This window comes from Nonomuraea sp. NPDC059194 (genome assembly GCF_042754765.1).
Lineage (GTDB): Bacteria > Actinomycetota > Actinomycetes > Streptosporangiales > Streptosporangiaceae > Nonomuraea.
The window spans coordinates 1-53376 of the sequence record NZ_JBHZBH010000051.1 but is presented as its reverse complement, the minus strand read 5'-3'; the positions used below and the strand labels follow the sequence as shown (position 1 = coordinate 53376).

Here is a 53376-nt window from a genome sequence, read left to right as displayed (position 1 = left end):
CCATGCGCAGCGTGTTACAGGACCGCGACCAACACCAATCGCACCAGAACTCACATGCTGTAACCGCTACCCCGTGGAGTGAGACAGAGCCAGAAATTCGTGTCCGTTCACAGCCATGGTGCTGTGCTGCAGCAGACACCTGTTCGTGAAGCCTGTCATCACGATGGATCAGCACGCCTGGTGCCAAGCTCATGTGGAGGCGTTCGAGTTCTTCCGGGGCGCTCCAGCGCGGATCGTGCCGGACAACCTGAAAACCGGAGTGGACCGGCCCGACCTCTATGACCCGAAGATCAACAAATCGTATGCTGAGCTCGGCATTCACTACCGCGTGCTGATCGACCCGGCGCGCAGCGGCAAACCGAAGGACAAGCCGCAGATCGAACGGCCGATGCCGTATATCCGCGACAGCTTCTGGCGCGGCCGAGAGGAAGACTTCACCTCGATCGCCGACATGGAGGCCAAGGCCCTGCGCTGGTGTGAGGAGGTGGCCGGGCAGCGCGCCTGCCGTCCTCTGGAGGGGGCGGCCCCGCTGAAGGTGTTTCGGAGCGTGGAGCAGCCCAAGCTGCTTCCGCTGCCGCATCAGCCGTTCGAGCTGGCCCGCTGGTTCCGTGCCAAGGTTGGCCGCGACATCCACTGCTCGGTGGACAAGGTGCTGTATTCCGTGCCGTGGAAGTACATCGGCAAGCACCTGACTGTGCGGGTGACCGTGAATCTGGTGCAGTTCCTCTACGACGGCATGCTGGTCAAGACGCACGTGCGCAAACCGCGGGGCAAGCAGACCGACCTGGCCGACTATCCGCCGGAGAAGATCGCCTTCCACATGCGCACGCCCGCCTGGTGCCGCAAGAAGGCCTCCGAGATCGGTCCGGGCTGCGTCGCGGTCATCGACGAACTCCTCGCCGACAATGCCCTGTATCACCTTCGCTCCGCCCAAGGGGTTCTGGCGATGGCCGACAAGCACAACCCCGAGCGGTTGGAAGCCGCCTGCGTCAAGGCGCTGGCCGCCGGCGACCCCTCTTACCGCACTATCAAAGGCATCCTGGCCGCCGATCTGGAACACCTGCGCGACAATGACCGGCCGGCCGGAGATGGCGGGGCGGGAGCGTTCTTGCGTGGCCCGACCGAACTGTTCGCCGATCTGGCGGTCTATGACAACGTCGTGCCGCTGCACGAGGCCCAGACCTCCGAAGCGTCCTGATCGGCACCCGCGCGTCATCGGCTCCCGCACCCGGCCTGTCGCCAAACAACGGGCGCGGGAGCCTGGCAAATTCACTCTCGGAAGGATACGGATCATGGCCACCAGCATCGAACTCGGCGCGCTGGACAAAGCGCTGCGCACCCTCAAACTTGGCGGCATGCTCGACACCCTGGAGGCTCGCCTGGCCCAGGCCCGCGCCGGAGAACTCGGGCATATCGACTTCCTGCAAGTGTTGTGCGAGGACGAGATCTCCCGCCGGGAGTCCGCGGCGATCGCCCGGCGCCAGCGCAAGGCCCGGTTCGACGAGCCGGTCACCATGGAAGGCTTCGACTTCGCCGCCTCACCGAAGCTACCGGCCGCCCAACTGCGTGACCTGGCCGCGCTGCGCTTGTTCCACGCCGGGGAATCGATCATCCTGTTCGGTCCCGTCGGCGTTGGAAAGTCGCATATCGCCCAAGCCCTGGGCCAGCAGGTCATCCGTCACGGCCTCGACGTGCGCTTCATCAAGACCTCCCGCGCCCTGGCCCACCTGGCCGGCGGACACGCCGACCACACCTGGCCCAAACGACTGGCCGAACTCACCCGGCCCGCTGTTTCCCAATCCCGTTGTCGCCGAGTCCCTCCTCGACAGGCTCATCAACTCCAGCTACCGCGTCTTCATGGACGGCCCCAGCTACCGGCCGCACAAACGACCCGGCAAGACCAGCACGTCAGGACGCGCGAAGGACGACAAATAGCTGAGGCCGACGATCGCCTGACTCAGCAGAGCATCATCCGTGGCTGGGGGTGATCGGCGCCCCACCGAACACCACCGCGGTGCGTTTGCCGATGAGTACCGTTCTTGACCGCGGGGTGCGGTCCGTCCCGCTGGTCTTCGTGGCGGGCGCCGCGGTCAGGATGATCGGGCTGGGTGGTGCGGCAGGTCTGGCGCGGACGCTACAGCAGCCCGATCACCAGTGCCATGGCGAGAAACAGCACCAGCTGATAGCTGCTGTTGATGAGGGTCAGCTTCGGAGGTTTCAGCTCGAAGGCATTGTGCTGCAGGAGCGTGGTTGCCGAGAACACCAGCCACGCCACGAGACCGACCAGCAGCGCCAGCCACACTGAATCGTCTTCAGTAGCCGCCGACGCGATCTCGATGCCGGCCGCCAGTCCGAGCGCCGTCACGCTGTTCGCGATGAGGAGCTGGACTATGTTCCTTTTGCTGGCCTTCTTGGAGTCTTCGGGAGCTATGCCGGTCAACTTCCACCAGATGATCCCAAAGCCCTTCTTGCTGTACCACACGAACGCCACGACCATGCCGACGACGATTGCGAGCACGGTGGCAAGCCAGTTGATCTCCATGGCGTAACTCCTTGATTGTCTGAACACCGAGGCGATCCGAGCCCCGCTTGGCGACGGCGCTAAGGCGATTGATACAATCAACTGCGATGGAAAATATCAAGCATTCTTCTAGTCGCTCCTACGGACAGTTCTGCGGACTAGCCCGCGCCTTGGACGTGGTGGGTGACCGCTGGAACCTCCTGATCGTGCGCGAATTGCTTCCCGGTCCGCTGCGCTACAACGAGCTGAAGACCTCCCTCGCCGGGATCGCGACCAACCTCTTGGCGGAGCGACTGCGGAGCCTGGAGGGAAACGGGATTGTCGAGCGGCAGCTTGGAGATGCGGGAGTCCTCTACGCCCTGACGCCGTGGGGCGCTGGACTCCGCGAGCCGATGGAGGCGCTGGGCAGGTGGGGCGCGCCGCTGTTGATGACAGGACGTGGCGGCGATTCGTTCCAGCCGCGCTGGCTGGCGCTCGCGCTGCCGGCACTGCTTCGAGATGTGACCGCGGCTCCTGCGCTCGAACTCGGCTTCGAGGTCGAAGGCTTCCTCATTGTCTTGCACATCGACGAACACGGTCCGCGCGCGCTCGTCCAGCCCGACGGCTGGCCGGGCACGATTCTCACGGCCGCACCAGAGATTGTTATCGGGCTTGCGGCTGGCGCGCTCACAATCGACCAGGCGCTCTCTGCGGGACGCCTCCAGGGCGACGCCGAAGTCCTCCGCAGAGTTTTCCCTGCAGAGCGGGCTACCGCTATGCCCGCGCTCGATCCTCGCTAGCCGACAGTACGTCATCGGCTCGCCCGGCGGCGGGTGGAGCAACCGCAGACCATCTCGTAACAGGGCAGGTCACCCCGTGGTCACACCGACCCCAAGACTAGGCCGGAAACTCTCATCCAACACATAACGCCCAAAAGGCCCCGTTGTCCTTCGTGAGCACCACGCTTCAAGTGGCTTAATACCCTGCGCACGGGCTGGCTCAATTACCCGACGTTCGACACGATGATGGCGTCCGCGTTCGCCCGGTACATCGCAAGCAGGTCGAAGCCGTCACCGGGGAAGTTGTCGATCACGACGCGGGTGGCGCCGACGTTGGCCAGCGCGTCGCCGCCGGGCATGGCCGAGTTGTCGAGGATCAGCCGGGGCTTCTTGGCCGCCAGTTCGGAGAGCTGGCCGGCGGTGGGCGGCTGCGGGCCGTACACCCCGGCGGGCTGGACACCGGCCAGGTCCGCGGCCCAGGCGACGAAGGCCTGGGAGACCACGACGGGCTGGCGAAGCCGGCCTCCCAGCTGGAGGCGGCGACCACCTTCAGCCCGCCGGTCGGCTTGGCCGCGGTCTCGGAGCCGGCTCCGCAGGCCGTGAGGAGCAGCGCGAGGACGGCGCAGAGAAGGATTCTCATCGCGTGGATGACCTTTCGAGAGGGATGAAGTGAAGCAGGAGGGTGCAGACTCCGCCGACCACGACGAGCGTGGGGCCGGGCGGGAAGTCGAAGAGCAGGGCGAGGATGAATCCGCCCAGGTTGAAGGCCAGGCCGAAGACGATCGACGAGCGGATCATGGCGGGTAGCGAGCTGCCGACTCGGCGGGCGGCGAGGGCGGGCAGCAGGGTGAGCGCGTCGACCAGCAGGGCGCCGGTGAGGCGGATCGCCGAGGCGATGGCGACGGCGATCACCACCAGGAGGATCAGCGTGAGCCGCTCCACCGCCACGCCCGAGCACAGCGCCAGTTCCCGGTCGTGGAGGAGGAGGGCGAGGTCGCGGCGGCGCAAGCCGTACAGGATCGGGACGAGCACCGCGAGTGTGGCCAGCACGATGACGTCCCTCGGCTGGGTGGCCAGGATGGAGCCCCACAGCAGCTCGAAGGCGCCGTTGGCGTTGACGCCCGACAGCGACAGCACGAGCAGGGCGGCAGCGATGGCCAGCGTCATCAGCAGCCCCATCGCGCCGGACAGGCCGGTGGAACTGCGCGCCAGCGGGGTGAGCGCCCCGCCGGACAGGCCGCAGAGCACCAGCGCGCACAGCAGCGGATCGAGCCCGGTCAGCAGGCCGATCGCGATGCCAAGCAGGGCGACGTGCATCATCGCGAAGCGGTCCGGCATGATGTCCAGCCCGACGATGAACACGCCGACGATGGGCAGGCTCACCGAGCCGAGCACCAGCGCCACCAGGGCCAGCTGTACGGCGGGCAGCTTCACAGTCGGCCGAGTTCCTGGCCTGCTCGCCTGCGACCTCGATCAACTCGGTCGTGTGGCGGTGCAGGCCGAGGATGGCGCGCAGCAGGGTGCTCTTTCCCGAGCCGTTGGTGCCGGTGATGGCCAGGTGCTCGCCAGGAGCGAGATCCAGGCTCACCCGGTCCGCTGCTGTGACCTTGCCGTGGTGGCAGGTCACGTCGGACAGGCGTAACGAAGCAGGCAAGAGTGATACCCGATCGATATGGCGCAAGGCATTCATTCCGTAGGCTCCGTATCGCCACGGCGCCTGGATCGGAGTCCGAGGCCCGCGCCGATCGCCAGCAGCACGGCGCCGGTCACCCACAACCAGGCGGGTATTCCTTGACTCTGCTGCTCCGCAGCACTGGGAACAGCACTGCTGACGGCCTCGGACGGCTGAGAGGTCGTCGACGGCGTCGCGGATGGGGTCTCGGTCGGAGTCTGGGAGCTGGGCGTGAGCGTGGGGCTGGGCTTGGGCGATGGCTTGCCGGCCACGGTGAACGGGATCTCGCCTTCGATCGGGTGACCGTCGGAGGAGACCACCCGCCAAGCGATCACATAGACGCCTGGCTGCAACTCCTCATCGACTTCGGCGACCACCTTGGGTCCGCTGGCGCGTGGCTTGCCCAGCGAGACGTTCTTGCCTGCCGCGTCGTGCAACACGACGGTGGGGGATCGGACGCGGGCGGTGTATACGAGTTCGATCTCCTTGACGGCCGCCACCTTGGCGTCCTTGGCGGGAGAGCTGCTCTTGAGGCGATCGTGAGCGAAGGCGGCGGGAGAGGTGAGCATCAGCAAGGTGCCGCCGCAGACGGCCACCAGCAGGAAACGGCGGGCATATCTCAGGATTGATTTCATCGCGGAGTCCAAGACGAGGAACGACCGAAGATGCGCTGCCGCGGAGACGGAGCGCCTGAACATCGCTGCACGGCGGCCTCAGCCGGCGTGCGGCCTCGCGGGAGGTCCGCGGAGATGGAAGCACGCCACCAGCTCCCAGGGGGAGCAGGGGGCGGGTGCCTCGGCCGGTACGGCGTGCCGTACCGGCGAGAGGAAGTCGTTGCGCGCGGTCAGGAGCCAGCGCAGTACGGCGAGCGGGGCGGCTCCCCACAGCCGGACCAGCAGCCAGAACGCGCTCTCGCCCCGGTGCAGCCACCAGCCGGTCAGCCAGGCCGCGGTCAGGTGGACGGCCAGCATGCCGACGTTGAGATGGCCATGGCCGGTGTCGACGTCCGAGCCAGGGGCTGCCCAGGTGAACAGAGCATGCAGGGCGGCCTGCGCAGTGATCGTGAGCCCGAGAACCGCCGCCCGGCCGCGTTCGCGACCGTTGAGCCCGTAGGCCAGCCCCAGGGCGCCGACGCCTCCGGCGAAGAGCGCCTCAGCCGGTACGGCGGCGCCGCCGGCGAACAGGTGCCCACCCGCGGTGACGAGAACGCACACCACGGCGAAAACGGCGGCTCGCCCCAGGCGCAGAGCCGGTTCCCCGGGGGACACAACCGTCATTATGACAGCGGGAGTACTTGCCCGAAAGCCACCCCTATCGGGCCACTCGGGCACGAATGCCGAGCAGCACGTCGATGACCAGGAATGCGGCCAGTGAGATGCCCATCAGGGGCAGGAACCAGCCGACCGCCACGACGACCAGGGCCAGCGGAGCCAGGATCGCCCAGTGCAGCTTGCGCCAGCCGCCGCGCGGGTACGGCTTGCCGAAGCCGCGGGTCGGGCGGCGCTGCCACCACATGCGGTAACCCAGCACGATGAGAGTGATCACGCCGGCGGCCAGGAGCATCAGCAGGATCTGGTTGGCCAGGCCGAACAGCAGGCCCATGTGGCCGTCGATGCCCCACCGGGTGAGCTTGGCGGCCAGCGGGAAGTCGGCGAAGCGCAGTTCGGCGGTCACCTGGCTGGTGGTAGCGTCCACGGCGACCTGGTCCAGCCGCTGCGGGACGCTCTTGTCGATCTCCTTGACCAGGTAGGGGGCGCCTGCCTTGCCAGGCCAGACGATCTCCAGCGGGCCCGACAGACCCTTACCGGCTGCGGCCTGGACGATGCGATCCACGTCGGCGGATCCGTGCTGGTGACCGCTACTTGCGCTGTGGTGGTCGCCCGAGGAAGCGGAGATCGTCGGAGTGGTCCAGCCAAGTGCGGTACGTAGCTGGTCGACGTTGTCCCCGGCGTATTTCGACCAGGTCAGTCCGGTGGCGGACAGGAAGAGCAGACCGAGCACCGCCCACAGGCCGATCGACCCATGCCAGGACAGGCCGCGGCGGGGTCCGGAAACGGAGCGGTCCGGGGCGATGAGGGTGCGCAGGCGGCGGTTGCGGCGGCGCCTGGTGATCCACAGGACCAGGCCGCCGAGGGCGACGATCCACAGCCAGCTGGCCGCCAGCTCGCTGTAGATCCGTCCCGGCTCGCCGAGGTGGAGGTGGCGGTGCAGGCCGGAGATCCAGGCGCGTACCGGAAGGGCGCCGGAGCTGCCGTAGCTTTCGAGCGTGCCGCGGATCTGGGTGGTGTACGGGTCGACGAAGACCGCCAGCTGGGTGCTTTCCGGCAGGCCGGGCACGTTCATCAGGACCCGGGTGGTGGCGTCGGATTCGGCTGCGAGCCGTACTGCCGTGATCTTGCCGTCCGGGCGGGCCGCCTGGGCGGCGGCGACCTGCTGGGCGAGCGGCAGGCGGGTCTGGCCGACCGGGGCGGTCAGTTCGTGCCGGTAGACGATCTTCTCGATCTGGAAGGAGGCGGCGTAGAGCAGGCCGGTGGTGGCGGCGATGAGGAGGAAGGGGGCGATCAGGATCCCGGCATAGAAGTGCAGGCGCAGGATCAGCGGCTTGAGGGCGGTCCAGGTGGATGGTCGGGCGGTTGACTGCTCGGCGTCGGCGGCTGGGCGCGCGTCGGTAGACGTCATGGGTGATCTCCGTTCACGGGGACGCGCACATCGACAGGTACGCGCCACCTCGGGTGGGGGTTCAGCCACTCAGGCGTGGCGAAGGGACGGGCGCCTTGGAGGGCAGCCCGTTCAGAGAACGGAGACAGACAGCGGAGGACCGCGCCGGGAGACGCCGGCGGCGAGCAGGAAGCGCCTCAGCCGGTCGATGGCGTGAGCCACCAGCGGACGGCCGGGCATGCGGGGTTCGACCAGCGCAGCCGCGAGGACGATCAGCCCTGTCCAGAGCGAGGCGACGACCAGGTGCAACATGGTTGCCAGGGCGGATTCGCCCCGCTCCAGCCACCACGCCGACACGACCCCGACCAGGGCGTGGACCAACAGCATTCCCAGGCCGCTGCCGTGATCATGATCGAAAGAGGCGGGCAAGACAGGCTCCGCGCCGGCGGTGAACAGGTGGTGCATGCCGTACTGGGCGGCGAAGCAGGCTGGGAGCAGCACTTCCATGCCTCGCTGGCGGGCACCGAGAAGGTAGGAGCCGGCCCAGGTCAGGGCTGCTGCTCCGGCCAGGAAGTCCGGGCGGATCGCGGCACCACCGGCCAGGATGTGCAGCGCCGACGACACCAGCACGCAGGCCACGGCGAACACCGTGGCGCGCAAAGCGCGCAGAAGAGGCCGACCGACATGCACCTGCACATGGTGCCATGCCCGCGGCCTTGGTCAAGACGGCTGGTCGATGGTTCGTCCGGGGATTGGCGGCACTGCGCGGTACCGGTCGGGTGGGGTGCCGGGCGCGGGGCTCAACCCAGGCCCAGCAGGCGCGAGAGTCTGCTGGCGGGGTCGGCGGTGAGCTCGGCGAAGGTGCCTTCGGCGACGACCTGGCCTGCGTCGAGCACGACGATGTGGTCGGCACGCCGGATGGTGGACAGCCGGTGGGCGACGATCAGTGTGGCGCGGTCCTTGGCCGCGGCCGACAGGGTCTCGGCCAGGCGGGCTTCGTTGTCGGGGTCGAGATTGGCGACGGCCTCGTCGAGGATGAGCATGGGTGCGTTGACGGCGAGTGCCCTGGCGATGGCGACCCTGGCGCGCTGGCCGCCCGAGAGGGTGACGCCGCGCTCGCCGACCGGCGTGTCAGGGTCCATCACGAGCTGGGCGGTGGCCAGGGCCGGGACCACGTCGGCGTGCGGGGCGCCGAGCCGGACGTTGTCCTCGACGCTGCCCGCGAACAGGTGCACGTCCTGAGGGACCACGGTGACGTGCGCAGGCACGTCACCGACCTGGTTCAGGGGGACGCCGCCGAGCAGGATGCGGCCCTCGTCGGGGTCCCAGTAGCGCAGCAGGAGGGAGACACAGGTGGACTTGCCCGCGCCGGAGGCGCCGACGAGCGCCACGGTCTGGCCGTACCGGACGGTGAACGACACGCCGCGCAGCACCTCGGGGCCCTCGGGGGTGTAGCGGAAGTGCACGTTGTCGAAGACGACCGCGGGGGCGGGCGACGGGGTGGCGGGGTTGGCCGGTTCGCTCACGTTGGCAGGCGCGGTGACGAGGGTGTGCACGCGTTCTGCCGCTGCGCGCAGCGTGCCGTACTCCTTCAGCAGCAGCGCCACCTGGGTGGCGGGGCCGAGCGAGCTGGCCGCGAGCACCATCGCCAGCGGGCCGTGGGCGAGACCGAGTTCGCCGGAGCGCACCAGGAGCGCCACGACCAGCAGCGTCCCCGCGGCGGCCACGGCGACGAGCAGGTCGGTCAGGGCCGCCTCCAGCCCTCCTCGCGCGGCGTTGGCGGCCTGGGCGCCGGCCAGTTCACGCGTCCGGGCGGCCAGCATCCGTCTGCGCCGGCCGAGCGCGCCGAAGGCGGTCAGCTCTCGCAGGCCCTGCACGGTGTCGACGACGTCGGAGGTGAGCCGGGCGGTGGAGGCGCGAAGCTCGTCGCCGTGCCGCCGGGACAGGCGGCGCGACCACAGCGGCAGGGTCACCACAGCCAGCGCGACGGGCAGGGAGACCATCAGCAGCCACGGGTTCAGGATGGCCGCGACCGTCGTGCCCGCGGCCAGCACCACCCCGGCGGTCAGCAACTGGGCGAGGGTGTGGGCGAAGAGCCATTCCAGGGTCTCCACATCCGACAGCACCGCGGCCGACAGATCGCCGCTGCGCCGTCCGAGCAGCCGGGCCGGGGCGATCCTGGCGATGGCGTCGTAGATCCGGCCGCGTAGCCCGGCCAGGACGAGGTAGGCCAGGTCGTGGGCGACGTACATCTCCCACCAGGTGGCCAGGGTGACAATGACCACCAGGCCGCTCAGGGCGACGGCGAAGGGGGTCGGCGAGATCGGCTCGCCGGCGATCACGCGGCCCAGCAGCCAGGCGGCGGTCGCGGCGGCGGCCAGGGTGGCGACCTGGCCGATCAGGTTGGCGGCGAGGGTCGCGGTGAAGGCGCGCCGGTGTCCGGCGACGGCTCCGGCGAGCCAGCGCATCGGCGAGTGGGACGGGGTCACGCGGTCACATCCTCGGCGGCGAGCAGTCGGTGGTAATGGCCGGCGGCGGCGTGCAGCGCGGCGTGGTCGCCGCTCTCGGCCACCGCGCCCTCGTTCAGGACGACGATCCGGTCGGCGTCCCGCACGGTGGACAGCCGGTGGGCGATCAGCAGGCACGTGCGGCCCCGGCGCAGCCGGGCCAGGGCCTCCTCCCCCTGGACGTCCACGTGGGAGGTGGCCTCATCCAGCAGCAGGATGGGCGCGTCGGCGAGCAGGGCGCGGGCGATGGCCAGGCGCTGGCGCTGCCCGCCCGACAGGGTGGCGCCACGCTCGCCCACCTGCGTGCCGTACCTCTGGGGCAGCGTGGCGATGAAGCGGTGCGCGCCGGCCGCGCGGGCGGCGCTGACGAGTTCGTCGTCGGAGGCGTCGGGCTTGGCCAGCCTCAGGTTGTCGGCGACGGTGCCATGGAAGAGGTAGGTGTCCTGGGCGACGACGGCGATGCCGGCGCGCAGCGCGTCAAGGCTCAGCTCGCGCAGGTCGAGACCGTTGATCGTGATGGTTCCCCGGTCGGGGTCGAAGTGGCGCTGCAGCAGGGCGGCTAGCGTGCTCTTGCCCGCTCCCGAGGGGCCGATCAGCGCGACGGTCTGGCCGCGCCCGACGGTGAAGGAGACCTCGCGGACGGCGGGCCGCCGCGCTCCGGGGTAGGTGAAGGTGACGGCGTCGAAGACGATCTCCGGCTCCGGCCCGATGGCGGACTTCGTGCCGGTGTCGCGCACCGGCAGCGGGGCCGACAGCAGCTCCTCCAGGCCGTCTACGGCGGTGATGCCGAGGTAGCCGGCGTGCCAGTACTCCGACAGGTTCCGCACCGGGCGGAAGCACTCGACCGTGATCAGCAGGACCGCGAAGACGCCCCAGGCGTCACCGGGCCTGGCTGCGACCAGCACCGCCGCGGCGGTCCCCGCCTGGATGAGGAACGCGCTCACTCCCGTCTCCACCAGGGAGACCTTGAGCTGCCGCATCGTCGTGACGTACAGGTGGCGGGCGCGGTCGGCGAGCCTGGCGCCCAGCCGGTGGACGGCGCCGAACGCGCGCAGCGTGGCCATGCCCTGAGTCGCTTCGAGGTAGTCGGCGGCCAGGTCGGCGAAGGCGGTCCAGCGGGCCCGTCCTCTGCGCAGCAGGGTGGCGTCCCAGAACCTGGGGATCACCAGCACTCCGGCCACGGCCACGGCGAGTACGGCAGCGGCAGCGGCGTTGACCGTGAACAGCCAGCCGACCAGCGCCACCGGCACGCAGAAGGTGACGACGATCTGCGGCAGATAGCGGCTGAAGTAGGCGTCCAGGCCCTCGACGCCGTCGACCAGAGTGGTCTGCACGCGTCCGGTGCGCGCGCCGGTGAGGTAAGCGGGGCCGAGTCGCCCGAGCCTGTCGACCAGTCGGTCGCGCAACCTGGCTCTGATGAGCGCCCCTGCCCAGACGGTGACGCACTCGCGAGCCCACAGGAGCACGGCCCGCACGGCGATCACCGCGAACGCCCAGCCGAGCAGGGTCACGGTGTCGTCGTGGCGGCCTTCGGCCAGCGCGGCCAGGGCGGCCGCCAGCAGCAGCGCCTGCCCGACGTAGGCGGCCGAGACAGCCAGGCCCAGGCTCACGCAGGCGGCCACGGGAGCCTGCACACTGCCGGAGAGCTGGAGCAGCCGTCGATGAACGATCATGCGTAGGTGTCCTCGCCGGTCGGGGTGGCGGTGGCCGGGCCGACGACCGCGCCGTGCACCACCAGGGATGTTCCGGGTCGCCGTCCCAGGGCCGCGCCCAGGTCCGCCTGACCCCAGCTGCCGATCGCCCGGGCACGCAGACCTCGGGCCTGCGCGCCGAGAAGCGCTCGGTGTACGGCAAGCCCGGCGCGCACGTGCTCTTGCCGGTAGTCGTCCAAGGGGGCGGCGTACAGCAGCACCGCCGCCGCGTCGGCGACGAAACCCTGGCCGGCGGCCCACGCGGCCAGGACCGGCCGGGCATCGCCCGAGGCGACGGGCCCCTGGGCATCGCGCAGCCCTTCGGCGGTGGCCGCCAGCAGCGGTGTGCCCGCCAGCAACGCGTCGAGGTCGGCGGAGCGCAGGCTGCCGGTGAACGGAGGATCTGCGCTCCTGCGGTCGCGGAGCACGTCATCGGTGAAGCGGGGCAGGCCGGTCCGAAACCAGGTCGGTTCCGGCGACCCGGAGCCGAGCTCGATCAAGGCGTCGGTGACGAGATCGCCGCTTTCGGCGATCGGCCGGGGCCGGTCCCCGCCCAGCTCCCAGGCGGGTGGCCCGGCAGCCGGCTCTGCGAGGTGGAGGGCTACGAGCGAGTGAGGTCGTCCGGTGAGCGCCGAGAGGGGCCCGGTGTCGGCGTCCCCTTGGATCCAGCACTCCAGATCCACGACGGCCGCCGCCGCGGCGAGCGCCCCGACCGCGTGACCGAGATCCAGCAGCAGGCTGGGCAGGCTGCGGGAGCCGTACTTCCACCGGGTGCGCTCGGGCGCGAGCGACAGCACCACGAGGACGCCGTCCGGGCCTGGCCGGTCGGGCCGGTCGGGCTGCCGGATGAGGCGGTGCCGGATCGGGTCGTACAGGTGGCCGATCCCGCCGGCGAAGACGTGCGCGTCGACGGGGTAGAGCGCCCCCGCGGAGGGCACCCGTCGCGGCCGGGTCCAGCCAGGCACGGCCGCCAGCGACAGGTCGAGCAGCGCGCCCACCTTCCGGTCGAGCGGCCATGCCGGGCTGAGGCGCTCGGCGCGGCGCAGGGGCGTGGCCGGGCCGTCCACGCGCGCGATGGGCTGGGATCCTGGCGCGGGCAGGTAGCCGTCGTACGGGCCGCGGGCGGCGGCGTCGGCCAGCCGTACGGCAGGCGAGATCATGGGGCTCCTCACAGGTGCGGCGGCGGGGCGAGGGTGATGTGGGCGGCCACGTCGTGCCGGTCGGCGGTGTGCTTCCATCGGTCCGAGCCGAGGTAGGGGTAGGCGGCGGGAGTGTTGGGCAGCAGCCCGCTGACAGCCACCCTGGCCACCCGCAGCGGGGTCTCGGCGATGTCTCGGGTGGTGAGGTCGACGGTGACGACACTGTGACCACGGCGGGTCAGCTCGGCCACGAGGTCGCCTCCCGGCTCGATCGAGGTCACCTCGACCGGGTCTGGGCCCGGCAGGCGGAAACGGCCCAGCAACGGGTGCAGCCGCTCATCCAGCCAGATCTGGGCCTGGGCGGCCAGGTCCCGCACGGCCGAGTAGTCCTCGCCCGCGGCGTCGAGGTAGCGGCGGTCGGCGCGCCACGGCAGGTAGGAGTGCTTGGACAGCACGCCGCGGCGCATCGCGTCGAAGGCCGGGCCGTCTTCGTCCAGCAGGCCCCGGGAGGCGATCCACACCTGCACCGCCTCCTGAGCGGCCTTCAGGCAGGCCTGGGCGGGATCGCTGCGGCAGGCGAACCCGGCGGCGGCGATGCGGCGCGCCGGATCGTAGGCCAGGGCGGCCACCACCGGCGTGCCGAACTCGCAGGGCACCTGGACGAGGTGCAGGTCGAGTTCGGCGCCTGCCCAGGCCCTGGCCAGGCCGGGCACGGAGGCCACGTCGATGGCCCGGCCGGGCAGGTCCAGCCCCCACCACAGGGTGACGGCGTCGCGCTCGATCACCTCCAGCAGCGCCCGCTGGGAGGCGTCGTCGAGGCCGGTCCCGCACGCCACGCCGGCGTAGTTGAGGTGGTGGTGGCGCGGCTCGTGCTTCCTGTGCCCCTGGTGCCAGTTCAGGTAGGTCCACGAGCCGGGCACCAGCACGGGCTTGCCGTCATCCCCCACTCCTTCGGCCCACAGGATCGGCTCGTCGGGGGCCCAGGGCCGGTACGGGAAGCCGGGACGGTCGTACTGTCCGGGTGAGAAACCCGGCAGGTCGTCCGGTCCGAGGTGGGGCGTGCCGAGCTGAGCGAGTTCGGCGGCCGACGCCTTCGGCAGAGCGCCGGGGATGTTGTTGCCGCAGTAGCGCTCGACAGCCTCACCGATGGCGGCCAGCCTGGCGGGCTCCTCCTCGCCGAATGAGGTGCCCGCGGCGATCAGGTCGGCGAGCCAGACGCCGAGGCGGCGGGTGTCGGCGACTTCGGCGATGAGGCACCGGTAGCTGTCGGGCATCCCGTCGAGGTGCGGGTAGGGGATGATGCGCCTGATCACTCCGCAGACGGGATCGACGAGCCGGTTCATGGGATCTCCAGAGTCAGCCGTACCTCGTCCACCTCGCGGGGCGAGCGGGACAGCACGGTGGCGGTCAGCGGGTCGTCGTCGGTGTGCGGGTGGCGCACGTGCAGCGGGAAGTGATGTCCGGCGATCTCCACCCGCAGCCGGGAGCCCGCCGGCAGGCAGTGGGAGAGCGTGGGAAGCGTCACGTCGCTGTCCTCGCCGATGGCGTGGCCGAGCTGGATCATGCTTCCGTCTGGCCGTTCCTCAGTGAGGCGGACCGCCCAGTGGCCCGGCCCGCGCCGGTCGCCGTGGAAACGCACGCGTGGGCGGCCGACCGCGGTCAGCGGCTCGGCGAGTGGTTCGCCGCGCGCCACCACCGCGTCGGTCCTGCTCGCCAGCTCCGCCACGTCGACCGGCCCCATACGGGAGGGGAACGGGTCGGCCGGATCGGCGACGAAAGCGCCCGAGCCCTCAAGCGGCAGTTCGATCGTGCCCGCGCCGAACGCCGGAGCCCACTGTTCGGTCGACTCGACCGCGACGCGGGCGCGGCTCGGCGGCTCCCCCGCGAGCAGCGCGGAGATCCAGCCGGTGACGACGGCGGCGACCGGCCGGCGGTGCCGGAGGGGCAGATCGCCGTTGCGCTCGCGGTGCACCAGCCCCAGGTCGTGCTGCCAGGGACCGGCGACGAGCTCGGCGGGTCCGGTCCAGCCGCGCCACAGATCGATGGCCGCGTCGAGGAAGGGATCGTAGAGCCCGGCCAGGCACAGCAGCGGCACGTCGCCCGGCGGCCTGCCGGTGTGCGGCGCGCGCCAAGCGCCGGCGAAGCCGGGCAGGTGCAGGCCGAGCCGTTCGGGCAGGGTGGTCACCGGCAGGTGCGCCAAGGCGGCGGGGTCCGCGGCCAGCCGCAGGTCGAGCAGACCCGCCCGGTCGGTACGGCAGTCGGCGTAGGTGCTCCACCACCAGGCGTGCGAGTAGAGCCTGGGCGCCCCGCCGCGCTCACGCGTGGTCTCGGCCAACCCCAGCGCGGGGACAGCGGCGATCACGCCGTCGACCGCGCCCGCCGTCTCCAGGGCGCAGAAGGCGGCGTAGGAGGAACCGTAGGCGATCACCCGGCCGTCGCACCAGGGCTGCTCCCGCACCCAGCCGGCCAGCGCCGCGCCGTCGACGTCCTCGCCGGTGTACGGGCGCCAGTGGCCCGGCGACTCGTGACGTCCGCGGACGTCCTGCACGACGACGGCGATGCCCCGGCGGGCCCAGCCGTGCGCCTCTGCCAGATGGCGGGCCTTGCCGTACGGCGTGCGAATGACCATCACGGGATGCCGCGCCGTCCCGCTTGGCCGAACGACGTCGCAGGCCAGCCCGTCGGGGGTGACCAGCCCGCCCCGCATGACGGTCATGAGCGCTCCGCGCGGGCGGGCACGGGGGGCAGCGGCAGGATCTGGTGATCGGAGACGGTCTGCGACAGCAGGTCGACCAGGCGCAGAGTACGGGTGAGGCCCCCGCCGTGGGAACACCTCACCAGCTCGGCGGCGAGCAGCGCGGCGACGAGGTGGGCTTCGACGACGCCGAGCGCGGGCTCGGCGTGCAGCGGCTCGTCCGCCCAGTAGGCGGCCAGATGTTCGGGGCTCTCCGAGGCGGCCATCCGCCGCCCGCGCACGTCGGCGTGGTCCACATCGTCGGCGTTCATGGCGACGGGTTCGAGCACGGCGCAGGCGCCCTCCACCGAGCAGCGCTGCCACGCCACTCCCGCCGAGATCAGCGCCGCGCCGGTCTCGCACCAGTCCGCGAGAGGCAGCCCGTCGCAGCACCAGCTCACGGCGGCGGGCAGCCGGGCATCGGCTGCGGCCAGCCGGGCGCTGAGTTCGGCGGCCGTGACGGGCTCGGCCGGCAGCCCCGCCCGGGGCAGCAGCTCGACGAGCGCCGTGGCGATCAGCCCGGTGCCGACCACTGCCACCGGCCAGGGCGCGGCGCTCTCCCCTGCGGCGAACAGCCCTTGCCGCTCGAACGCCGCGATCGCGTGCGGCGGTAGATCGCCGAGTTCGGAGCCCACGTCCACCTGCATGTCGAAGAACTGTCCCGAGGCCGTGCGCAACACCGGCCTGTCCGCCAGCCGGAAGATCCCGACGCCTGGCGCAAGTCGCCGCCTCCGCTGTGGTTGCCGCTCGTCCCTGTCCGGCACGGCCAATGCCTTCCTGTCATGTCATGTCTCTTCATCGGCGCGAGTGCCGCGCGGCGAAGGGCCGCGCGGCACCGGTGCTGTTACTCCTCGTCGAACAGGTCGGCCACCAGCGCGTGGTTGCACGTCGGGTGTGCGGCCGCCGCCGGGGCCACCGTCACCGCCGGCGAGAACACCGGCAGGTCATCGTGGGTCATCTCCATGAGTCACCTCCTCAGGGGGTTGCGGGCAAGCCAGGAGCCCGAAGCCCCACAAAGACACGAGATGGGGAAATTTCGGGTTTGTCCTTGGCGTGCCGCCAGCGTAGATGGTAATGATTTTCATGTCCATATGAGAAATGATTTTCATACCGGAGGTTCGATGCGCCGCAGAGCGCTTTTCGCCGGAGGTACCGCGGCACTCGCCCTGGGCCTGCTCGTCACCCCCACCACGGCGGCTGCCGAGCCCGCCCCGGACCCTACGGCCGACGCTGCGACCCAAGCCGTCGGCGCCCGGTCACGGCTCGTCGTCGCCGACGCGGCGGCCGGGAGCGTGCACGTCTACGCCATCCCCTCGCACCGGCGGCTGGTCACCCTGACCGGCCGTACGTTCGCTGATCACGCGGGGCTGCTGCCGCTGCGGGACGGGCGCGTGCTCTTCGTCGACGAGGCCAACCGTGAGCTGGTGGCGCTCCAGGTCAGCGGTACCCCGCGCGTGGTCGGCACCGCGCCGCTGCCCGAGGGCGAGGTCACCCACCTGGCCGCCGACGACAGCGGCCACCACGCGGTCGTCGCCGCGGCCGGGGAACACGACCACGAGGAGGCCGGCGCGCAGGAAGAGGAGGAAGGTCATGGCACCCTTACCGTCGTTGACCTGCGCACCTACCGGCCTTCCACGGTCGAGATCCACACCGGGCACCCCGGCGTGGTCATCAGCGGAGACACCGTGGTGCACCGCAACGACGCCGACAACCGCTTCGAGACGTTCCCGATCACCGCGATCATCGCCGGAGCGGGCGGCCACCTGGAGCCGACAAGCACCTCGCCCATCGGCGCGCACGGTCACGGCGAGGGGCACACCGGCGGCCTGGTCCTGGGAGCGACGGACGCGGGCCTGGACGTCGCCCGCGTGGAGTCGGGGCGGCTCTCGCCGGTGCGGACCATCGCCTGGCCCGCGACGGGCCGCGCGTACTACGTGCGGGTCAGCGCCGACGGCCGCCGCCTGGCCACCTACTCCTCCGACGAGTCCAGCGCGGACTGGCCGACGTGGCGTCACGAGGCCTTCCTCGTCAACCCCGTCACCGGGCGCTCCACGACGGCGCCGCTCGGCAACGGTTTCCTGTTCAGACATGGCCTGTCGGACCGCTTCGCCGGGTACGCCCTCCAGCAGCCCGACCGCGACCAGGTCTCCTTCGTGAACGTGCGCCCGGGCTCGGCCGGCTACGGCACGGTCGCCTCCACGGTCACCCTGCCGAAGCTGCCCGGCGGCCCGGTACCGGGAACTTCTCCGTGGGGCACCCAGCTGCGCCGGATCGCTCTGGAACCCACCGGCGCCCTGGCGTACGTCACCGGCGGCGGCACTGGAAAGATCTCCGTCATCTCTCCCGATCTGGGCAGGGTGGTGGACACCATCACCACGCCCACCAGCCTGGACGGCGGCGGCGCGGTCACCGTCGTCACCCCCGGCCGCGACAGCGTCGACAAGGTCGGCCGATGATCCGCAAGCTCGCCGCGCTCACCGTGGTGGCAGGGGTGGCGCTGCTCGCCGGATGCGGGCAGACCACGACCCCCGTGGCAGACTCCAAGCCGAATCCGTCCGCGCCCGGCGCGGCGACCTCTGCTGCTCCCTCCGCCGTTCCAGCAGCCTCGCCCGTCGCCGCCTCGCTCAGCGTCACCGACCCGGCAGGCAAGCGGCTGACCCTCAAGAAGGCACCCGAGCGGATCGTCTGCCTGACCGGCCTGTGCGATGACATGCTGGTCGAGCTCGGGCTGGTGCCCGCCGCGACGACCACGCCCAAGCTGCTGTCCAGGCCCGATTATCTGGGCGAGGAAGGGGCCAAGGTGCCGGTGATCCCGGGCAGCTTCGGCGGCGAGGATGTGGCCAAGATCGCCCAGGCCAAGCCCGATCTCGTCATCGGCCTGGCCGGGGTCCACGACCAGCTCCGGGCAGCGGTGGAGAAGTTCGCCCCGCTGTGGGTCGTGGAGGTCGACGACTACGAGGATTCCATCACCTACCTGCGTGCCATGGCCGCTCTCACCGGGCGGGGCGCACAGCAGGCAGAAGCGGAGAACACGTTCAGGGCCAAGCTCGCCGCGGGCCGGGCCGACGCGCGAGCAAAGGGACTGACTGACATGCCGGTCCTGGCCATGTACGGCGGCAGCTCCGTGGGTGTCAACACCACCGACGACGTGCTGGGCGACTTCCTGTCACAGTTCTTCGGCTATCCCTGGCCGAGCAAGGGCGGCGGGTTCGAGACGGCGCAGGCCTACAGCATCGAGGAGATCCTGGCCAAGGCTCCCCAGGTGGTCTTCATCCAGTCGTTCGCCTTCGGGGGCGCCAAGCCGGTCAGCGAGACCTATCGCGACCACCCCGTGTGGAAGCGGATCCCCGCTGTCGCCTCAGGCAAGGTGTTCGAGGTGCGGCCGGAGCTGTGGGCCTCCGGCCGCGGCACCAGAGCGTTCGGCCTCATCCTCGACGAAGCCCTGGCCAAGGCGGCCGGGTGACTCGAGCACAGCACAGGGGGCGCGGCCCGGCCGCGCCCCCGCTCCTGTCCGTCCCGCCGGGCGCCGATCCGGGCGCCCGGCAGCTGCCTGCCGCGGTCGCGATCAGCATGCTCGCCCTCGTCCTGGCCGTGCTGGTGGCGGCCGGGTTGAGCCTTGGCACCCCCTTCGTCGCGCCGCACCGGCTGCCCGGTGTGTTCGGTGACCCCGCGTCGCTGGAGTACGTGGTGGTATGGGAACTGCGTGTGCCGAGACTGGTCATCGCGTTGCTCGGCGGTGCGGCCATAGGCACCGCGGGGCTCCTGCTGCAGGAGTCGCTGCGCAACCCGCTGGCCGTACCCGAGCTGATCGGAGTGTCCTCGGGGGCCGCGCTGGCCGTGGCCGTCTGCGTGGTGTGGGGGCTGCCGGTGCCGGGCGGACTGCACCCGCTGGTCGGGCTGGGCGGTGCGGCGATCGGCGGCGTGCTCACCCTGACCGCCGCCCGCACCGGCCGCAGCGCCCAGAGTGTCCTGCTGATCGGCGTCGCGGTCTCCACCGCGATCCAGGCGCTTCTGCTGTCGGTCATGGCCGCCGCCGACCGGCTCCAGTACGACCTGCTCTTCCGCTACCTGGTCGGCAGCCTGAGCGGCGTGTTGTGGGAGCAGGTCGGCCAGACGCTGCCCTGGTTCGCCGTCGCCCTGCCTTTCGTGCTGCTGTGCGTGCCGGCGCTGGGGCTGCTCAGGCTCGGGGACGAGGCCGCGGCAGCGCTCGGCAGCCGGGTCGCCGGAGCTCGGCTGGGCGTGCTGGCCGTCGCCGCCCTGCTGGTCGGCGCCGTCACCGGACCCTGCGGGCCGATCGCCTGGGTGGGTTTCGTCGCACCCCTGCTGGCCAGAAGGCTGCGCCCGCGCGGGGAGGCCAGGACGTGGCTGCCGTGGACGGCGGCGCTCGGCGCCGTGGTGACCGCGACCGCGGACCTGGCCGCCCGGCTGGCGCTCGCGCCGGTCGAGACGCCGCTCGGCGCCTGGACCGCCCTGGTCGGCGTGCTGGTCGGAGCCGTGCTGCTGCGAGGACGGCTCACATGAGTTCATCGACAAGAAGCATGCTGATATCGATGGCGGCACTCTCGACGCTGACCTTGGTCGCCGGCACTCACATCCTGTCCCCAGGCCTGTCCCTCCAGACGCTGGCGGGAGTCCTGGACGGGGTCCCCGACGGCCTGGACGAGCGCATCCTGTGGGAGCTCGGCCTGCCGCGCCTGTTGACGGCGCTGCTGGCCGGCGCGGGTCTCGGTGTGGCCGGCTTCCTGTTGCAGTCAGCGCTGCGCAATCCGCTGGCGGCACCGGAGTTCACCGGCGTCAACCCCGGAGCGGTCCTCGGCATCCTCGGCGGGATGGCTTTGGGGATCTTCCCCGCCGACTCGGTCTCCGGCGCGCTGGCCGCCGCTCTCGCGGGCGGAACGCTGGGCGGAGGCCTCAGCTGGATCCTCGCCGCGCGCCGCGGACCTGGCCAGGTGATCATCGCCGGGCTGCTCGGCTCGGCGCTGCTGGCCGGGCTCATCACCCTGCTGCTGGCCTACCAGCCCAGCCGGTTCGGCAACGCCCTGCGCTGGCTGATCGGCTCGGTGGAGGGCCGGGTCTGGGATCACCTCGCCTTCGCCTCCTGGTGGATTCTCGGCTGGATCGCCCTGGTCTGGCTCGGATCGGTCGCGCTGGGCGTGCTGGCCGGGGGCGATGAGCACGCCGCGGCGCTCGGGCTGCCGCCGCGCGCCGCCAGAGTGATGGCGCTGACCGCGGCGGTCGCGCTGGCCGCCGGAGCGGCCAGCCTGGCGGGCGCGCTGGCCTTTGTCGGCCTGCTGGTCCCGCACGTGGCGCGCTGGGCGGCCCGGGGACGTCCCCGCTGGGCAGTGCCATCCGCCGCCCTGACCGGGGCCATCGTGCTGACCGGCGCCGACGCCGCCGCCCAAGGCCTCACGCGGCTCGTGTCCGGAGGCGACCTCGCCCACCGTCTCGGCCTGCCGACAGGCGTGGTGACCGCTCTGGCGGGCGCCGCCATCCTGATCGCCGTGGCCCGGAAAGAGAGACAATCATGAGTATCGAGGTGCGCGACCTCACCTTCTCCTACGGCAGGCGGGACGTGCTGTCGGGAGTCGATCTGACCATCGGCTCCGGCGAGTTCGTCGCGTTCGTCGGCGTGAACGGCTGCGGCAAGTCCACCCTGCTCAAGCTCATGGCCGGGCTGCTGTCCCCGGACGCGGGGACGGTGCTGCTGGACGGGACGCCGCTCGCGTCGCTGTCACGGCGGGCCGTCGCGCGCCGCATGGCCGTGCTCCACCAGAGCCTGCCTCCCGTGCCCGGACTGACCGTCAGGCAACTGGTGCTGCAGGGCCGCTACCCGAGCCGCGGGCCGCTCGGCATGCTGTGGGCGCCGGATCGTGACCAGCGCACGGAGGAGGCTCTCGAGCTGGCCGGTGTCGCCCACCTGGCCGACCGGCTGCTGGACACGCTGTCGGGAGGCGAACGGCAACGCACCCGGCTCGCGCTGGCCGTCGCCCAGGAGACGGACGTCCTCCTGCTTGACGAGCCGACAGCCCATCTGGACGTCCGCCACCAGTTGGAGGTCCTCACCCTCGTCCGGGAACTACGGGCCGCCAAGGGGCTGACCGTCGTAGCGGTGCTGCACCAACTGGATCACGCCGCCAGATTCGCCGAGCGGATCGTGGCCCTGCGCGACGGTGGCGTGCACGCCGACGGCCCGCCCGCCCGAGTGGTGACGCCCGACCTCCTCGCCCAGGTGTTCGCCGTCGCCGGCCGGGTCGTGCCCGACGAGGTACACGGCACGCCCCGCTGCCTGATCGACCACCCCCTGCGTAGCCCGACCGTCGCCGAGCACCACTTCACTTGATCGGCTTCGTCCATCGGCCGCCCAGGGGTCGTCCCAGCGCGCCCGGCCCTACTTCCGGTGACCCATACGAAAGGGACACAGCATGGATACCTTGAAGATCGCCGATGTCTTCGACCGCGCGGCCGCCGACTTCGTCCGCCTGGCACCCCACCCGTGGAACCCGATCGGTCAGGCTTGCGTGGACCTCGCAGGCATACAGCCGGGTGACCGGGTGCTGGACGCGTGCTGCGGCGCGGGCGGCTCGGTGCCACCACGTTGGTGGGGACACGAGTGACCGCGACTCGAAGCTCCGGGCCAGAGCCAGCCCATTCCATTCGACACCTGGGAGGTACCTCCTCATGACATCGGACACAGCGCGACCCCTCGACCCGCAGGTCGCCAGCGCGTGGCTACGGCGGTGGGACGCGCAGCAGGAGAGATATGTCGCCGATCGGGAAAGACGGTTCGACGTGATCTGTGACACCCTCTGCCACGCTCTGGCCGGTTGTGACCGGCCACTCGTGCTGGACCTGGGCTGCGGCCCCGGCTCACTCACGGCGAGGGTGTGTCGGCGGTTGCCCTCAGCGCGCGCCATGGGAGTCGATAACGACCCGCTCCTGCTCGCACTGGCCAGAAGCGTCTACGGGCATACCGCTCAGTTCGCCGAGGCGGATCTGCGCCGTCCGGGCTGGTCGGCGCTGACCGGCCTCAACAGCGCGGTGGACGCTGCCATCTCGTCAACAGCCTTGCACTATCTGCCGGCTGAGACTCTCGCCGACCTCTACCTGGAACTGGCCGACGTGATACGACCCGGCGGCCTCTTCATCAACGCCGACAACCTCTACGACGAGCAGCCGATGATCGCCGGCATCGCTGCTGCCCTGCGTCGCAGCCGAGTCGCCAGCGGGGAGGACTGGGCTGCCTGGTGGCAGGCGGCTACGCGGGATCGAGAACTGGCTGGCCTCGTCGCCGAGCGGGAACGGAGTGGCGCAGGCGACGGCGACCACCGCGTGTCGGCCGCCGTCCATGAGCAACTCCTTCGCCGTGCCGGCTTCGACCAGGTTGGGACAGTCTGGCAGGCCGGAGACGACGTAGTCCTCGTAGCCGTGCGCCGGCAGACTGTGAAGCATTGAGATCTGCCGTGTCTCCTCGTGCATCCCCAGCGCAGATGATCTTTAAATCTCTGGTCTTCGAGAATCCTCCATCGCCAAGCTGCTGGGTGTCTCGGTCGGCACCCTCTACAACCACATCCCCGACCTGCAGGAACTTCGCTCAGCACGACAGACCCCCCTCCCATAGGGCTCCTGACTTGGGAAATGCTGTTCGTTGGTGGGTCGGGCCGGGACGCGGCGCGGACCTTGCGATCAGCCCGTTTCCCCAGCCCGCCCGCCGAACGCCGCCGAAGAAGTCGAGTAGCCCAGGCGTGCCCCTCCAACAGCTAAAATGGAAGTTCGTGCCGCTCCAGGACCGGTTGAAAGCCGGGTCATCAAGGGGCAGCGGCGCGGCGGGTGCCGCTGCTATCCGGAGAAGCGGCCTTAGCCTGCCTGTGGCCACAATGCCCTGGTCAGGAGACGCTGGTGAATCGACGTCGTTTTCTCACGCTCGCCTCGCTCGCCGGGCTGACCGCCTGCAGCGCCCGGCAGACTGTCACCACCGCACCCCCCACCGGCGCCGCCAGGCCCACTCCCATCAGCCCCGCCCCCACCGGCTTCCCTCAGGCGGTGAATGTGCCGCCGATCCTGCAGCCTGCGCGTGATGCCGCCGGGGTGCGGCACTTCGAGCTGATCGCTCAGACAGGCCGCACGCAGATCGTGCCCGGCACCCAAACGCCGACCTGGGGTTACAACGGGAGCTTCCTCGGCCCGACGTTGCGGGCCGCGCGGGGCGACACGATCGCGATGACCGTCCGCAATCAGCTGCCGGAAACCACCACCGTGCACTGGCACGGCATGGCCCTGCCCGCGGCCGCCGACGGCGGCCCGCACCAGCCCATCGCAGCAGGCGCGACCTGGAGCCCGCAGTGGACGATCATCCAGCCGGCCACCACGAACTGGTACCACCCGCACCCCCACGGGCAGACCGCCACGCACGTGTATCGCGGCCTGGCCGGGCTGTTCATCATCGACGACGAGGCAGAACCCGAGCTTCCGTCCAACTACGGTGTGGATGACGTCCCGCTGATCATCCAGGACAAGTTCTTCGCCGAGGACGGCTCCTTCAGCGGCGACCCGCACGGCGGCGACGACGGCATTCTGGGCGACACGATCCTGGTCAACGGCACCTACCGGCCGCACCTGCGGGTCACCAGCGAACGGGTGCGCCTGCGCATCCTGAACGGCTCCAACGCCCGCGTCTACCACCTGGGCTTCGCCGACAATCGCACCTTCCAGGTCATCGGCACCGACTCCGGCCTGCTGGCCGCCCCGGTGGAGGTCGAGCGGGTCACCATCAGTCCCGCCGAACGTCTGCAGATCGTGGTGCCGTTGACCGCCGGCGAGCAGGTGCTGCTGCGCACCACCGAGGGCGAGGATGATCTCGGCGAGGACGATTTCGACATCCTCCTGCTCGTCGCCGCCGCCCAGCTCAAGCCCTCCCCGCCCGTACCGGGCAGGCTGGCCGGCCTGCAGCCGGTCCGAGTGCCGGGCAACGCGGTAGTGCGCCGCTTCGACCTCGACGACCGCCGGCTGATCAACGGGCTGGCCATGGACCCGACCCGGATCGACCTGGTCATCCCGGCCAGCGCCACCGAGATCTGGGAGATCACCAACTCCGACGCCGACCACAACTTCCATATCCACGAGGTGGCCTTCCAAATCCTCGACATCAACGGCCGGCCCCCACCGGCCTACCTGGCCGGCCGCAAGGACACCGTCTACCTGCCCGAAGACTCCATAGCCCGCCTCGCCGTCCCGTTCGGCACCTTCACCGACCCCGCCTCGCCATACATGTACCACTGCCACATCCTGCGCCATGAAGACGACGGCATGATGGGCCAGTTCGTCATCGTCCAGCCCGGCACCGAAACCCGCACCCCCCGCACCCTCCCGCCCATACACACTGGCCACGGCGGGTAGGGCACGTCGCCCCCTGGAGAAGCGGCGGCTCTGCTCACGAGGGAATGGCCGTCTCCGGGCGTCCGGGCGGCTGTGCGCCTGCCGATGATTTCATCCGCCCAGGTCATGGCCTTGTTGGGCTTCGCCTAGGCTGCGCGAGCTCCGGCCGCCAGGGAGTGAAACGCGTGCGGCATGATGATCAGTAGTGCTCCTTCGCCTGGCCTACCTGACCGTCACGAACGCCTTCGCCGCGCTGCGGTTGCCGCATGAGTGATCGGGCCAAGGACATCCAGATTCTCGCCCTGCGTCACCAGATCACGTCCTTGAACGGCGCCTCGGCCCCGATACCAGGGTGAGATTCGCCCCAGAGGACCGAGCCTTCTCGCCGCACTGCTGACATCGCTGCTCGCGTGGTCCTTCGGCAGCTGCGGCTTCTCGTCCGGGCGAGCAGAAGATCAAATAGTTAGCTGGGGCGTCTACAAACGGGACTTTTCGCTCGGATGCTCGTCATTTCTTATTAGGCGTCGGCGGCGCAGCGGAAGCCGGTGTTGCCAGTGGTGGAGTCGGGGGTGTTGGCGGTGCGGGCGGCGACGCGGTAGCGGTTGCAGTAGGAGTCGTGGCAGAGGTACGAGCCGCCGCGCATGGCACGGGTGTCGCCGGTGTCGGTGAACGCGTCGGCGCACCATTCCCAGACGTTGCCGACGGTGTTGTAGAGGCCGAAGGCGTTGGGACGGTAGGAGTCGACGGCGACAGTCCCAGGGCGTGTGTCGTGGTGGTCGGGGAAGCGGCCTCGCCAGATGTTGCAGCGGTCCTGGCCGCGTGGCCGCAGTTCGTTGCCCCACGGGTAGGTGGCCTGGTCGAGGCCGCCGCGTGCGGCGTACTCCCATTCGGCCTCGGTGGGCAGGCGTTTGCCGGCCCAGGTGGCGTAGGCGGCAGCGTCGTTCCAGGAGACGTGGACGACGGGGTGCTTCTGGCGGTTCTGGATGTCGCTGCCGGGGCCTTCGGGGTGCTTCCAGGTCGCGCCCTCGATGGCGCGCCACCACGGTGTCCCCGGCGGGGACGGCGCCACGCGCGCCACGTCCTGGGGGAGCAGGCCCTTGAAGACATACGACCAGCCGTAACGTTCGGCTTCGGTCCGGTAGTCGGTCTCCCGGATGAACCGGGCGAAATGGGCGTTGGTGACGGTGTGCGGGTCGATCCGGAACGGTTCGACCTGGACGTCGCGGACGGGGCCTTCGCCGTCGAAGGGATTGGCGTTCGCGTCCTCGTTGCCCATCCGGAAGACGCCGCCCGGCAGCAGGATCATGCCGTTGAGGCGCGGCGAAGTCCGCGGGGCGACGGTGGACGGCGGCAGCGGGCCGGCCGGGGCGGCGGCGGGAGTCTCGGCGCGCGAGGCGGCGCAGCAGGCAGGGGTGTCAGGTGAGGTCATGGCTTCCGGTGAGGTGTGCGGGGACGGGACGGCCCGTCCCCGCACACCGGTTCAGGAGACGGTCAGGGTCAGCGGCGCTTCCACGGGCGCCTGGCCGGGTGGCCGGAGGATGAGAGTGGCGGTGCGGGTCCCGGGTGTGTCGAACGTCCGGTTCGACACGGCGGTGAACGTGTCGTTGCCGCGCATGCCCGGGATGTCGGCGGCGCGTGCGGTGTTGAGGGTGACGTTCTCCGTGACGCCGTCGTTCCAGGTGATGGTGCCGGTGAGCGTGCCGGCCGCGGGGGCGGTGACGGTCCAGGTCGCGCCGGCGGGCGAGCCCGCGTGGACGGTCCTGTCGGCGCCGAGTGCGGCGGTCCGCCAGGGGACGTCGGCGGTCGGGAAGAAGTTGACGCCCTGGAGCGTCAGCCGCCCGCCGACGGCGGCGAGCCGGCCCGTGAAGTCGATGTAGTCACGCTGGGACTGCGGCGTCCAGCCGACTTCGGCGGTGGCGATGAGCCGGGGGTAGCTGTAGTACTCCGCCTGCGGGAGGCGCCGAATGAACTCGCCCCACAGCGCCGACTCCACGCCGAGGACGTCGCTTTCGGAGATCCCGGCGACGTAGGTTCCGGGGTTCCAGCCGTAGTGCCGGTCGAGGCCGCACGGCCCGCCGCAGGCCCAGGTGCCGCCCTGCGGCTGCCGCGAGTCCTGCTTCTGCGGGACGTAGGTGTTGGCGGCCGGGGAAAGGATCACCTTGGCGCCCTTGGAGTTGACGGCATCGGCGACGGTGGCCGTGTTGCCGTTCCAGTATTGGATGACCGCATTGTCCTTGGGTAGCGCGGTGCGGGCGGTCTCGTTCCAGCCGACGACGGTCTTGCCGAGCGCGTTCACCTGTCCGGTGAAGGCGTCGACCATGGTGGTGTAGTCGGCGCCGCTGGTGCTGTGCGACTCGTCCCCGCCGATGTGCAGGTACGGGCCGGGCGTCATCGCCGCGATCTGGGTGAGGACCTGCTTGGTGAACTCGTAGGTGGCCGGGTTCGCGGCGTCGAACGAGGAGTACCCGACATTCGGGGTGCCGTTGGCGGGGACGGTGGTCTCGCCCGGCTTCAGCGCGGGCTTGGACCCTGCGCTGTTCAGCTGCGGGATCGCGTGAAGCGCGGCGTTGGTGTGGCCGGGCATGTCGATCTCTGGGACGACGGTCATGCCGTTCGCCCCGGCGTACCGGACGATCTCGGCGTAGTCGGCCGTGGTGTAGTAGCCGGTGACACCGAGTTCGGTGCCCATCTGCTGCCCGCTGGAGTTGTAGGTCATCGCGGTGCCGCCGGACACCGAGGTGAGCCGCGGGTAGTCGATTCCCGAGGGGTTGTCGGCCGGCGTGTCGATCGCGATCCGCCAGCCCTGGTCATCGGTCAGATGCAGGTGCAGCCGGTTGATCTTGAACTGGGCGGCCGTGTCGATGTACTTCTTGACCTCGTCCACCGGGTAGAAGCTGCGCGCGACGTCGAGCATCATGCCGCGGTGGGCGAACCGCGGGTAGTCGGTGATCCGGACCTGCGGGACCGTCCAGGCGGTGCGGACCTTCGCCCGCGACTCCACCCACTGTGGGAACAGCTGCCGGAGGGTCTGCACCCCGTTGAGTGCGCCGTCGGCGGTGGACGCCTCGATGGTGATCTTCGACGGGTTCGCGGTGAGCTCGTAGCCCTCCGGTCGGCCGGACGGGCCGAGGCCCGAGCCGACCTTCACGATGATCGGCTTGGGTCCGGTCCGGGCGGACACGACCGGCAGCCGGTAGCCGGTGGACGGCCGGAGCACCTTCGCGAGGTAGGCGGCGGGCGCCTCGGCTCCGTCGCCGACCGCGGCGATGACGGTGGATGGGGCGAGCCGGTAGCCGCGGCCGCCGGATTCGGTGACGGAGACCGGCTTCGGCACCAGGCCGAGCGACCGTACGGCGGGACGGTCCCAGATCTGGAACTCCGAGATCGAGTAGCCGTAGGACGACCAGCGCTGATAGCCCTGCATTCGCACGTACCGCGCCGTCGCCCCGACATCGATCGTGTCGGTGCGAGGGCAGGTGTCGCGCTGCAGCCGGGTGACGGTCTTCCAGGTGACGCCGTCCGCGGACGTCTGCAACGCGAAGTCGCGGGCGCAGGCGTTCGGCCAGACGAGGGTGACGTGGTCGATCTTCGAGTCGGCGGCGAGTTCGATCTGCACCCAGTTGTCGTCGGCGTACTTCGACGACCAGCGGGTGCCGATGTCGCCGTCGTTGACCCCGGAGGCCGCGAACGAGTCGCGGTCGAGCTCGACGCTGGACGCGGACGCGACGCCCGACCGGGCCATGTTGACGGGTGCGGCGGACGGCGCGGCGTGCACCGGAGCGGCGCCGAGCGGGGAGAGGACGGCGGTGGTGAGGACGGCCGCGATGGCGGCCGCGGTTCTGCGACGGCGGGACGAGGGAGTGCGGCGATGGGGCATGGGGGTGAGCCTCCTCGGCGGTGGCCCGGCCGACGGGCGCCGGCCGGGCTGGATCATTTGCTGCCGGCGTTCGTGTAGAGGTTCGAGAGGTAGTAGGTGGCCGGGTCAGGAGAGGAAGGGAGCTTGCCCATGGCGACGAAAATGTCGGACAGGCCCTTGAACCAGCCGTTCACGGTCCCGTCGCCGCTGAGCTCGATCAGCTCGGCCGAGGTGAAGGTCTTGGTGACGGCGGACGAGCCCTTGAGCTGGGCAGGCGGTACCTTGAGGAAAGCGGCGGCCGTCGTCTCGGCCTCGGCGGTGTGCCCGTTCACCCAGTCGCCGGCCTGCTGCAGGACTTTGATGACCTTGCTCACCGTCGCCGGGTCGTCCTTCACGGCCTCGTTGCGGGCGACGAACGAGCTGGGGAACGACATGGCCGGGAAGAAGTCGGCGTTCTTCGACAGCTCGACCAGGTCCGGCGTGCGCTTCTTGATGGTGTCGATCAGCGGGTACCAGATCGCGGCGGCGTCCACCTGGCCGGACGCGAAGGCGGTCACGACGGTGCTCGGGTCCATCGGCACCCGCTGCACGTCCTTCGCGGTCAGCCCCGCCTTCTTCAGCGCGAGTTGGAGCAGCATGTCGCCGGACGTGCCCTCGGGCACCGCGATCTTCTTGCCGCGCAATCCGGCGAGGTCGGTGATCCCCGACTTCGGCGCGGCGATGATCCGGTCGGCCTGGCCGAGCATGTTCACGGCGATGATCTTGGCCTTGCCGGACGCGGGGAGCCACGTGGCGCCGGGGCCGATGTAGCCGAAGTCGAGGCTGCCCGCGCCGAGCGCCTGGATCTGCAGAGGCCCGTTGGTGAAGACCTTCAGCTCCGGCTTCAGGCCGGCCTTCTTCCACAGGCCGAGCTTGTCGGCGGCGGCGAGGGTGGCCGCACCGGCGAAGTCGGCGGTGTAGCCGAACGTGACGGTCTTTCCACCGGCGTCGTCCTCGGCGCCGCAGGCCGCGAGCGGCACCAGTAGGAGCGACGCGACCAGGAGTCGCAGGGTTCTCATGGGTTGGTCCCTTCGGATGTCGTGGCGGGGGGCTGGTGATACACGGCCGTCCACACCTGTCGGCGGAGCTCGTCGAACTCCGGCGACAGCCGGATCTCCTCGGTGCGGGGATAGGGCAGGTCGACGTCGATGACCTTGTGGACACGGCCCGGGCGCGCGGCCATGACGATCACCCGTCCGGCCAGGTAGACGGCCTCGTCCACGTCATGGGTGATGAACATGACGGTCCGCCGCTCCCTGGTCCAGGTGTCCAGGAGCCCGTCCTGGAGCTGGACGCGGGTCAGCGCGTCGAGCGCGCCGAACGGCTCGTCCATCAGCAGCACCGATGGGTTCACCGCGTAGGCGCGGGCGATCGCGCACCGCTGCTTCATCCCGCCGGACAGCGTCTTCGGCAGCGCGTCGGCGAAGTCCGCCAGGCCGACCAGGTCGAGGTAGTGCTCGGCGGTCGCGCGGCGCTCCTTTTTCGGCACACCGGCGATCTTCAGTCCGAACTCGACGTTCTTGCGGGCGCTCATCCAGGGGAACAGCGCGTACTGCTGGAAGATGACGCCGCGCTCGGGGCCGGGTCCCTCGACCCGCTTCCCATCCACCTCGACGGTGCCAACGCCCGGTTCCAGCAGCCCGGCGGCGAGGTTCAGCAGCGTGCTCTTGCCGCAGCCGGACGGCCCGACGACCGTGACGAACTCGCCGTCGGTGATGTCGAGCGAGACGTGGTCCAGCGCGGTGAACGTCGCGAACCGGTGGGTGACGTCCCGGAATGAGATCTTGTTCATCGGCGCTCCTGCCATCCGGTCAGCCGCCGCTCGGCGAGCAGCAGCAGGCGGTCCATCGCGAGCCCGACGAGCCCGATCATGATCAGCGACACGAAGATGGTCGGCAGTTCGTAGTAGAGCTGCGCCTGCTGCATCCGGTAGCCGAGCCCGCCCTGCGAGGCGATCAGCTCGGCCGCCACGACGGTCGCCCAGGACGCCCCGAGCCCGATCCGCATGCCGACCAGGATGAACGGGGTCGACGCCGGCACCACCACGTCGATGAACAGCCGCCGATCCCCCGCTCCGAGCACCCGCGCCGCGTTGATCAGCGTCTTGTCGACCGAGATGACGCCCTGGTAGGTGGAGACCACCGAGGAGAGGAACGCGGCCAGGAAGATCACGAAGACCTTCGGGGTCTCATCGATGCCCATCAGCACGATCGCCAGCGGGATGATCGCCAGCGGTGGGATCATCCGGAAGAACTGGAGCCACGGCTCGAACAGCCCGCGCACCACCGGATACCAGCCCATCGCGAACCCGACCGGGACCGCCAATGCGACGCCGAGCACGAAGCCGAGCAGTACCCGCTGGAGGCTTGCGAGCAGGTCGCTGAGCAGCGTGCCCTGCTCGATCAGGTCACGGGCACGGTCGGCGACCGACACCGGGCCGGGGAACCCGTCGATCCCGCTCTTGGACAGCCCGATCCAGACCGCGACGCCCAGGAAACCCGAGGCGGTCGTCAGCAGGACGGTCCGCGCCCTGTTCTGGCCTGAGGCGGCCATCACGCCACCTCATCGGCGACGCCGTCGACGTCGGGTGCGCGGCCCGTGCCGATGTCGGCCATGTAGCTCATCCAGGTGTAGGCCGGGTCGCCTCGGCGCAGCAGCTCCCGGTAAAGCCGGACGGTCATGTCCCGCCGTACGTCCGCGTAGGCGGGCGCGGCGTAGACGTTGTGGAGCTCGTGCGGATCGACGTCCAGGTCGTACAGCTCGTGGACGCTTTCAGGGTTGAAGACGAACTTGTACCGGCGGTCGCGGATCATCCGTTGCGAGTACGGGAAATGGTGTCCGTGGAACTCGGCGACCACCTCGGGACGCGGGTCGCCCTCGCCGTTGATCAGCGGCAGCAGGCTCCGGCCGTCGCAGGGGTCGCCGACCGGGAGCCCGGCCAGGTCCAGGATCGTCGCGTGCAGATCGATCAGCGTCGCGAACTCGTCCACCGCGCGGACAGGCGTGCCCGGGACCCGGATGATCCCCGGGATCCGGTAGATGTCCTCGTACATCGCCGGGCCCTTGTCGTTGAGCCGGTGCGATCCGGTGAACTCGCCGTGGTCGGCGGTGAACACGACCGCGGTGTCGTCCCAGAGGCCGTGATGGCGTAGCCGGTCGAGGATCCGCCCAGCCTGCTCGTCGATCATCGTGACGTAGCCCCAGTAGACGGCGATGAGCTTGCGCCACGCGTCGGCGTCGAAATGGTCGGCCGACCAGTACTCGGCGTACCGGCGCTGGACGTCGGGCTTGCCGTCGAACGTCTCGGCCATGGACGCCGGTAGATGGACGTCTGCCGGGTCGTACATGTCGTAGTAGGCGTCCGGCAGCAGATACGGCAGATGCGGCCCGTACCAGCTGCAGGTCAGCGCGAACGGCTTCCCGTCGGCGGCGTACCGGTCGATCAGCTCGATCGTCCGGTCGGCGAGGAACGTCTCGATGGTCGCCTCGACGGGCTGTTCCAGCCGTCCGGCGATCAGGTGGCCGCGTCCGGAGTCGTTGTGCGCCTTGCCGAAGACGGCGTCGCGCACCTTGAACGGCGGGTGTCCCTTCTCCTTGAGCCAGGCCTGGTAGGACGGGTGATGGAACGGGTTCAACGCTCCCGGCAGATGCTCGCCGTCCATGCCGTAGTACTCAGGGCCCCGCTCGCGCCCGATGTGCCACTTGCCGACGTGGCCCACGTTGTAGCCCGCACCGAGCAGCGGCTCGACGAAGTTGGGGAAGTCGTCATCCACCTCGTCCTTGGCGCCGCCATTGCGCTCGGGGTTGACGAGTAGGCCGTGCCGGAACGGATGCGTGCCGGTGAACAGGGAGGCGCGGGCCGGGGTGCAGATCGCGGTCGGCGTGTAGAACCGGTCGAACCTGGTGCCCTCGGCCGCCAGCCCGTCCAGCGCCGGAGTACGGACGACCGGGTTGCCGTAGCAGCCCAGCGTGTCGACCCGATGCTGGTCGGTCATGAGGATAAGGACGTTGCGAGGGGACACGACGCTCCGTTCAGTATTTTCCTAAGGGTTTACAGAAATAGGCACTATTCGACGGCGAGCCGGGGGGACGGGACTACAGGTCGGCGGGATCCGGCCCGGGTGGAAGGGGATCCTGCTCCTTGAGCATCAGCGCGATCGCGCCCATCGCCGACGCGTTCGGCCCGAGATCCGCCGGCACCACATCGGGGGTGCGCCGCGTCCCGGGCAGAGCGAGCTCGCTCAGGGCCGACCTGATCGGATCCAGCACCAGCCCACCGAGCACGGCGAGATCCCCGCCCACGACGACGCGCGCCGGATCGAGCTGCGCCACCGTGCCCGCCAGGACCGTCCCCAGCGTCCGGGCCGCCGCCACGACCACCGTCGTCACGGCGGGCGTCCGGGCCTGCGCCGCTTCCAGCAGATCGTCGGTGCCCGTCAGCCGGATGCCCTGCGACGCGAGCGCCTCCAGCAGCGCCGGAACGCCGATCCGCTCCTCCAGGCAGCCGCGCCCACCGCAATGGCAGCGCGGCCCCGCCGGATCGACCGACACATGCCCGAGCTCACCGGACGCGCCGTGCGCCCCTCGCAGCAGCCGCCCGCCGGAGATGAAGCCGCCGCCGACGCCGACCGACCACCGCACGTACACGACGTCCTCCGCCGAGCGCGCGGCCCCCCACGTCTGCTCGGCCAGCGCCGCGAGCCGGGCGTTGTTGTCGGTCTCGACCCGGGTGCCGAACGCGGCCCCCAGACGCTCGGCGGCTCGCCACCGCCGGTCCGGCGCGTCCATCACGCCGACCAGCCCTATCCCGATCCCCTCCAGGGCGCCCAGTCCGATCCCCCGGTCCTCGCAGATCTTGTGGACGAGCGCGACGGCCAGATCCGCCTGCTCGCTCTCGTCCGCGTCCGGGGCCGAGTCGTCCACGGCGGTCGCGATGACCTGCCGGGCGATGTTGGCCACCGCGACCCGGACCCGCCGGCGACCGAGATCCACACCGATCAGCAGCCCGGCGTCCGGATTCAGGGACACCCGGGTCGCGGGCCGGCCGCGCCCCCGAGGCCGGCCGTCGTCCTCCACGCCCGACTCGATCACCGCCCCGCGCTCCATCAGCTCGGAGATGATCGCGAACAGCGTCGTCCGCGACAAGCCGGTCCGGTCGGTCAGCTGCGTCCGGCTCATCGGCCCTTCGCTCCGCAGCGCCGCAAGCACGATCTCTTCATGGGCCTGCCGCAGCCGCTGGAGGGCGTCCGCCCGTTTCTCCATGTCGGAAGCATGGACCTCCGGCCGAATTAATGTCAATGCTCCGGAAAAAGTCGTTGTCCAGCTTGGCGCATCCGATCATGTAGAGCACGTTGATCGATCTTGTGTTGTCGGCTTGCTCTAGCGTTCCCGGCCACGTCGCGGGCGGGCTGCGTTGCGGTGTCCGGGGGCCGTACGCGCCGGGACGCGTGCGGTCGTTCCCCGTTGCCGTGGTTCAGGTACTCGCGGAGCATGAGGGTCAGGTGGCGTTCGCTAAGGAACAGGGTCCAGGAGTCCTCGGTGCAAGGTGCCGATCACCCGCTCGCAGATGGCGTTCATCTTTGGCGTGTGCGGTGCCATAATTCGTCCACGAGATCTGACCTGGCCTTCTATCCTCGGCGCTTGTGTTCCTACGCCTTCTATACCTGCTGGTGGTCCGGGTGTTCGGCTGATTGACGCTTCTCGCGCGGGGCGACGCCTCCAAGGAGGTGGAGATCTTGGTGCTGAGTCACGAGGTCGCCGTCCTGCGTTGTCAGGTCGCCCGGCCGCGACCCGACTGTGCCGATCGCGGCCGGGTTCATCTCGCTGGACGCCCTGGCCGAGCTGGTCAACATCGGCACGCTGTTCGCGTTCGTGCTCGCGTCGATCGGGGTGGTGCTGGTGCGCCGCACCCGCCCCGATCTGCCACGCGCCTTCCGCACGCCGCCGGTTCCGCTGGTGCCGACCCTGTCAGTGCTGTCGTGCCCGTACCTGATGGTCAACCTGCCCATCGAGACCTGGCTGCGGTTCCTGATCTGGACGGCCGTCGGCGTGCTGCTCTACTTCGTGTACGGCTATCGCCACAGCAGGGTCAGCGGATCTCGAAGCGGAACACCGAATATCCGTACGTAGTGGCCCGCTTGATGCCCTGCATGCGCACGTACCTGGCCGCGACCGGGGCGAAGCTCGGCTCGTCGACCCCGGCTCCGGCCTTGTCCCGCACCGCCGCGACCGTCTGCCACGCCGCACCGTCGTCGGAGACCTGCACGTCGTAGTCCTTGCCGCGGGCCTCCTCCCAGTCCAGCAGCACCCTGCTGATCTGCTGGGCGGCGCCGAGGTCGACCTGCAGCCACTCGGCGTCGCGGTAGGCGCTGGCCCAGCGGGTCTTCGGGTCGCCGTCGGTGGCGTTGGCCGGGCCGAGGTAGTCCACCTCGCTGGAGGAAGCGGTGGTGGGCTTGCCGCGCGCCAGGTCGGGCGCGTCGAAGACCTTCAGGCTCCACAGTGAGCTGAGCCCCTCGACACGGACATAACGGGCGGTGGTCGGCCCGTCGAAGGCGCGCCACGTGCCGCCGTCGTCGGAGACTCGCACCCGCTGGTGGCGTCCCTCGGCGATGTCGAACTCGACCCGGTGCACCGGCAGCGGCTTGCCGAGGTCCACCTGGATCCACGGGCGCCGGTCGTGCCGGTCGGCCTGCCAGCGCGACAGCCGTACCCCGTCGACCGCCTTCGCGGGCGTGCCGGAGGAGGCCGTCACCGGCTTGCCGAAGCTGTGCTCGTCCGGGTCGGGAGCGCCCATGGTGCCCCGGATCGTGGTCAGGCTAGGCCCCGGCGCGACCTCGCGCAGCTGCTTCATGAAGGCCGAGTACGGCACGCCGGACTTGGCGCCGCTCCACATCTTCTGGCCGAGCAGGCCGAAAGTGGGCTCGACGAGGCGGTGCACGTCGTGCTCGGTGTAACTGGTACGGACCAGGTCGTTCCAGACTGCCGACATCGCGCCGCGCAGCAGCGGCTCGCCGGGCGTCACGCTCTTGCCGCCGGGGAAGACATGCGGCTCCCAGTTCTCATACAGCCACTGACCGCTGAGCCCATTGCCGTGGTAGTAATCGGCGAACGGGACGATGTAGAGCAGGGCGTCGTTGGTGTTGATGAACTGGTAGCCGTCCTTGACCGCGGCGTCCGGTCCGTACCAGCCGTTGTTCCAGCTGTTGATCGTCACATCGCGGTCGTAGCCGTCGGCGGTGCCGGTCATCGCCGTGGCGCTGCCCCACGCCCGCGGGTGCTTTCCGAGGCTGCGCAGGTGGGCGGCCATGTCGTTGAAGAACTTCTTGTACAGCTGCCGGTCGGCGGTGTACTCGTCGGTCCCGTAGTGCACGTCCTTGCTGCGGAACCAGGGCGTGAACTCGTCGAACACCGACTTCATGAACGCCGTGGACTCCGGCTTGGACAGATCCAGGTGGTCGGAGTTGCCGCCGTTGAGGCCCAGTTCGGGCTTGAAGGCGATGAACGAGCGGGCGTGGCCAGGCGCGTCGATCTCAGGGATCAGCGTGACCGCGTTGGCCGCAGCGGTGTCCTCGAAGGAATCCCAGGCGGCCCGGTCGTAGGAGCCGTCCTTGGCGGCCAGCCCGGCGAAGGCGAGGTTGTCCGTGGCCAGCCGGAAGGCGGACTGCGCCTTGCTCCAGTCGCCGCCTGGCGCCTTGATCTCGTTGTCGTTGAGGTGGATCTGCAGCTCGTTGAGCTTGTACCAGCCCATCATGCGCAGGTAGTCGCGGATGAATTCGGGGGTGAAGTAGCGCCTGCCCACGTCCAGCATGAAGCCGCGGACGGGGTAGTTGGGCCAGTCGACGGAGGTGCCCGCTGGGATGCTGGAGCGATCGGTGTCGCGGGCGAGGATCTGCAGGATGCTGCGGGTGCCGTAGAAGACACCCTTGGCGGTGGGGGCGCTGATCTTCACGCCGCGGCGGTTGACCTCCAAGCGGTAGCCCTCCTCGGCGAAGCGCTTGCCGCCTGCGGCGTCGGAGAGCGCCGGGTCGAGGTCGAGCTCGATGTCGCCGTGACGGCCCGCGGCATTGGCGGGGCGTCCGGTGATCTCGGTGAGCTCGCCGGCGAGCTGGTCTGCCAGCGCCGACAGCTCGCGGTCGGCGGAGACCCGAGGCCGGACGGGCAGTTCGAACGCGCCGGTCCCGCCGCTCCAGGTCTGCAGGGCGGGCACGACGACGGGTTGCGAGTTGACGGGTGGTAAGTCGACGGGGGGCGCCTCGGCGGCGGCCGGAGTGGGCAGGAGTGCGACGCTCGCGAAGAGAGCCAGGGGGAGCACCAAGCGCATGTGACCTATCTACACCGGTTGGACTAGACCAGTCCATACCGCACTTGATGGAAATTGCCGCGCATGCTTAGTCTGTGCGCAGAAACGCGCATTCTCCATCGCCCCCCGGAGGTCCCCCTGTGCGCAGAATCGCCTGGTTAGCGAGCCTGGTCGTGGCCACGGCCGGCTTGGTCGCGCTCCCCGCCACCGCCCGGGCAGACAGCCTCGTCGATCGCCCGCTTCACAGCCGAGAACGGCACCTACACGATGACGGCGGGCGCCGCCAAGCTCCGCCTCACCTTCCAGCGCGAGGACGTCTTCCGGCTCGAACTCGCCCCCGACGGCACGTTCACCGACCCGGCCAATACCGGCGAAGGCGCCAAGCTCATCGCCAAAACCGACTACGGCCAGGTCACCAGTTCCTGGAAGGACGCGGGCGACCGCTACGAGATCGCCACGGGCGCGCTGACGGTCAAGGTAGGCAAGAGCCCCGCCCTCTTCAGCGTCCATCGGGCGGACGGCAGTCTGGTCTTCGCCGAGAAGAGCCCGTTGACCTGGGACACCTCCGGCACACGGCAGTCGCTCGCACCTGCCGCGCAGGAGCACTTCTTCGGCGGCGGCATGCAGAACGGCCGCCTAGACCACACCGGCACCACGATCCGCATCACCAGGGACTTCGACTGGGACGATGGCGGCAATCCCAACGCCGCGCCGTACTATGCCAGCACCGCTGGCTACGGGGTGCTGCGCAACACCTTCGCGCCGGGCGGCTACGCCTTCAGCAGCCCGGTCACCACCACTCACGAGGAACAGCGCTTCGACGCCTACTACTTCGTGGCGCCCAAGGCGCTGGACCTGAAGACGCCGCTGGACCGCTACACCGAACTGACCGGCCGGCCCATGATGCCGCCCATCTACGGCCTGGAGTTCGGCGACGCCGACTGTTACAACCACTCCAGCCCGACCTACACCGGCACCAAGAACCCCAACAAATGGACCACGCCGAGCGCGGTCAAGGTCGCGCAGGGCTACGTAGACAACGACATGCCGCGCGGCTGGATGTTGGTCAACGACGGCTACGGCTGCGAGTACCAGCAGCTCCCGGAGACCGGCGTCGAGCTGCGCAAGCGCGGCATCGAGATGGGACTGTGGACCCAGCGGGCGCTAACCAACCAGGAGTTCGAGGTACGGCAGGCGGGCGTGCGGGTGCGCAAGCTGGATGTGGCCTGGGTCGGCCCCGGCTACCGGCACGCCCTGACCGGCTGCGAGGACGCCCGCAACGGCATCGAGCAGTACTCCGACGCTCGCGGCTACGTCTGGATGGTCGAGGGCTGGGCCGGGTCGCAGCGCTGCGCGGTGCAGTGGACCGGCGACCACTACGGCACGCTGGACGCGATCCGCTGGCAGATCCCCGCGATCACCGGAGCCGGGCTATCCGGCATGCCGTTCACCGCGGGCGACGTCGACGGCATCTTCGGCGGCAGCGGCGACTCCTACGTGCGTGATCTGCAGTGGAAGGCGTTCACCCCGGTGCTCATGTCCATGTCGGGCTGGGCTTCCCACGACAAGCAGCCGTGGACCCGTGGCGAACCGTACACCTCGATCAACCGCAAGTACCTCAAGCTGCGCGAGCGGCTGCTGCCCTACCTCTACACGCTGGCCGCCGAGGCGCGCCCCGGCCCGCAGGTGCGCGACCATACCCAACTGTTCCAACTGATCGCGCTCGGACTGGCCTGCGCCGTCGTACCCGAGTCGCTCCGAGACCAGCTACGCGACGACCACGCCATCGTGCCGGTGCCGGACGCACCGGCCGTCACGACCGTCATCGCCTGGCCACCACACAGCAGATCCAAAGCCGTCGCCGACCTCGTCCGCACCGCGACACGCCTCTAGCCGATACCCGCTGCACAATCCGAGGTTCTCCCGCTGGTCACAGCAATATCGTCTTCCGGTCAGCGACTGGCGACAAGATCCGACCGCTCATGCCGGATTGACGAAGTTCAGCCGTGACCACCACCGACGACAACGTCATGGCCAGCAACAACTAACGGCCAGCGCTCCTGGAAGGTCACAGGATCACCACCCGGAAGCCCGTGTGGCCGCTGGAGGAGTCGGGCGTAGTGCGGCTGCGGGCGGCAACCCGGTACCGGTTGCAGTAGGACAGGTGGCACAGGTACGACCCGCCACGGATCACCATCTCGTGGGGACCGGGGACGCCGCCCGCGTGGCGCCAGCGGTCGGCGCAGAACTCCCAGGTGTTGCCCACCATGTTGAACAGGCCGTACCCGTTGGGCGGGAACGAACGGGCCGGGGCGGTCGCCACCCAACCGTCATCAGCAGTGTTGACCCACGGGAACTCGCCCTGCCAGATGTTGCACATGTGTCGGCCGTTCGGGGTCAGTTCGTCTCCCCACGGGTACCGAGTCTGGTCCAGCCCACCGCGTGCGGCGTACTCCCACTCCTTCTCGGTGGGCAGCCGGGCACCGGCCCACTGGCAGTAGGCCAGGGCGTCGCGGTGCGACACGTGCACGACGGGGTGGTCGCCGAATCCCTTCAGGCCGGAGCCGGGGCCGTACGGCACACGCCAGCTCGCGCCCTGGACGGCCAACCACCAGGGCGTCTCCGGGATGGATGCAGCCATCACGTGGTCGCGGGCGGCCGGGTGGAGCAGCAGGTGGAAGACGAACGACCAGCCGTACCTCTCCGCGTCGGTGACGTAGCCGGTCTCGCGCACGAACAGCCCGAAGTCGTCGTTGGTGACCGTGGTCGCCGCGATCCGGAACGCTGCCACGTGCACGAGCCGAACCGGCCCCTCGAGGTCACGAGGGAACCCGTCCGGGTCGTTGGTCCCCATCCGGAAGTCCGCCTCGGGCAGGGACACAAAGTCCGTGTCGGGCAGCCTTGCGCCGGCGCGTCCGCCAGCTGCGGAACCGCCGCGATCAACGGAGGCAGTCTGCAACAGCGGCAGATCGACGGAAGCCGGAGAGCGCGGCGTCGTCGGGGCGCAGCAGGGCGCGCCTGAGATGTCTCCGTGGTCGCTGATGGGAGTACCTTCCTTGGTCATCGCCTCCCCCTCGGGAACGCTTGTGCCGCCTGTCTCGAGAGGACTGATGAGAGACTGCGTACGCGGCCCGCCGCGACCGGTCCACGCGCCGGCGGCCGGGAGGAGTCAAGGTGGACCGCCCGCCGCACAGCGAGGACGAACGACCCTGACTCCGACCGATGCCGGGACACACCTCCCCGCGGAAGGGCCAGCCGCGATACACGCGACGGCTGCCGAACGGTGTCTCACCGCACCACCGTCACGTGCTCCGCGCCGGGCCATGCCGCAGTCGCCGAGAGTCGCTCGCAGAACTCCTCGTAGGCGACGCCAGCGGGCGTACCGCTCCACATCTTCTGAGCCAGGAGCCCGAACGTCGGGCGGATCATGGCGTGGATCGCGTGTTCGTCGTAGTCGGCCTGTACCAGGTCATTCCATACCGCGGACAGAGCGCCGAGGAGCGCCGGGTGACCCGGTTCGACCCGCTGTCCGCCGGCGAAGACATGCGGCTCCCAGCCCGTCCACAGGGCCGGTCCGTCCAGTCCGGCGCCGTTGTAGTAGTCGGGTACGGCACTGTGTAGAGCCAGTCGTCGCTGCAGTTCACGATGCGGTAGCCGTGGTCGATCGCCTCGCCCGGGTGGTACCAGTCGTTGTTCCAGCAGCAGATCATCACGTCCCGGTCGTACGCCGTCGGCGGCGCGCCGCGCTCCATCTTCGTGAGGCTGCCCCACGCCATCGGGACCTTGCCCTTGGCGCGAACATGCTGGGCCATGGTGTTGAAGTAGTCGCGGTACAGCTCGGTGTGCTGCTCGTCGTACTCGTCGGCGCCGAAGTGAAAGTACGGCCCGGAGAACCAGGTCACGAACTCGTCGACGAGGTCACGCATGAACTCGGTGGCGGCCGGGTTGGCGAGGTCCAGGAGGTCGGATTCGCCGTCGTTGAGGCCGAGCGACGGGTCCGCGACGATGAAGGCCCGCGCGTGGGCCGGTGCATCGATCTCGGGGACCAGGTCGCTCCCGTGTCGTCGGGCCAGCTCTTCGAACGACTCCCAGTCGGCCCGGGTGTAGGCGCCGTCCGGGCTGGCCAGCGGCGCGTACCGTGGGTTCTCCGACCGCAGCCGGAACCCGTGTTGTGCCTCCCCCCAGGGACGGCCGGTGTCCTTGGTGATCTCGTTGTCGTTGAGGTGGACGACGAACATATTGAGCTTGAACCAGCTCATCATCCGGATCAGGTCCCGGACGAATGCCGGGTGCGCGAACCGTCGGCCCACGTCGAGCAGGAAGCCACGCACCGGATAGTCGGGCCAGTCGACTACGGTGCCGCGGGGCAGCTCTTCACCTGCCGTGAGCAGCTGCAGCAGCGAACGGGTTGCCCAGAGCAGGCCTCGTCTGGAGGCTCCGACCAGCTCGATCCGGTCGTCGATCCGGATCAGATAGGCCTCGGCTCTGCAGGCGTCGGACAGAGCGCGGAATGCAGGATCCCCCGCGTCCACTGACAGCACGACGGTGGCGTCCGAACCGACCGAGTCATCGCTGCGGCTGGCCGAGATGCCGGTGATCTCGACCAGCTCCGCGCCGAGGGTGTCGGCGACGGAGTTGGACGCCTCGTCAGCGGCGACCCGGACCGTGTCTGGCAACGTGAAGGTGCCAGTCGTGCCTTGCCACTGCTGTGGCGCGGGAACGATCCGGTTCAGCATCCGACGACCTCGCTCGCGCCGATGTTCGGTGGGTTGGTGATTGAGGCGCCGAAGAAGTCCCGCCCGCCGTTCCCGGCGATGGCCGCTCCGGCGTTGATCGCCGGCGAGGTTGGTTGCAGCCGGTAGCCGCGTGCGGTCGCCAAGGTGGTCGCCCGGCCGGGGTTGCACATCAGCGGGTTGGCCGTCGTACCGCCCGGATTAACCGGCGGGTTGGCGATCCACGCAGAGATGGTGTTGCGGTCGAACCGATAGCCGGTGCCGGCGGCGAACTTGAAGCTGGCGGTGCCGGTGCCGCCCTTGTAGATGATGTTGTTGCTCATCGTGACGTTGCGAGTCGCGACGGTGTTCTCGTTGACCACCACCTGGCTGATGCCGTCACCGATGTAGATCGTGTTGTTGTACACCTGTGCGCTCTCGACCGATCCGGTGTTGCAGTTCTCGATGCCACGGTGGTGGTCGTTCTGGCTGACGTTGTAGCGGACGACCGCGTCCCGCACCGGGCCGTTGACCGGGCAGAACAGGAAGAAGCCGCCGTCGTTGTCGTGGCTCAGGTTGTACTGGAAGGTGGCGCCCAGGTTCCCGCCGTCGATGTCGTAGGCCATGCTGTCCTTGGTGCCGAACCCTCCCGAGACGTCGTTGAACTGGCCCAGGAAGCCGTTGCTGTTGTACGTCCACAGGCCCGCGTTCCACCCGGCCGAGCGCTCGTTGAAGCCCTCGATGGTGTTGTGCTCGGCGATCGCGCCGTCGGTGGTGTTGAGCACGATCCCGTCGCCACCCAAGCTGCTGAGGTGGTTGCCACGCACGACGACACCGGTGGACGGCAGCCAGTTGGCCGGGGTGGTGCACCCGATCTCGGGTCGGCAGTTCCAGGTGCTCAGCGCGATAACGATTCCCTGCCGGTTGATGTAGTGCAGCCGGTTATCCAGGATCTGCACATCATGGAACCTGGTAGGGACGCCGGAGCCGGTGACCTGGAAGGCGATGCCCTGCGAGCCGGACGGGCCCTTGGCGTCGTCGCCGACCACATCGTGCAGGTAGACGTCCTGGATTCGGTAGCCGGAGCCCACACCGTAGTCCTCTAGCTGCACGGTGATCCCGCGACGGTTCGTCCCCGGGTTGACGGCGTTGGTGACCTCCAGGCCCTCGATCGTCACGTGCTGGCTGTTGAACAGGTGGATCACCGTGTAGGCACCGTCGCCGTCGAGCACGGCGCGGCCCGTGCCGTCGCCGTAGTCGCTGATCAGGAACGGCGCATCCACGGTTCCTGATCCTGTCGGCTTCAAAGTGCCCCGGCAGGTGACGCCCCGGCGGAACAGCAGCCGGTCGCCGGGTCCGAAAGTGTGCTGGTTGACCTGGTTCAGGCTGTTCCACGGCGAGCCGAGGGTGCCGTCGCCTGGATCGGTCGCCGAGCAGTCGACGTGGCGGTCAGCCGCGACGAGCGCGGACGCCTCGGCCACCGAGGGGAGGGTCACTGCTGGCGACGCCGCGGCGAGCAGGGCAGCCGCGGCGAGCACGGCGCCGGTACGACGGGACATGGTCCCTCCTTCTGGCTGATCCGACGAGGTGGTCAGCACCCGGCGCCCTCACTGGCGCCGATGCTGGGCGGGCTGGCCAGGGTGTTTCCGAAGAAGTCCCTGCCGCCGTTGCCGGCCACCGGCAGGCCGGCGCCGATCGCAGGGGAGCCGGACCGGAGCCTGAAACCGAGGGTCTCGGTGAACGTGGTGGCCGGCACCGGGTTGCACAGCATCGGGTCGGCGGTGGAGCCGCCCGGGTGGACCAGCGGCTGGTTGTCGATGGCCCCCGCAAGGATGTTGTTCTCGAACACGTAGCCGGTGGTCGCGTCGTGGTTGAAGCGGACGGTCCCCGCCCCCACCTTCTGCACGATGTTGTTGGCGAAGGTCACGTTTCGCAGACCCGGCTGGCCCTCGTTCACGACCACCTGGCTGACGCCGTCACCGATGTAGATCGTGTTGTTGTACACCTGTGCGCTCTCGACGGCGTTGCGGCAGTTCTCGATGCCGCGGTGCTCGTCGTTGACGCTCAGGTTGTAGCGGACGACCGCGTCGCGCACGGGGCCGTTGATCGGGCAGAACAGGAAGAAGCCGCCATCGTTGTCGTGGCTCAGGTTGTACTGGAAGGTGGCACCCAGGTTCCCGCCGTCGATGTCGTAGGCCATGCTGTCCTTGGTGCCGAACCCTCCCGAGACGTCGTTGAACTGGCCCAGGAAGCCGTTGCTGTTGTACGTCCACAGGCCCGCGTTCCACCCGGCCGAGCGCTCGTTGAAGCCCTCGATGGTGTTGCGCTCGGCGATCGCGCCGTCGGTGGTGTTCAGCACGATCCCGTCACCACCCAAGCTGCTGAGGTGGTTGCCACGCACGACGACGCCGGTGGCGCCGAGCCAGTTCGGGGTGCCGGTGCAGCTGATCTCAGGCCGGCAGCTCCAGGTGCTGAGCTGGATGTTCATGCCCTGCCGGTTGATATTGTGCAGCCGGTTGTTCAGGATCCGCACGTCGTGGAACTTGGTGGGGATGCTGGAGCCGGTGACCTGGAAGGCGATGCCCTGTGAGCCGGACGTTCCCTTGGCGTCGCGGCCGAGCACGTCGTGCATATAGACGTTCCGGATGGTGTAGCCAGTTCCGGTGCCGAAGTCCCGCAGTTCCACCCAGATGCCGCGCTGGCTGGAGGGTGTCTCGTTGGCGGGGTTGGTGATCTCCAAGCCGTCGACGACCACGTGCTGGCTGTTGAACAGGTGGATGACCGTGGCGGCGCCGTTGCCGTTAAGCACCGCCCGTTTGTGGGGGTTGCCGTAGCTTGCGATGGTGAACGGCGAGCCCGACGTACCCGACCCGCTCGTCCTGAGCGTGCCCACGCACGTCACACCGCGCTTGAAGAGCAACTGGTCGCCCGGTCCGAAGGAGGCTGCGCTGGCCTGGGCGAGGGAGTTGAACGGGGCGTCGTCCGAGCCGTCTCCCGGGGTGGGAGCCGAGCAGTCGACGAAATGCTTCTCGCCGACGCCGGGATGGGGGTTGCCGTTGTCGGCCATGGCCGGGCCCGCGGTCGCGACCAGGGCCAGGATCGCCGCGACGCTCAGGTGGCGGGCGGCGAGTCGAGCGTTCTTCACAGCTGCTTCCTTGGGGGGTGTTAGGGATGGCTGCCGGTGGTGGTTCCCGGGCGGAGTGCCTCTCCGGGAGGGGCGTTCAGGAGGTGGTGAGCCGGATCCGCTCGGCTCGCCGTTGACGCTGCTCGACCGGGTTGGCAACAGGGGAGGCGAGCAGGAGCTTCCTGGTGTAGGGATCGGTGGGGGCCGTGGTGACCTGCTCCGCCTCGCCGTACTCCACGATGTTGCCGTGGTACATGACGGCGACGCGGTGACTGACGTGCCGGACCACGTCGAGGTCGTGCGAGATGAACAGGTAGGCGACCTCGCTGGCCTCCTGCAGTTCGAGGAACAGGTCGAGGATCCTGGCCTGGGTGGACAGGTCCAGGGCCGAGACGGGCTCGTCGCACACGATCAGCCGTGGTTGGAGAGCCAGGGCCCGAGCGATGGCCACCCGTTGCCGCTGACCGCCGGAGAACTCCCGCGCCAGCCGGGTGCGGCTGTCGGCGGGCAGATGCACCCGATCCAGCAGTTCGGTGATCCGCCTGCGGGCATCGGACTTGCTCTCTCCCTGCACCAGCAGCGGCTCGGTCAGGATCTCTTCGATGTTCATCGCCGGGTTCAGCGACGTGTACGGGTCTTGGAACACCACCTGCATCCGGCGGCTCAGCAGTCGGCGCTCGCGTCGTGACGCCGCGGAGATGTCGTCGCCCTCGAACAGGATCCGTCCCCCGGTAACCGGCGCCAGTCCGAGCACGGCCCGGCCCATCGTCGTCTTGCCGGAGCCGGACTCTCCGACCAGCCCCATCGTCTCGCCGGGCGCGACTGTCAAGCTCACGCCGTGCAGCACCCGGAACGGCCGGGCCCGCCAACCGCGCCCGGGGTACTCGGTCACCAGGTCCTGGACGTCCAGGACGGGTCCCGGGATCTGGCTGTTCATCGAGACACCTCCACGTCGGCGATCGGGTCCGTCAGGCGGGTCCTGGGCTCGCGGCCGTGGATGACCGAGCGCAGCAGCATCTGGGTGTAGGGATGCTCGGGTGCGGCGAACAGCTGGTCGACCTCGGCCTGCTCCACGATCCGGCCATGCTGCATCACCGCGACCCGGTCACAGATATCGGCCACCACTCCGAGGTTGTGGGTGACCATGATCATGGCCATTCCGTGCTCAGCCTGAAGGTCGCGCAGGAGATCGAGCACCTCGGCCTGCACGGTCACGTCCAAGGCCGTGGTGGGCTCATCGGCAATGATGATCTTCGGATCGCACGACACCGCGCCGGCGATCAGGACGCGCTGGGCCATGCCGCCGGAGATCTGGTGCGGGTAGCTGCAGAAGATGCGCTCCGGGTCGGTGATCCCCACCCGGTCCAGCAGGGACAGCGCCTTCGCGCGGGCCGTCGCGCGGTTCAGGCCCAGCTTGTGGCGCATGGGGCGGACGAGCTGGTCGCCCACTGTGAACGCCGGATCCAGGTTGGACATCGGCTCCTGGGGGATGTACGCGATGGTGCTGCCCAACAGTGCCCGACGCTGCGCGCGGCGCATGCTCCTGGGATGCAGGCCGTTGAGGACGACATCGCCGCTCAGCACCCGCGCCTCACGAGGCAGCAGGTCGAGCAGGGCCCAGGCGGTCTGGGTCTTTCCCGAACCCGACTCGCCGACCAGGCCGAGCACCTCACCGGGGCGTACGCCCAGGGACACGTCGCGGACCACCTCGCTGAGCCCGTGGGCGGTGGGGTAGCCGACTCGCAGGCCGCGCACGGCCAGGAGTGAGTCCTCGGGAACGAAGTCGGGCGCGTGGGATCCCGCGACCGACTCCATGGCGGCGATCGGCCCCGCAGACGAAGAGGCGGTATGGGCGGTTCGGATGGCCCGCTTGCGGAGCCGGCTCTTGGGCCGGTCCTCCAGGGCGTCGCGGAGGCCGTTGCCGAAGAGGATCAGCGAGGCGTTGACCGCTCCGAGCGCGACGCCGGGCCACAGCATCAGTCCGGGTGCGATGTAGATGTTGCGCAGGGCCTCGTTCAGCAGGGTGCCCCACGTGGGGATCACCGAGCTGCCCAGGCCCATGAAGTCCAGGCCTGCCTGGATCCCGATGGCGGTGACTCCCGTGAGGGCGGCGTGGATGATGATCGGGGCCCGTACGGCGTTCAGGACGTGCCGGCCGATGATGCGGACGTCGGACAGCCCTGACACCCGCGCCGCGTCGACGTACAGCTCGTTCCGCACACCCGCGACGATCGTCCGCGTCAGGCGGTGGAAGCCGGGCGCCAGGATCACGCCGAGTACACACGTGCTGAGCCAGATGTTGTTGCCGAACCCAGCCCGCACGGCGAGCAGCACCATGACGGCGGGAAGCGCCATCACCAAGCTGTTGACCCATTCCGCGCCGGTGTCGATCCACCGGCTGTAGAACCCGGACACCAGCCCGGAGGTGACGCCGAGCAGCATCGCGACCGCCAGTGTCAGCAGCGCGCCGCCCAGGGTGTACCGGCCGCCGTAGAGCAACCGCGTGGCGATGTCGCGACCGGCGCTGTCGGTGCCCAGCCAGTGTTCCGGACTCGAGCCCTGGACGGCGTTGCCGATGTCACCGACGTTGCTGTCGTAGGGCGTCAGCAGCGGCGCGAAGATGCAGGCCAGCACCATGAGCACGAGCACGACCATGGCCGGTGCCGCGACGGGGGAGCCGAAGATGCGGCGCAGCAGCCCGCGCCTGGCTGCCCCTGGGATCTGGGGTGTGGTGGGGGGTGTGGTCATGAGAGGCGCACCTTGGGGTTCAGCCAGGCGTTGAGGAGGTCGACGCACAGGTTGACGCTGACGACGATGATGACGGCAACGATCACAGCACCCATGACGACCGGGATGTTGCCGGTGGTGGTTGCGTCAACGGCGAGGCTGCCGAGGCCGGGCAGGGCGAAGACCTGCTCGATCATCACGGCGCCGGACATCAGGGCGATGAAGTTCAACGACAGGACGGTCAGCGTCGGCGGCGCGGAGTTGCGCAGCACGTGCCGGAACATGATCGTGGACTCGGGGAGTCCCCGGCTGCGCAGGGTCCGTACGAAGTCGCGCTCGAGCGTGGCGATGGTAGCGCTGCGCACCTGCTGGGACAGCCCGGCCACGGCGCCGATCGCGAGGGAGAACACGGGCAGCGCCAGGCTCCGCGACCAATCCGCCGGGGACTCGATCAACGGCACATAGCCGGTCGCCGGGAGCAGGCCCATGTCGATGGACACCGCCTTGACGAGCACCAGCGCCAGCCAGAAGCCCGGGAAGACGAGGCCGAGGATCGACACCACCTGCAGAACCCGGTCGATCCCGCCGCGGAACACCGCGGCGGCGATGCCGGCGCACAGCGAGATCGTGATCGAGAGCAGGACCGTGCCGACGGCGATGGACAAGGTGACCGGGATCCGGTTCACGAGGAGGTAGGTGACCGACTCGCCCTTCGGTGGTCCCCATGAGCGACCGAGGTCGCCCTGAACCGCGTGGCGCAGCCAGTCGCCGTACTGCACGAGTGCGGGACGATCCAGCCCGAGCTCTGCCCTCTTGGCGGCAACCTGCTCGACCGAAGCCTCGTCACCGAGGATGATCCTGGCGATGTGCTCGCTGTTGGCGAGCATCAGCAGGTTCACCACGCACGAGGCGACGACGACCAGCAGGACGGCAGCGCCGAGTCTGCGGAGAAGATGGGCGGTCATGCGTCGGCTCCTCTGAGGGGTCGTAGTGGGCGGTCCCCGATCCGTGGATCGAGGACCGCCCGGCCGGGTCAGCTGGCGGGTGCGAAGTTGTAGATGGCGGGCACGGGCTGACCGGCCTGCATCTCGACCTCGACCTTGTCGCTGGTGAAGTAGGGCTGGTTGATCCGGAAGAACGGAACGAACCAGGCCTCCTTCACGACCTCCTCGTTGAGCTTCTGGTACTCGGCGCCGATGGCGTCCTCCGGCGCGTTCTGCACGTCCTTGAGCATGGTCGCGATCTCCGGGTCGGAGGTCTTGAGCGGGTTCCAGGCGCCGTGGGGGGAGACGAGCGGAGAGATGTTCGCCCACGGAAGCACGGACTGGCCGAAGGCGGTGAACGCGGCGGCGTACTTGCCGGACTGCTGCTCCGGCTGGTATTGCTCTGCCGGCAGGTCCACCCACTCAACGGTGACACCCGCCTTGGCGAGCTGGTCCTTGATGGCCTGCGACATGGCCGGGTCCACGTCTGCCGAGGTCGGCATCTTCAGGGTCAGGCTCTTCACGCCGGCCTCCGCGAGCAGGGACTTCGCCTTCTCCACGTCGTACGGGTAGGCGGAGTCGAGCTCGGGGATGTAGCCCGTGGAAGTCGGGCTGACGATCTGGTCGGTGACCTTGCCTTGGCCGAGGACGACGGCGTCGAGCAGGGCCTGCTTGTCGATGGCGTGGCTGATCGCCTGGCGGACGCGGACGTCCTTCAGCTCCTTCAAGATCGTGCCGTCCCGGTCGAAGAGGGTCAGACCCTGCCAGTCACCGGGGACGGTGTTCACCGTCACGTTGCCGGACTTCTTGGCCTCGGTCACCGACTTGGCGGTCGCGATCATGCCGTCGGCCTGGCCGGAGCGTACGGCATTGAGCCGGGCGTTCTCGTCCAGGATCGGCTTGATCACGATCTTGTCGAACTTCTGCAGGTCCGGTGCCCAGTAGCCCTTGGTCTTCACGAAGGTGTACTGCGCGCCCGGGGTGGACTGGGAGCGGTCCAGCTGGTACGGGCCGGAGCCCGCCGGCTTGGTGTCGATGTCGGGGCTGGCGAACTGGCCCGGCGACTGCATGTATCCGGGTGGGCCGCCCAGGTTGTAGAGCAAAGCCGGGTCCGGTGTCGCGAGCCGAATGATCAGCGTTTGGAGGTCAGGGGCCTCGGTCTCGGCGACGGCGGCGAGCTGAGCGGCGAGCGGTCCCTTGGCGGTCTTGAAGCGGTCGAGGTTCTTCTTGGCCGCCTCAGCGTCGAACGGCTTGCCGTCGCTGAAGGTGACACCCTTGCGCAGCTTCAGGGTGAGCTCGGTGTTGCCGGCGTTGTACTTCCAGGACTCGGCCAGCATCGGGCTGGGCTTGCCGTCGGGCAGGCGGCGGACCAGCGTGTCGAAGAGCGGCTGGAAGTACTGCCCGAACTGGGCCTCGCGGGCCTGCGCGGGGTCCAGCGACAGCGGCTCCACGCCGGCCGCGAGCGTCAGCGTGGACGTGGCGCTTGACTGGCTGCCGGTCGAGCCGGTGCCGCAGGCACCTAGCCCGAGGGTGAGGGCTGCCGCTGCCGCGACGACGCTGAGAACATGTCGACGTGCGAACAAGGTGACTCCTTCATGTCCCGGTCATTGCCAGCACGTGCGCCGTGCGCCCAGATCGGTCTGACTATGTGCTGCGGGATATAGCTCTTGAGCATTTCTTGCTGCTCACCAGGGGGAATGGTATGACTCTATGCACATAGATATGTGAGGTGCAATATCTTGAACAAACTTGCCTGCATCATCCTCGGGCGGCTCGTCACCCAGCCCATGGCGGGCTACGACCTGTACAAGTGGCTGTCGAAGGAGGCACCGTACTTCGGGTACACGCCGCAGCCGTCGCAGATCTACCGCCAGCTCAACGAGTGCCTGGCGAAGGGTTGGGTGGAGGCTACTCTCGACGTGAGGGATGCCGGGCCGGACGCGAAGGTCTACCGGCTGACCGACGAGGGCGTGGCCGCCTTCCGGGCGTGGGCGGAGTCCGCGTACACGCCGACCGAGCGTCCACTCGAAGCCGACTTCCAGATGCGCATGCTTCTGGCCGGGGTGTTGGGACCTGAGACGGCCTTGGAGATCCTGCGCACGGAGCTGGAGTTCCGTCGCGAACAGCAGGTCGACAGCCGGCCTTACGACGTCGGCGCGGACGTCACCGACGCCGCGGTGCCCATCGATGTCGCCTGGCAGCAGGAGCTGGTCCGGCTGGTTGGCGAACGCTCCTATCTGCTCGGCCAGACGAACCTCGCGTGGCTGGAGATGGCCTCGGCCCGGCTGGGCGCGCTCATCGACGCCCGGCGCGGCAGCGACACCGCGTCCCCAGATCTGGAGGCCTGAGGGTCATGCGCATCATCTACGTCGACGTCGACACGCTCCGTCCGGACCATACCGGTCCGTACGGCTACCAGCGGGCGATCACGCCACGGCTGGACGCCTTCGCCGAGGATGCGGCGGTCCTCGACCGGTATTACGTTTCCGACTCCCCGTGCATGCCCTCGCGTACGGCGCTGACCAGCGGCCAGTTCGGCATCACCAACGGCGTGGTCGGTCATTTCGGCAGTGCGGCGCGATTCCGGATCGATGCCGGGCACGGCCTGGAGCCTGGTCGTCCCCTGCTGGGGCAGCACCTCGGCGCGCACGGTTACCTGACGGCGAGCATCTCGTCGTTCGCCGAGCGACACCGGGCGTGGTACTGGCTGGGGAACTTCCGCGAGTCGATCCGCGCCACCATGGATGTGGGCGACGAGCCGGCCGACATCCTCACCGACACCGCGTGCGAGTGGATCACCCAGCACAAGGACGAGACCGACTGGTACCTCCACATCACCTACTGGGACCCGCACATGGACTACTTCCATGATGAGGAGTGGACAAAGCGAGCGCGTGAGCTGGGGCCGCCGCCGGCCTGGCCGGACCAGGAGGCCATCGACGGGCACGCCGAGATCTACGGGCCCCGCTCGGCGCTGGACTTCATGTACTCGGACGGGATGATCGAGAACCGGGCCCCGCACAACGCGCCCCAGGCGATCCGCACCAGGGCGGACTACGAGAAGCTCATCGACGGGTACGACGGGGCGATCCACTACTGGGATCACCACTTCGGCAGGCTGCTGGACTGCCTGCAGGACCTCGGCATCTACGACGACGTCGCGGTGATCGTTAGCGCCGACCACGGCGAGAGCTTCGGGGAGCAGGGCTCGTACGCCGAGCACGGGCTGGCCAACGAGCCGACTCATCGGGTACCGATGATCATCCGCTGGCCGGGCCTCACCGACGGGGCCGGCGGCACGGTCCGCAACGATGCGCTGCTGTACAACATCGACTACGCACCCACCCTGTGCGACCTGCTCGGGCTGCCGGTCCCCGCCAAGTGGCAGGGCCGCAGCTTCGCGCCGGCGCTGCGCGGGCAGCCGATCGAGCCGCGCGACTACCTGGTGCTCGGCCACGGCGCGCACACCTTCCAGCGTGCGGTGCGCGACCGGGACCACCTTTACATCCGCACTTACCATCCCGGTGCGTTCCGGGCCGAGTGGGAGTCGCTGTTCGACGTCACGAACGACCCCTACCTGACCCGCAACCTGGTCGACGAGCGGCCCGATCTGGTCACCCTGATGCGATCGCGGCTGATGGAGTGGTGGCATGACTACGCCGGACGGCCCGGGTGCCCTCCGGACCCGCTGCAGACCGCCCTGCAGCAGGGCCCGGTGCTCTACAACGACCCCGAGATCTACATGGAGCACCTGCGCAGTACCGGCAGGGCCCACCTCGCCAAGGACCTCCACGCCCGGCTCAACCCGGGAGTCGGCACGGTCGCCACGTCGTGGGAGGCGCCTGCGCCGGCCCAGGACACCGGCAAGATCGGGCCGCGGCCCGAGCGGGTCATCCCCGACACGCGCGTCGAGCTGTTCCAGCCATCGCTGACCTGAGCGCCTATGGACGATGGCTCGACTGACAATCACGCCGACCGGACCGACCAGCTTCCACTCGTGACCACTCAGCCCGTGCGTGAGCCCGCCCTCGCCATCGACGTCGGCGGTACCACCATCAAGGCCGAACCGGTGATCGTGGCGGAACGGTGGGTGCTGGCCGCGTGTCGACGCGCCAACTGTCGAACGTCGGCTAATTGAGCCAGCCCGTGCGCAGGGTATTAAGCCACTTAAGTGTGGTGCTCACGAAGGACAGCGGGGCCTTTTGGGCGTTATGCGTTGGATGAGAGTTCCCGGCCTGGTCTTGGGATCGGTGTGACCACGGGGTGATCTGCCCTGTTGCGAGACGGTCTGCGATGGTGTTCGATGCCGCGTTGCCGACGAAGGAGCCAAGGGGGCATCGAACACCCCCAGTGTCTGTTCCGACCGAACCTTGCAGGGCTGAGTGTGCTGACCTGCGGGTTGCAAAGTAGGCCCGAACAGCGACCGCCGATCTCGTTCGGACCTACTTTGCACTTTCGGGGGGCGTCGGCCGAGTGTCCGCTCCCGCATACTCCGTGCCGTAGGCCGTTACTTCACGACCCGGAACCGCAGGTGCGTGACCGCGTCCGAGGCGACCACCTGCGTGCGCATCAACTCGATGTGGC

Annotated in this window: 45 protein-coding genes and 1 pseudogene; 15 read left to right on the top strand and 31 right to left on the bottom strand. The window is 69.6% G+C overall.

The features are described from left to right. The first annotated feature begins 115 nt into the window (after positions 1-115). On the top strand, positions 116-1198 hold the full coding sequence (locus ACFXJ8_RS38865; RefSeq protein ID WP_379649767.1) for a hypothetical protein: 1083 nt from the start codon (positions 116-118) through the stop codon (positions 1196-1198). 94 nt (positions 1199-1292) lie between these two features. Further along, positions 1293-1988 (top strand): ATP-binding protein, encoded by a 696-nt coding sequence (locus ACFXJ8_RS38860; RefSeq protein WP_379649765.1) that lies wholly within the window; start codon positions 1293-1295, stop codon positions 1986-1988. 146 nt (positions 1989-2134) lie between these two features. On the opposite strand, the gene ACFXJ8_RS38855 is transcribed toward ACFXJ8_RS38860, so the two are convergent. After that, positions 2135-2542: a DUF1761 domain-containing protein gene (locus tag ACFXJ8_RS38855; protein WP_379649763.1), complete on the bottom strand. Its 408-nt coding sequence runs from the start codon at positions 2540-2542 to the stop codon at positions 2135-2137. A gap of 86 nt (positions 2543-2628) precedes the next feature. Between ACFXJ8_RS38855 and ACFXJ8_RS38850 the strand changes: the two genes are divergently transcribed. Further along, positions 2629-3300, top strand: coding sequence for a winged helix-turn-helix transcriptional regulator (locus ACFXJ8_RS38850; RefSeq protein ID WP_379649761.1), 672 nt, complete (start codon positions 2629-2631; stop codon positions 3298-3300). Between the two features lie 203 nt (positions 3301-3503). Here ACFXJ8_RS38850 and ACFXJ8_RS38845 read toward each other — a convergent pair whose 3' ends face one another. The 13 genes and pseudogenes from ACFXJ8_RS38845 to ACFXJ8_RS38785 all read right to left on the bottom strand — a co-directional run bounded on the left by ACFXJ8_RS38845 (position 3504) and on the right by ACFXJ8_RS38785 (position 16444). After that, a complete protein-coding gene (locus tag ACFXJ8_RS38845) occupies positions 3504-3782 on the bottom strand; it encodes a hypothetical protein (RefSeq protein ID WP_379649759.1) in 279 nt (92 codons plus the stop codon). 133 nt (positions 3783-3915) lie between these two features. Further along, positions 3916-4713 carry a metal ABC transporter permease gene (locus ACFXJ8_RS38840; RefSeq protein WP_379649758.1) on the bottom strand — a complete coding sequence of 266 codons (798 nt, stop codon included), beginning with the start codon at positions 4711-4713 and terminating at the stop codon, positions 3916-3918. A gap of 52 nt (positions 4714-4765) precedes the next feature. After that, positions 4766-4969 (bottom strand): annotated as a pseudogene (locus tag ACFXJ8_RS38835) (ATP-binding cassette domain-containing protein); the annotation flags it as partial. Beyond that, positions 4966-5598: a copper resistance protein CopC gene (locus tag ACFXJ8_RS38830; protein ID WP_379649757.1), complete on the bottom strand. Its 633-nt coding sequence runs from the start codon at positions 5596-5598 to the stop codon at positions 4966-4968. The gene ACFXJ8_RS38830 and the pseudogene ACFXJ8_RS38835, both read right to left, overlap by 4 nt. 66 nt (positions 5599-5664) lie before the next feature. Further along, on the bottom strand, positions 5665-6219 hold the full coding sequence (locus ACFXJ8_RS38825; RefSeq protein ID WP_379649755.1) for an MFS transporter: 555 nt from the start codon (positions 6217-6219) through the stop codon (positions 5665-5667). Positions 6220-6262: 43 nt separating this feature from the next. Continuing rightward, entirely contained in the window at positions 6263-7630 is a 1368-nt protein-coding gene (locus ACFXJ8_RS38820) for a PepSY-associated TM helix domain-containing protein (RefSeq protein ID WP_379649753.1), read from the bottom strand. Positions 7631-7741: 111 nt separating this feature from the next. Continuing rightward, positions 7742-8248 carry a hypothetical protein gene (locus tag ACFXJ8_RS38815; RefSeq protein ID WP_379649751.1) on the bottom strand — a complete coding sequence of 169 codons (507 nt, stop codon included), beginning with the start codon at positions 8246-8248 and terminating at the stop codon, positions 7742-7744. Between the two features lie 161 nt (positions 8249-8409). Further along, positions 8410-10098 (bottom strand): ABC transporter ATP-binding protein, encoded by a 1689-nt coding sequence (locus ACFXJ8_RS38810; RefSeq protein ID WP_379649749.1) that lies wholly within the window; start codon positions 10096-10098, stop codon positions 8410-8412. Next, entirely contained in the window at positions 10095-11789 is a 1695-nt protein-coding gene (locus ACFXJ8_RS38805; protein WP_379649747.1) for an ABC transporter ATP-binding protein/permease, read from the bottom strand. Before ACFXJ8_RS38805 ends, ACFXJ8_RS38810 begins: the two co-directional genes overlap by 4 nt. After that, a complete protein-coding gene (locus ACFXJ8_RS38800; protein WP_379649745.1) occupies positions 11786-12967 on the bottom strand; it encodes a hypothetical protein in 1182 nt (393 codons plus the stop codon). The genes ACFXJ8_RS38805 and ACFXJ8_RS38800 overlap by 4 nt, the downstream gene beginning before the upstream one ends. Positions 12968-12975: 8 nt before the next feature. Then, positions 12976-14289, bottom strand: a complete 1314-nt coding sequence (locus ACFXJ8_RS38795) for a YcaO-like family protein (protein ID WP_379649744.1) — start codon at positions 14287-14289, stop codon at positions 12976-12978. Beyond that, positions 14286-15662 (bottom strand): CocE/NonD family hydrolase, encoded by a 1377-nt coding sequence (locus ACFXJ8_RS38790; protein WP_379649742.1) that lies wholly within the window; start codon positions 15660-15662, stop codon positions 14286-14288. Before ACFXJ8_RS38790 ends, ACFXJ8_RS38795 begins: the two co-directional genes overlap by 4 nt. Further along, positions 15659-16444: a hypothetical protein gene (locus tag ACFXJ8_RS38785; protein WP_379649740.1), complete on the bottom strand. Its 786-nt coding sequence runs from the start codon at positions 16442-16444 to the stop codon at positions 15659-15661. Before ACFXJ8_RS38785 ends, ACFXJ8_RS38790 begins: the two co-directional genes overlap by 4 nt. A gap of 357 nt (positions 16445-16801) precedes the next feature. Here ACFXJ8_RS38785 and ACFXJ8_RS38780 point away from each other — a divergent pair, with 357 nt between their 5' ends. From ACFXJ8_RS38780 to ACFXJ8_RS38745, 8 genes are all read left to right on the top strand, one after another. Continuing rightward, a complete protein-coding gene (locus ACFXJ8_RS38780) occupies positions 16802-18136 on the top strand; it encodes a hypothetical protein (protein ID WP_379649738.1) in 1335 nt (444 codons plus the stop codon). Continuing rightward, positions 18133-19143 (top strand): ABC transporter substrate-binding protein, encoded by a 1011-nt coding sequence (locus ACFXJ8_RS38775; protein ID WP_379649736.1) that lies wholly within the window; start codon positions 18133-18135, stop codon positions 19141-19143. Before ACFXJ8_RS38780 ends, ACFXJ8_RS38775 begins: the two co-directional genes overlap by 4 nt. Next, positions 19140-20201 (top strand): FecCD family ABC transporter permease, encoded by a 1062-nt coding sequence (locus ACFXJ8_RS38770; protein ID WP_379649734.1) that lies wholly within the window; start codon positions 19140-19142, stop codon positions 20199-20201. The genes ACFXJ8_RS38775 and ACFXJ8_RS38770 overlap by 4 nt, the downstream gene beginning before the upstream one ends. Before the next feature lie 29 nt (positions 20202-20230). After that, complete coding sequence (locus ACFXJ8_RS38765) at positions 20231-21208, top strand: FecCD family ABC transporter permease (RefSeq protein WP_379649732.1); 978 nt, start codon at positions 20231-20233, stop codon at positions 21206-21208. Next, positions 21205-22020, top strand: a complete 816-nt coding sequence (locus tag ACFXJ8_RS38760; protein ID WP_379649730.1) for an ABC transporter ATP-binding protein — start codon at positions 21205-21207, stop codon at positions 22018-22020. The genes ACFXJ8_RS38765 and ACFXJ8_RS38760 overlap by 4 nt, the downstream gene beginning before the upstream one ends. 82 nt (positions 22021-22102) lie before the next feature. Then, complete coding sequence (locus tag ACFXJ8_RS38755) at positions 22103-22294, top strand: hypothetical protein (protein WP_379649728.1); 192 nt, start codon at positions 22103-22105, stop codon at positions 22292-22294. Between the two features lie 64 nt (positions 22295-22358). Continuing rightward, positions 22359-23132 carry a class I SAM-dependent methyltransferase gene (locus ACFXJ8_RS38750; protein WP_379649726.1) on the top strand — a complete coding sequence of 258 codons (774 nt, stop codon included), beginning with the start codon at positions 22359-22361 and terminating at the stop codon, positions 23130-23132. Between the two features lie 444 nt (positions 23133-23576). Beyond that, on the top strand, positions 23577-25073 hold the full coding sequence (locus ACFXJ8_RS38745; protein WP_379649725.1) for a multicopper oxidase family protein: 1497 nt from the start codon (positions 23577-23579) through the stop codon (positions 25071-25073). Positions 25074-25569: 496 nt separating this feature from the next. Here ACFXJ8_RS38745 and ACFXJ8_RS38740 read toward each other — a convergent pair whose 3' ends face one another. From ACFXJ8_RS38740 to ACFXJ8_RS38710, 7 genes are all read right to left on the bottom strand, one after another. Then, on the bottom strand, positions 25570-26481 hold the full coding sequence (locus ACFXJ8_RS38740) for a formylglycine-generating enzyme family protein (protein WP_379649723.1): 912 nt from the start codon (positions 26479-26481) through the stop codon (positions 25570-25572). A gap of 51 nt (positions 26482-26532) precedes the next feature. Beyond that, positions 26533-28929, bottom strand: coding sequence for a family 20 glycosylhydrolase (locus ACFXJ8_RS38735; protein ID WP_379649721.1), 2397 nt, complete (start codon positions 28927-28929; stop codon positions 26533-26535). Between the two features lie 53 nt (positions 28930-28982). Then, complete coding sequence (locus tag ACFXJ8_RS38730) at positions 28983-29966, bottom strand: aliphatic sulfonate ABC transporter substrate-binding protein (RefSeq protein ID WP_379649719.1); 984 nt, start codon at positions 29964-29966, stop codon at positions 28983-28985. Then, the gene (locus ACFXJ8_RS38725; RefSeq protein WP_379649717.1) at positions 29963-30739 is read right to left on the bottom strand and encodes an ABC transporter ATP-binding protein; all 777 of its coding nucleotides are present in this window, start codon (positions 30737-30739) and stop codon (positions 29963-29965) included. Before ACFXJ8_RS38725 ends, ACFXJ8_RS38730 begins: the two co-directional genes overlap by 4 nt. Further along, positions 30736-31500 (bottom strand): ABC transporter permease, encoded by a 765-nt coding sequence (locus ACFXJ8_RS38720; RefSeq protein WP_379649715.1) that lies wholly within the window; start codon positions 31498-31500, stop codon positions 30736-30738. Before ACFXJ8_RS38720 ends, ACFXJ8_RS38725 begins: the two co-directional genes overlap by 4 nt. After that, on the bottom strand, positions 31500-32969 hold the full coding sequence (locus tag ACFXJ8_RS38715) for a sulfatase-like hydrolase/transferase (RefSeq protein WP_379649713.1): 1470 nt from the start codon (positions 32967-32969) through the stop codon (positions 31500-31502). The genes ACFXJ8_RS38720 and ACFXJ8_RS38715 overlap by 1 nt, the downstream gene beginning before the upstream one ends. A gap of 73 nt (positions 32970-33042) precedes the next feature. After that, complete coding sequence (locus ACFXJ8_RS38710) at positions 33043-34209, bottom strand: ROK family protein (RefSeq protein ID WP_379649711.1); 1167 nt, start codon at positions 34207-34209, stop codon at positions 33043-33045. 534 nt (positions 34210-34743) lie between these two features. Between ACFXJ8_RS38710 and ACFXJ8_RS38705 the strand changes: the two genes are divergently transcribed. Further along, positions 34744-35076, top strand: coding sequence for an amino acid permease C-terminal domain-containing protein (locus ACFXJ8_RS38705; RefSeq protein ID WP_379649709.1), 333 nt, complete (start codon positions 34744-34746; stop codon positions 35074-35076). On the opposite strand, the gene ACFXJ8_RS38700 is transcribed toward ACFXJ8_RS38705, so the two are convergent. Further along, complete coding sequence (locus tag ACFXJ8_RS38700) at positions 35036-37267, bottom strand: discoidin domain-containing protein (protein WP_379649707.1); 2232 nt, start codon at positions 37265-37267, stop codon at positions 35036-35038. The two genes, ACFXJ8_RS38705 and ACFXJ8_RS38700, sit on opposite strands and share 41 nt — an antisense overlap. 246 nt (positions 37268-37513) lie before the next feature. Between ACFXJ8_RS38700 and ACFXJ8_RS38695 the strand changes: the two genes are divergently transcribed. Next, complete coding sequence (locus ACFXJ8_RS38695; RefSeq protein WP_379649705.1) at positions 37514-39139, top strand: TIM-barrel domain-containing protein; 1626 nt, start codon at positions 37514-37516, stop codon at positions 39137-39139. Between the two features lie 175 nt (positions 39140-39314). Here the strand turns inward: ACFXJ8_RS38695 and ACFXJ8_RS38690 are convergent, their stop codons facing one another. From ACFXJ8_RS38690 to ACFXJ8_RS38650, 9 genes are all read right to left on the bottom strand, one after another. After that, entirely contained in the window at positions 39315-40127 is an 813-nt protein-coding gene (locus tag ACFXJ8_RS38690; protein WP_379649703.1) for a formylglycine-generating enzyme family protein, read from the bottom strand. A 407-nt stretch (positions 40128-40534) separates the two neighbouring features. Continuing rightward, complete coding sequence (locus ACFXJ8_RS38685) at positions 40535-40675, bottom strand: hypothetical protein (RefSeq protein WP_379649700.1); 141 nt, start codon at positions 40673-40675, stop codon at positions 40535-40537. Next, positions 40672-41982, bottom strand: a complete 1311-nt coding sequence (locus ACFXJ8_RS38680) for a family 20 glycosylhydrolase (protein WP_379649698.1) — start codon at positions 41980-41982, stop codon at positions 40672-40674. Before ACFXJ8_RS38680 ends, ACFXJ8_RS38685 begins: the two co-directional genes overlap by 4 nt. Continuing rightward, positions 41976-43517, bottom strand: coding sequence for a hypothetical protein (locus ACFXJ8_RS38675; protein WP_379649696.1), 1542 nt, complete (start codon positions 43515-43517; stop codon positions 41976-41978). Before ACFXJ8_RS38675 ends, ACFXJ8_RS38680 begins: the two co-directional genes overlap by 7 nt. A gap of 32 nt (positions 43518-43549) precedes the next feature. Next, the gene (locus ACFXJ8_RS38670) at positions 43550-45103 is read right to left on the bottom strand and encodes a hypothetical protein (RefSeq protein WP_379649695.1); all 1554 of its coding nucleotides are present in this window, start codon (positions 45101-45103) and stop codon (positions 43550-43552) included. A gap of 76 nt (positions 45104-45179) precedes the next feature. Next, on the bottom strand, positions 45180-46019 hold the full coding sequence (locus tag ACFXJ8_RS38665) for an ATP-binding cassette domain-containing protein (RefSeq protein WP_379649693.1): 840 nt from the start codon (positions 46017-46019) through the stop codon (positions 45180-45182). Then, the gene (locus ACFXJ8_RS38660; protein WP_379649691.1) at positions 46016-47830 is read right to left on the bottom strand and encodes a dipeptide/oligopeptide/nickel ABC transporter permease/ATP-binding protein; all 1815 of its coding nucleotides are present in this window, start codon (positions 47828-47830) and stop codon (positions 46016-46018) included. The genes ACFXJ8_RS38665 and ACFXJ8_RS38660 overlap by 4 nt, the downstream gene beginning before the upstream one ends. After that, positions 47827-48774 (bottom strand): ABC transporter permease, encoded by a 948-nt coding sequence (locus tag ACFXJ8_RS38655; protein ID WP_379649689.1) that lies wholly within the window; start codon positions 48772-48774, stop codon positions 47827-47829. Before ACFXJ8_RS38655 ends, ACFXJ8_RS38660 begins: the two co-directional genes overlap by 4 nt. 68 nt (positions 48775-48842) lie before the next feature. Continuing rightward, positions 48843-50375, bottom strand: a complete 1533-nt coding sequence (locus ACFXJ8_RS38650) for an ABC transporter substrate-binding protein (protein ID WP_379649687.1) — start codon at positions 50373-50375, stop codon at positions 48843-48845. Between the two features lie 156 nt (positions 50376-50531). Here ACFXJ8_RS38650 and ACFXJ8_RS38645 point away from each other — a divergent pair, with 156 nt between their 5' ends. Both ACFXJ8_RS38645 and ACFXJ8_RS38640 read left to right on the top strand, forming a co-directional pair. Next, positions 50532-51140, top strand: coding sequence for a PadR family transcriptional regulator (locus tag ACFXJ8_RS38645; RefSeq protein WP_379649685.1), 609 nt, complete (start codon positions 50532-50534; stop codon positions 51138-51140). Between the two features lie 5 nt (positions 51141-51145). Then, the gene (locus ACFXJ8_RS38640) at positions 51146-52729 is read left to right on the top strand and encodes a sulfatase (protein WP_379649683.1); all 1584 of its coding nucleotides are present in this window, start codon (positions 51146-51148) and stop codon (positions 52727-52729) included. Positions 52730-53376: the final 647 nt, after the last annotated feature.

Coding starts and splice junctions, on each gene's coding strand:
- ACFXJ8_RS38865 (WP_379649767.1), top strand. CDS start 116: ATGGTGCTGTGCTGCAGCAGACACCTGTTCGTGAAGCCTGTCATCACG.
- ACFXJ8_RS38860 (WP_379649765.1), top strand. CDS start 1,293: ATGGCCACCAGCATCGAACTCGGCGCGCTGGACAAAGCGCTGCGCACC.
- ACFXJ8_RS38855 (WP_379649763.1), bottom strand. CDS start 2,542: ATGGAGATCAACTGGCTTGCCACCGTGCTCGCAATCGTCGTCGGCATG.
- ACFXJ8_RS38850 (WP_379649761.1), top strand. CDS start 2,629: ATGGAAAATATCAAGCATTCTTCTAGTCGCTCCTACGGACAGTTCTGC.
- ACFXJ8_RS38820 (WP_379649753.1), bottom strand. CDS start 7,630: ATGACGTCTACCGACGCGCGCCCAGCCGCCGACGCCGAGCAGTCAACC.
- ACFXJ8_RS38805 (WP_379649747.1), bottom strand. CDS start 11,789: ATGATCGTTCATCGACGGCTGCTCCAGCTCTCCGGCAGTGTGCAGGCT.
- ACFXJ8_RS38800 (WP_379649745.1), bottom strand. CDS start 12,967: ATGATCTCGCCTGCCGTACGGCTGGCCGACGCCGCCGCCCGCGGCCCG.
- ACFXJ8_RS38795 (WP_379649744.1), bottom strand. CDS start 14,289: ATGAACCGGCTCGTCGATCCCGTCTGCGGAGTGATCAGGCGCATCATC.
- ACFXJ8_RS38790 (WP_379649742.1), bottom strand. CDS start 15,662: ATGACCGTCATGCGGGGCGGGCTGGTCACCCCCGACGGGCTGGCCTGC.
- ACFXJ8_RS38780 (WP_379649738.1), top strand. CDS start 16,802: ATGCGCCGCAGAGCGCTTTTCGCCGGAGGTACCGCGGCACTCGCCCTG.
- ACFXJ8_RS38775 (WP_379649736.1), top strand. CDS start 18,133: ATGATCCGCAAGCTCGCCGCGCTCACCGTGGTGGCAGGGGTGGCGCTG.
- ACFXJ8_RS38765 (WP_379649732.1), top strand. CDS start 20,231: ATGGCGGCACTCTCGACGCTGACCTTGGTCGCCGGCACTCACATCCTG.
- ACFXJ8_RS38760 (WP_379649730.1), top strand. CDS start 21,205: ATGAGTATCGAGGTGCGCGACCTCACCTTCTCCTACGGCAGGCGGGAC.
- ACFXJ8_RS38755 (WP_379649728.1), top strand. CDS start 22,103: ATGGATACCTTGAAGATCGCCGATGTCTTCGACCGCGCGGCCGCCGAC.
- ACFXJ8_RS38750 (WP_379649726.1), top strand. CDS start 22,359: ATGACATCGGACACAGCGCGACCCCTCGACCCGCAGGTCGCCAGCGCG.
- ACFXJ8_RS38740 (WP_379649723.1), bottom strand. CDS start 26,481: ATGACCTCACCTGACACCCCTGCCTGCTGCGCCGCCTCGCGCGCCGAG.
- ACFXJ8_RS38735 (WP_379649721.1), bottom strand. CDS start 28,929: ATGCCCCATCGCCGCACTCCCTCGTCCCGCCGTCGCAGAACCGCGGCC.
- ACFXJ8_RS38730 (WP_379649719.1), bottom strand. CDS start 29,966: ATGAGAACCCTGCGACTCCTGGTCGCGTCGCTCCTACTGGTGCCGCTC.
- ACFXJ8_RS38725 (WP_379649717.1), bottom strand. CDS start 30,739: ATGAACAAGATCTCATTCCGGGACGTCACCCACCGGTTCGCGACGTTC.
- ACFXJ8_RS38720 (WP_379649715.1), bottom strand. CDS start 31,500: ATGGCCGCCTCAGGCCAGAACAGGGCGCGGACCGTCCTGCTGACGACC.
- ACFXJ8_RS38710 (WP_379649711.1), bottom strand. CDS start 34,209: ATGGAGAAACGGGCGGACGCCCTCCAGCGGCTGCGGCAGGCCCATGAA.
- ACFXJ8_RS38700 (WP_379649707.1), bottom strand. CDS start 37,267: ATGCGCTTGGTGCTCCCCCTGGCTCTCTTCGCGAGCGTCGCACTCCTG.
- ACFXJ8_RS38695 (WP_379649705.1), top strand. CDS start 37,514: ATGACGGCGGGCGCCGCCAAGCTCCGCCTCACCTTCCAGCGCGAGGAC.
- ACFXJ8_RS38685 (WP_379649700.1), bottom strand. CDS start 40,675: ATGATCCGCCCGACGTTCGGGCTCCTGGCTCAGAAGATGTGGAGCGGT.
- ACFXJ8_RS38680 (WP_379649698.1), bottom strand. CDS start 41,982: ATGCTGAACCGGATCGTTCCCGCGCCACAGCAGTGGCAAGGCACGACT.
- ACFXJ8_RS38675 (WP_379649696.1), bottom strand. CDS start 43,517: ATGTCCCGTCGTACCGGCGCCGTGCTCGCCGCGGCTGCCCTGCTCGCC.
- ACFXJ8_RS38665 (WP_379649693.1), bottom strand. CDS start 46,019: ATGAACAGCCAGATCCCGGGACCCGTCCTGGACGTCCAGGACCTGGTG.
- ACFXJ8_RS38660 (WP_379649691.1), bottom strand. CDS start 47,830: ATGACCACACCCCCCACCACACCCCAGATCCCAGGGGCAGCCAGGCGC.
- ACFXJ8_RS38655 (WP_379649689.1), bottom strand. CDS start 48,774: ATGACCGCCCATCTTCTCCGCAGACTCGGCGCTGCCGTCCTGCTGGTC.
- ACFXJ8_RS38640 (WP_379649683.1), top strand. CDS start 51,146: ATGCGCATCATCTACGTCGACGTCGACACGCTCCGTCCGGACCATACC.